The following is a 57,218-nucleotide window of genomic DNA, read 5'->3' as shown; positions in this document are numbered from 1 at the left end:
CAGTCCTAGCGGCGTACAAGGCGCTGGAGACCGAAGGCCTGGTCACGATGGTTCGAGGGCACGGCACCAAGGTGCGCACAGTCCCACCGCACCTCGTCCGAGAGCCGCAGGAGCGGTACGTGTGGGAGAAGAGGCTGGCGCAGCGGCCTGACGCAGTGCGCCGGGACAACGGCGTAATCGACAAAGACGCCGGAATGGACCACGACCAGATAGAGACTCACGCGACGTTCAGCGCCATCCCCGCTGACGCGGAGCTGGCTGAACGGTTCGGAGTCAAGCCGGGCTCCCTGATGCTGCATAGAAAGTACTGGCACAGCACCAACGGAGACGCGACCGCACTATCACTCATCGACTCCTACCTCGTCCACGAGGTAGCTGCCCGTAACCCCGATCTCCTGGACAGCTCTAAGGAACCTTGGCCTGGCGGTACACACCATCAACTGAGCACGATCGGGATCGAGATCGACCGAATTGACGACGCCATCAGGACCCGGGTGGCAACCCAAACGGAGGCTCGCAAGCTGGGGATTCCGATGAATAGCGCGGTCTTTTTGCTCGACAAAACCAGCATCTCCACCAACGGTGACGTCGTTGAGTACTCGCGCGTGGTGCTTCCTGGCGAGCGGACAGAGTTCCGCTACTCCGTGCCCCTGGAAAGGTGGGTTCAGTGAATCGCACCATTTCGATCGTGACGCCGGTTCACGAGGCGGCGGTCGAGTTCCTCCCAGCAGCCTTCACTTCCCTCCAGGCCCAAGAGCTGCCGCACGGGTGGGAGTGGGAGTGGCTGATCCAAGTCGACGGTGGCAACGAGACGGACGTGCCGGCCGACATCCGCGCAGACCCCTGCGTGAAAGTGGGAGGCAACAGACGCGGGGGGCCGGGCGTAGCCCGGACATTGGCATGGGGTCGCAGCCATGGCGAATTGGTAAAGGTTCTCGACGCTGACGACATCCTGCCTAAGGGAGCACTCGGCCGAGATATTGAGACGCTTGAGGAGAATCCATCCGTCGGATGGACTGTCTGCCGAGTACTCGACCTCATGCCGGACGGAACACTCCAGCACTACACGCTTGGCGATCCCGAGCCGGGCCCGCTCATACGCGGCGAGCTATACGCCTACTGGGCAAGCACACACCGTCCCATGGTCCACCCCGCATCGCTATGCATCCGCGAAACCCTCCTTGCGGAAATCGGGGGATGGATGGCCCTTCCGGCATCCGAGGACACAGCCCTCTTGATGGCCCTTGACGTGATGGCCGATGGCTGGTTCATCGGTGAGGCGGGCCTGCATTACCGCAAGCATCCAGGGCAGACGACGGCCCACCCGGATCATCGGGGCGGCGCCGAATGGGAAGCCCGGATGGGAGCGATCCGCAAGCACGCTGATGCCCTCGCTCTTCGGCACTCCTCTGCCTGACGGGGCACCGGCCGCCCCCGGGAAGACCGGAGGCGGGCCAGTGCCCACACTCGGGCCGTCTGTGGGCCGTCTAACGGGAACCAACGACGCCCCTCAACGACCAAAGACAACCGCTACGACGCAGTTGGGAAGCGGGATGCAGAGCATCCCTGCACCCCATCGACTGAGCCGATCAAAACCAGCGCTACTGAGCGCCCCCCGACTCGCCCTCCGCGCCCCCTTGTTGACCGTCGCTTTACCTGCCACTCTGAGGGTTCCCCCACTTGTGAACTTGTGAATCCATGAACTAACTCATGGATCACCGGCAGGAGGTGGCTCCACCCATGCTCGTCCGCGAAGTCATGAGCACGGTCGTCCTCACCATCGGTCCCGCCCACACGCTCCGCCAGGCCGCCGCCCTGATGTCCGCCCGCCGCGTCGGCGCGGCGGTGGTGTACGACCCCGACGCCGACGGCATCGGCATCCTCACCGAGCGCGACGTCCTGGTCTCCGTGGGCCGGGGCCAGGACCCGGACGCCGAGCGCGCCCACGGCCACACCACCACCGACGTCGTGTTCGCCGCACCGACCTGGACCGTGGAGGAGGCGGCGGCCGCGATGGCACACGGCGGCTTCCGCCACCTCATCGTCCTGGACGGCGGTGAGCCCGTCGGCATCGTCTCGGTGCGCGACATCATCCGCCGCTGGGCTCCTGCCCGCGCCCCGCACAACGCGCCGGTGGTGACCGCCTGACGGAACGGAGCAACGTACGCACGGCCGCCCGGAACGCACGGCCGACCCGGACGCCCGTTGCGGACACACGACCCGTACGACAAACGGGCCGGACCCCCTACCCGGGGATCCGGCCCGCCGCTACGGCAAGCGGTCCAGTGCAGGATGTCAGCCGCGCAGGGCCTGGACCGCGGCCTCCAGCCGCTTGCCGAAGTCACCGTCGGCCTGACGGAAGTTGCCGATCGCACGCTCGACGATGTCGTCGCGCGAGACGCCGGAGAGAGCGCCGGCCAGGTTGCCGATCAGCCGCTCCTTCTCCTCGTCCGTCATCAGCCGGTAGAGGTTGCCCGCCTGGACGAAGTCGTCGTCCTCGGCGTGGGAGGGCGCCTCGGTCTCGCCGGTGACGCCGGAGACCGGGACCGGCTGCCACAGGGCCCGGCCCGTCTGGACGGGGCCGCCGAAGCTGTTCGGCTCGTAGTTCTTCGCACCCTTGTGTCGACCGTCGTACAGGTGGCCGTCACGGGAGTTGGTACGCGCCACGGTGGCGTGCGGGCGGTTCACCGGCAGCTGGTCGGCGTTGATGCCGACGCGGTAGCGGTGGGCGTCGCCGTACGCGAAGAGGCGGCCCTGCAGCATCTTGTCCGGGGACGGGCCGATGCCGGGCACGAAGTGCGCCGGGGAGAAGATCGACTGCTCGACCTCGGCAAAGATGTTCTCCGGGTTGCGGTTGAGCTCCAGCCTGCCGAACCAGACGATCGGGTAGTCCGCGTGCGGCCACACCTTGGTCAGGTCGAACGGGTTGAAGCGGTACGTCGCCGCTTCGGCCACCGGCATGATCTGCACGCCGACGGTCCAGGACGGGAAGTCGCCGCGCTCGACGGCCTCGCGCAGGTCGCGCTGGTGGGAGTCGGGGTCCTCGCCGGCGAGCCTGTCGGCCTCGGCCTGGGTGAGGTTCTTGATGCCCTGGTCGGTCTTGAAGTGGTACTTGACCCAGAAGGCGTCGCCCGCCTCGTTGTTCCACTGGAAGGTGTGCGAGCCGAAGCCGTCCATGTGGCGGTAGGACGCCGGGATGCCGCGGTCGCCGAACAGCCACGTCACCTGATGCGTCGACTCCGGCGACAGGCTCCAGAAGTCCCAGACGTTGTCCATCTCGGTCGAGCCCGTGTAGGGGTCGCGCTTCTGGGTGTGGATGAAGTCGGGGAACTTGACGGCGTCCTTGATGAAGAACACCGGGGTGTTGTTGCCGACGAGGTCGTAGTTGCCCTCCTCGGTGTAGAACTTCAGCGAGAAGCCGCGCGGGTCGCGGACGGCGTCCGCCGCCCCCAGGTTGCCGGCGACGGTGGAGAAGCGGAGGAAGGTCTCCGTCTCCTTGCCGACCTCGGAGAGGAAGGCGGCGCGCGTGTAACGGGTGACATCGGCGGTGACCGTGAAGGTGCCGTAGGCGCCGGCGCCCCGGGCGTGCACGACGCGCTCCGGGATGCGCTCACGGTTGAAGTGGGCCAGCTTCTCCAGCAGGAGCTGGTCCTGGACGAGCACGGGGCCGCCGACGCCCGCCGTCTCACTGTTCTGGTTGTCGGCTACGGGAGCACCAGTCTCCGTAGTGAGCGGTCCCTGAGTCACGAGCTCCTCCTGTGCCGGTCCTGGCAGTACTGCACGTTCTACTCCTTGGCCAATACTGCTCCCGATCCTATAATGGACAGTGTCTAAGTCAAGCAGGACTCCAAAGTCACACCCGTTCGGGACCTGGTCCCCCTTGCTGTTAGGCTGGTCGGTATGAGTGACCTTCTGGAACGGCTGCGTGGTCGCGGATGGCGCATGACCGCGCAGCGTCGCGTAGTGGCCGAGGTCCTCGACGGCGAACACGTCCACCTGACGGCCGACGAGGTGCACTCCCGAGCCGTGCACAAGCTCCCCGAGATCTCCCGGGCGACGGTCTACAACACCCTGGGCGAGCTGGTCTCCCTCGGCGAGGTGCTGGAGGTCGCGACGGACAAGCGCGCCAAGCGCTACGACCCGAACGCCCACCGGCCGCACCACCACCTGGTCTGCGCCCAGTGCGGTGCGATCCGCGACGTCCACCCGACCGGCAACCCACTGGCCGACCTCCCCGACTCCGAGCGCTTCGGCTTCACGGTCTCGGAGGTCGAGGTCACGTACCGCGGCACCTGCCCGAACTGCGCGGCGGCGTGAGCGCGGATTTGCTTCTTGTCTTCGCCTTGACGTAGTGTTCCATTCACCGACGCGGGGTGGAGCAGCTCGGTAGCTCGCTGGGCTCATAACCCAGAGGTCGCAGGTTCAAATCCTGTCCCCGCTACTGAAGTCCTGGGGCCGGAATCCAAACGGATTCCGGCCCCAGGCGCGTTTGCAGGAACTACGGCCAGTCGCATGCCGTCGTAGCTGCGGGCAGTCGTGCCGTTGGGGCGGCACGGGTGGGCGCTGGGGGTACCTCCCAGGCCGTTCTGGGGGAGGCACCCCGCCAGCGCCGGGCCGCGCACCCACCCGCGACCCACTCCAACGCCGGGCACCTACAAAACGGCGCCCAGCTCAGCCCAGCGTGACGCGTCACGCGTCACGCGTCACGCGTCACGCCGACAGTTCCTGCCGCAACGCGTCCCGCAACCGCGCCGCCCGCTCCCCCACCTCCGCCGGCCCCAGCGACACCGCGAGGTCCGCCCACCGCTGCCCCTCCGCCAGCTCCCCGCGCCGCGCGAACACCAGCGCCAGCCGCAGCGCCGCCCGCCCGTGCCCGGCATCGGCCGCCCGGCGCCACCACACCACGGCCTCCGGCTCGCTGCCCTCACGGGCCAGCAGCAGCCCCAGGTTGAACGCCCCGTTCCGCGACCCGGCCTCCGCCGCCTGCCGGTACCACCGCGCGGCTTCCACCACGTCGCCCCGCGCCGCGGCGAGCATCCCGACCCGCACCTGGGCCCGCCGGTGCCCCTGGGACGCGGCCCGCTCGTACCACTCCTCGCACTCGGACTTCTCCTGCGCCGGCTCACCCAGTTCGTGCGCGGGCGCGGGCGGCCGGCGCGCGTCCAGCACCGTCGCCAGCCGGTACGCCGCCTCCGCGCTGCCACCCCCCGCCGCACAGCGCAGGAACCGCTCCGCCTCGCGCTCGTCCCCGCCGCGCAGCCGGGCCATCCCGACCTGGAGCGCGGCCTCGGTGTGCCCGGCCGCCGCCGCCCGCTCGTACCAGCGCAGCGCCGCCCGCTCCTCGCTCCGCCCGGCGTGCAGGATCCCGAGGTTGAAGGCGGCGTCGACGCTGCCCGCCTCGGCGGCCTTGGAGAACCAGGGCTCGGCACCGGCCTCGTCCCCGGCTCGCAGCAGCAGGATGGCCAGCGCGTTGGAGGCCTCCCGGTGTCCGGCGTACGCGGCCCGCCGGTACCACTGCTCGGCCTGCGTGGTGCGCCCCTGCTCGGCGCAGAGCAGGCCGAGGTTGTAGGCGCCGTTGTCGTCGCCGGCGTCCATCGCGGCCCGGTACCAGCGTTCCGCGGTCTGGGTCTCGCCGCGCTCGGCGTGCAGCGCGCCGAGGGCGTTGGCGGCGTTGCCGTCGCCGTCCTGGGCGGCACGCAGCCACCACACGGCGGCGCTCTCCGTGTCCCCGGCGTCGCGCAGCAGGAAGCCCAGCGCACAGGCGGCGCGGGCCTCGCCGTCCTTGGCGGACGTGAGGTACCAGCGACCGGCCTCCTTGAGCTCGCCGCGCTTCTCCAGGATCGTCCCGAGGTGCAGTGCGCCCCTCCGGTGGCCGCGTGCGGCGGCCTGCCGGTACCACTGCTCGGCCTCGTCGGCGGCCAGGGCGGCCGCCTTGTCGTCACCGCCGTCGCGCCGCCCGGCCCGCCGGTCCAGCGTCCGCGCCAGCCGGTACGCCGCTTCCCGGTGCCCATGCTCGGCGGCGACCCGCATCCAGCGCGCGGACCCGGTGCCGTCGCCGCGGTGCTCCAGCAGGTCGGCGAGCGCGTAGGCGCCGAGCACATGGCCCTGCTCGGCCGACTGGCACAGCCAGTACTCGGCGGCGGGCTCGTCCCCCCGTTCGCGGAAGTGCCGGCCCAGCGCATGCGCGGCGGCGGCGGATCCGGCGACGGCGGCGATGCGCCACCATCCGGCGGCCTCGTCGGCGTACCCCCGCTGGTGCAGCAGGACGCCCAGGTTGTTGGCGGCGGCCCGGTCACCGGCCGCGGTGGCGGCACGCAGGTGGGACTCGGCTCCGTCGAAGTCCCCGCGGCGCAGCAGCAGCGCGCCGAGCACGCTCATCGCCTCGACGTCACCGCCGTCGACGGCGAGCCGCAGACGCACTTCCTCGGCGGCCTCGTCGGCGGCTTCCTGAGCCTCGTCCGCGGCCTCCTCCCGATCCGACGGCTGACCGGACGGCTGCGCAAAACGCCCCGTCCCGAACAGATTTGCCATGTCCCCCATAACGTTCATCGTCGCACCACCCGCAACCTCGGTACATCCGGTATACCGCAGTCAGTGAGGTCACTTCAGCGTTTTGTCGACATGCCCACAGGGAGACAAGTCAAACACGGATCTGCCCAACTCCCCTTGGCGGCGCGGCCGTCGTGTCCGCCGGTACATGCGTTCGCACATCACGAAGGCCCGGACTCCTTGTGGGAATCCGGGCCTTCGTGGTCGTTCGCCATCAGCTCACGACGTCAGTAGCGGGGACAGGATTTGAACCTGCGACCTCTGGGTTATGAGCCCAGCGAGCTACCGAGCTGCTCCACCCCGCGCCGTTGTGTGCACAACCCTAGCACGGCGCGGAATGGGCTTTGACCAGCCTGAACGCCAGACGCGAACGCCAGACGCGAGGCGGGCGGTCAGCCGGTGTCCGACCCTCCGCCGGCGTCACCGGTCGGGGTCGCGTCCGGACTGGGCTTGTCGCCCCCGGTCTTGTCCCCGCCGTTCTCGTCGGCGGTGTCCTTGTCGCCGTTCTTGTCACCGGCGCTCTGGTCGGCCTTGGCCTGTGCGTCCTCGGCCCGCTGGAGCGCCTTCTCCAGGTCCTCCTGCGCCTTGGCGTACGCGGCCAGGTCCTTCTGCTCCAGGGCCTTCTGCCCGGCGTCGAAGGCCTTCTGCGCATCGCTCAGCGCTTCCCGGACCGTCGGGTTGGTGGACGACGGCGGCGGCGGCTGGGTGGTGTCGTCGTCGCCCTCGTCAGCCGGTGGCTGTTCGTTCTCGGCGGCCTGGGCTCCGAAGACCTTGTTGAGGGCTGCGTCGAGCGTGTTCTCGAAGGCGGTGTTGCCCCCGTAACTCACCAGGACCTTGCGCAACAAGGGGTACTTGAGGTCACCACCGCGCACGTAGACGGGTTCGACGTACAACAGCCCGCCGTCGAGCGGCACCGTCAGCAGGTTGCCGTACTCCACCTCCGAGTCGCCGCCTCTCAGCAGCCTGATGGTCTCGGCGATGTCCTGCTCGGAGTTCAACTGGCTCTGGACCTGTTTCGGCCCGTTGACGGTCGTACTCGTCGGCAGTTTCAGGATTCTGATCTTGCCGTAGTCGCTCGTGCCCGCCTCGGCGTCGACCGCCATGAACGCACTGAGGTTGTCACGCCCGTTGGGTGTGAACGTCGTCGTCAGCGAGAACGCCTGGGCCTTCTGGTCGGGCATCTTCATGCTCAGGTAGTACGGCGGCACGGCGTCGCCCGACTTGTTGGTCGGGTCGTCCGGCACCTGCCACACCTCGCTGCCGCTGAGGAACGTGTTGGCGTCCTTCACGTGGTAACGGGTGAGCAGCTCGCGCTGGACCTTGAAGAGATCCTGCGGATAGCGCAGGTGCGCCATCAGCTCCTTGGAGATCTCGCTCTTGTCCTTCACCGTGCCCGGGAACGCCTTCTTCCAGGTCTTCAGGACCGGGTCCTGGGTGTCCCACTCGTACAGCTTCACGTCACCGCTGTACGCGTCGACGGTCGCCTTCACGGAGTTGCGGATGTAGTTGACCTGGTTCTGCTGGGCCACCACCGCGCGCGAGTTGTTGTTCGCGGTCAGCGAGTCGGCCGTGGTGTCGCCGAGCGTCGTCCGTGAGGCGTACGGATAGCCGTTGGTCGTGGTGTAGGCGTCGACGATCCACTGGATGCGGCCGTCCACCACCGCCGGGTAGGCGTCGCCGTCGATGGTCAGCCACGGGGCCACCGCCTCGACGCGCTCCTTGGGCGTGCGGTTGTACAGGATTCGCGAACCGTCGCCGATCGCACCGGAGTAGAGGATCTGCGGCTCGCTGAACGCGGCCGCGTACGCCGCCCGGTTGACCGGGTTGGACAGGTCGATGCCGCCGTCGCCCTTGTAGCTGAACGTCTTCTCCCCGGTGTCGTCGGAGTAGTCGATCTCCTTCTGGGGACCGCCGACGATCGAGTAGGTGGTGGTCTTCTCGCCGTAGTAGATCCGCTGCTCGTACTTCCCGAGGTCGCCCTCGGAGGGCAGGTTGGACTCGGTGAAGACCGGACGCCCCTCGGAGTCGACCGCCGTTCCCTTGGCCGCGACCACACCGTAGCCGTGCGTGTAGCGGAAGTGGTTGTTGATCCAGTTCTTCTTCGGGATGCCCGCCAGGTTCAGCTCGCGCAGCCCGATGACCGTGTCCTGGTCCTTGCCGTCCTTGGAATAGCGGTCGACGTCCAGGTTGGTCGGGAACGCGTAGTAGTTACGCATCTGCTGGAGCTGCTGGAAGGTCGGCGAGATGACGTTCGGGTCCATGATGCGGATGGACGCCGCATCGTTCACGTCGTCCCGGAGCTTGGTCTTGTCCGTGGTCTGGCTCTTGCCCGGGTACTCGCTGACCTGAGTGCCCTCGATGCCGTACGCCTCGCGCGTGGCCGCGAGGTTCTTCTCGACGTACGGCGCCTCCTTGGCCTGCTCGTTGGGCTGGACCTGGAACTTCTGGACCAGCGCCGGGTACAGGCCGCCGATGAGGATCGCGGAGAGCACCATCAGGCCGAAGCCGATCACGGGCAGCTGCCAGGTGCGCCGCCACAGGGTGGCGAAGAACAGCAGCGCGCAGATGACCGCGATGCAGAACAGGATCGTCTTGGCCGGCAGGTAGGCGTTGGCGTCGACGTACCTGAGGCCCGTCCAGTTGTCGGTCGCCTTGAAGTCGCTGGACTTCACCGCGAGGCCGTACCGGTCGAGCCAGTAGGCGACCGCCTTGAGGGCGACGAAGACGCCGATGAGCACCGACAGGTGCCCGGTGGCGGCGGCCGTGGCGCGCGCGCCCGGACTCGTGACGCGGAGCCCGCCGTACAGGTAGTGGGTGAGCGCGGCGGCGATCACGGAGATGATCACGGCTGCGAAGCCGAAGCCGAGCAGGAACCGGTACCAGGGCAGGTCGAAGGCGTAGAAGGAGACGTCCAGCTTGAACTGGGGGTCCTTCTGGCCGAAGGGCACGCCGTTGACCCACATCAGCCAGGTCCGCCACTGGCCGGAGGCCGAGGCGCCGGCGATCAGGCCGACCAGGGCGGTGATGCCGAGCAGCAGCCACTTCTTGTACGGGGCGATGCCCATCCGGTACCGGTCGAGATTCTGCTGCTCCATCGACATGGCGCTCAGCGGCGGCCGCAGGCGGTGGGCCAACCAGATGTTGAACCCGACGGCGAGCGCCATCAGCAGGCCGAAGACGAGGAAGAGACCGATCTTGGTCCACAGGGTCGTGGTGAAGACCGACGAGTAGTTGACCGACCGGTACCAGAGCCAGTCCGTCCAGAATCCCGCGAACATGGTGAACGCCATGAGCAGCACGGCGAGGACACCAAGTGTCAGCAGCAGGGTTCGGACACGCCGGGACGGGCGGCCCACTCTGATCCGCGGCCCCGTCGGGGGGCCTCCGCCGCGGTCCGGCATCTGGAAAGCCAAGGTGCGCACCTCGAAGTTCGCTGTTGATCCGTCAGGCCCTCGGGTTCGCGGGCCCCCCGTGCGCCCCCGTGATCGCGGGCCCACACTTATGCAACTTACTCATCGTTTACTCGGTTCCCGATTCCGGCCATGAACGAGGCAGGATTGTGACCATGTCCAACACCCCCATGGCAGCGAGCCCCCTCACCCGGGCCGTACTCGAGATCGACGAGTACGTCTCCGGCCTCGGCTGGGACCAGCCCGCACGCCTCTTCGCACTTGTCGACACCGCACGACTGAAGGCCGACCAGCCCTCCCTCGCGGACCGGCTCGGTCTGCGGGACGAGACGGAGTCCTCCGGCCTCACCCCGATCGAGCAGGACGAAATTCCAACGGACCAGGCGCTCGACGAGTTCCTGGGCACCATCGCCTGGCCCGATGCCGTGGTCGGCTGTGCGCTCGCCGTGGAGCGCCTGATGCTGCCGCCCTCCGCCGAGGCCCAGGTGCCCCAGGGCCTGAACGACAAGAAGCTCGCCCAGTGGGTGGCGGAGCACCCGGACCGTCAGGAGGTCCGCATGACGGTCGCGGTGCTGCGGGACGGCGCCCGCGACTCGGCCCTGCGGCTGCGGGAGAAGGACACCGCGACGGAGGTCCTGACGGGCTCCGACCTGGTGCCGGGTCTGGCCGAGGCGCTGACGGCGACCTTCGCGGAGTAGGCCCCCGGACGCCGGGCTGCCGGACGCCTGTGCCGGGAGGACTACCCCTCGGTGCACTTCGGCAGGTCGGCGGTCTTCCCCGAGCGGATGTCCTTCAGCGCGCCGAGGGCGTCGTCGATGGTGTCGACCTTCACCAGGGTGAGCCCGTCGGGGGTGTCCTCGGCCGCCGCCGCGCAGTTGTCCGCGGGGGTCAGGAAGTACTGGGCGCCCTTGTCGTGCGCGCCGATGGTCTTCAGGCCGATGCCGCCGATCGGGCCCACCTTGCCGTTGTCTTCGATCGTCCCGGTGCCGGCGACGAACTTGCCGCCGGTGAGGTCGCCCGGGGTGAGCTTGTCGTAGATGCCGAGGGCGAACATGAGGCCGGCGCTCGGGCCGCCGACGTCGGCCAGCTTGATGTCGATCTCGAACGGGAAGGTGTGATCGGTCCCGGCGGAGATCCCTACGATGGCGCGCTTCTCGCCGGCGTCCTCGGAGGTCTCGGTGGTGATCGTGACCTGCTGCGTCTTCGTCGCCGTCCGGCCCTCCTTCTCCGCGGCGGCCTGCTCCTTGGCGGGCACGACCGTGAAGACGGTGTCCTCGCCCGGCTCGTGCTTGGTCACCAGCTCGGCGACGTCCGCGGGCTTGTTCACGGTCGTGCCGTCCACGGCCTTGATCACGTCCCCGGCGTGCAGCCTGCCCTGCGCCGGTGAGTCCTTGACCACGGTGGAGACGACCACCCAGGACTTCACCGGGATGTCCAGCGCCTTCAGGGCAGCGACCTTCGCGGTCTCCTGGGAGTGGCTGAACTCCTCCGCGTTCTCCTGGGTGGCCTCTTCCTCGGTCTTGCCGTCCGGGTAGAGGGTCTCGTGCGGCACCACGCTGTTGTCGTGCGCCAGCCAGCCGTAGACGGCCTCCACGAGGTTCATCTTGTACTCGGCGCTGGTGACCCGGACGGTGGTCATGTTCAGATGACCGCTCGCCTCATAGGTCTTGCGACCGGAGATCTGCAGCACCGGCTCGCCGTCGTGGTCCCCGAGCGTGTTCACCGTCGGCCCGGGGGACATCTCCGAGTAGGGCACGGGGATGAAAACACCCGCGCACAGGAGCGCGATCAGCATCAGGGTGGAGGCGAGCATCGTCGCGGTGCGGCGTGGCATGGCACGACAGTACGGGACGTGACTGTCGGAACACCGTCAGGGCTGCGGTCGTCAGGCGCTCGTCGGACGGGCGTCAGGCACCCGTGCGGGGCTTCTCCATCGCCTCACGGAAGCGGGCGTACCCGTCCAGCTCGGGGCCGTCGCTCCGTGCCTTGCGGGTCCGGTTGGCCCAACTGCCCCACAGGCCCGCACCGACAGCGGCCACCAGCGGAATCAGCAACCAGGCAAGCGCTGCCATGCCGACCTCCCAACCCCATGAGTGTCCGCGACTGACTGATCAGAAGATTAACCATTCGCAGTGACAACGCTCACGCCGGGGTGCGGGTTACGCAACCGGAGGTGACGGCGGCGAAAGCGCTACGCGCCCACCCATTCCTCGGTTCCGTCGGAGAACGTCTGGTGCTTCCAGATCGGCACCTCGTGCTTGAGGTCGTCGATCAGCTTCCGGCAGGCGTCGAAGGCCTCGCCCCGGTGCGGGCAGGACACGGCGACGACCACCGCGAGGTCGCCGATCTCCAGGTCGCCCACACGGTGCAGCGCCGCGAGCGCCCGTACGGGGTACTCCGCGACGACCTTCTCGGCGACCCGCCGCATCTCGGCCTCGGCGCTCGGGTGGCACGAGTACCCGAGCCGGTCGACGTCGGTGCCCCCGTCGTGGTTGCGCACGGTCCCCACGAACAGCGCGGTACCACCCGACGCGTCGTCCCCGACCGCGCCGAAGACCTCGTCCACGGACAGGGGCGTGTCACGGATGCCGATCAGCTTGACGGGGTCGGCTGCGGCCCGCTCGCCGGGGTGGTCGTTCGTGGTTGCCATGCGTCCATCGTGCCCCACGCCGCGTACGGCGTGGAATAGCGTGATCGCCCGGCACGCGCACGTGCGGCGTTGGAGCCTCCTACAGCGGCCGCCCGCAGGGGGCCGACGGGGCCCGCCTCAGATGCGGCGCCGGGCCTTCCGCGCGCGGCGGACCACCGCGGCGGCGCCCAGCAGTGCCACCGTCGCGCCCGCGGCACCCGCCGCCGTGGCGTCCTTGCGCCCGAGACGCCGGCCGGCGACCGTGTGCCGCCCCGAGACCTCCTCGAGCAGTTCCGCCAGGACCTCCTCGTTCGTGTGCTTCGGCCGCCATCCGGCGTCGTGGAGGCGGCTGCCGCTCACCACCCACGGGTACATCGTGTAGGCCAGGTCCCCGGCCGGGGAGGGCGTCAGTCCGATCCGGTGCAGCCGGGCCGCCGCGCCGAGCGCGACCGCCGAGGGCAGCTCCATGCGCCGGATGCCGCTGAGCTCCTCGACCTCCTCCTGCTCCAGCCAGCCGTCGCACCCGACGGCCAGCTCGCCGTCGGCCTTCTCCAGGACGGCGTACTCCAGGGCGCTGCACAGGTCGTCGACGTGGCAGAACTGCCAGGCCGGCCGGGACCCGGCCACGACCAGCAGCCGGGGCGACTCGAAGTACCTGGTCAGCGCGGTGTCCATGCCGCCGACCAGCACGGCGGGCCGGACCACCGTGACGTTGAGGCCGGGGTGCGCCCGCGGTGCGCGCCGCGCGAGCCGCTCAATCTCCAGCAGGTCCCCGACGCCCGTGGCCTCGGCCGTGGCGCGCAGTTCGGCGTCCTCGGACAGCGGCAGCTCGTTGTCCGGGAGGGCGCCGTAGACCATCGCGGAGGTGCACAGCACGACCCGGTGCACACCGGCCGCCGCGGCGGCGGTCAGCACGGTCTGGGTCCCCCGGACGTTGTAAGCCGTACGGGCGGCCGCGTCGGTCTCCAGGTCGAGGTCGAGCGCCAGGTGCACCACAACGTCCGCACCTCGGAGTTTCTCGGCGATGGCGGGGTCCCGTACGTCCAGGATCTGCCACTCGGCCGCCTCGCACCCACCACGTCGTTCGTCTATGGCCACAACCTGTCTGACCTCGTCGGACGCGGCGAGCCGCTCGGTGAGCAGCGCCCCGACCCCGGACGCGGCACCGGTGACCGCTACGACGGGTCCGCGCGCGCCGGACCGGGCGGAACTGGTTGACTGGTTTCGCGCTGCGCGAACCTGCGGGTCTGGGGAACTCACCGGGCGTCTCCAGAGGTTGTCTTCAGTACGAGCGCGAGCGACGCGTGCGTACCAGGTGGCATCCATCCTGCCGCAGGCCGTCAGTCGGCGAAGCACCGAGGCCCGATCGGCTTCGGGTGTCTACGCTGGGTGGTGAAGTCGGGCAGCCGTGCCGCCGGAAAGAACCGGCGGCCCTACCAGCCGAGGAACCCCGTGAGTGACACCCCATTCGGATTCGGCCTTCCGCCGGAGGAGCCGGACGACGGCGACGAGGGCAAGAAGAAGGACCAGCAGAGCGGCGGTGGTCAGGGACCGGCCAACCCGTTCGGTTTCGGGATGTCCGGAGCCGGAGGCCTGGGCGGCCCCGGCGCGGACAACCCGTTCGCTGCCATGTTCGGTTCCATGAACCCCAACGACCTGGGCGCCGCGTTCCAGCAGCTGGGCCAGATGCTCTCCTACGAGGGCGGCCCGGTGAACTGGGACATGGCCAAGCAGATCGCCCGCCAGACGGTCTCCCAGGGCACCCCGGACGGCCGCAAGGACGCCAGCGTCGGCCCCGCCGAGCGCAATGCCGTTCAGGAGGCCGTACGCCTGGCCGACCTGTGGCTGGACGACGCCACCGCTCTGCCCTCGGGCGCGGGCACCGCCGTGGCGTGGAGCCGCGCGGAGTGGGTCGAGGCGACCCTGCCCGCCTGGCGCGAGCTGGTCGACCCGGTCGCCGAGCGCGTCGGCAACGCCATGGGCGACGTGCTGCCGGAGGAGATGCAGGCCATGGCCGGCCCGCTCATCGGCATGATGCGGTCCATGGGCGGCGCCATGTTCGGCACCCAGATCGGACAGGCCGTCGGCGTGCTCGCCGGCGAGGTCGTCGGCTCGACCGACGTGGGCCTTCCGCTGGGCCCGGCGGGCAAGGCCGCGCTGCTGCCGGCGAACATCGAGTCGTTCGGCAAGGACCTCGGCGTGCCGCAGGAGGAGGTCCGGCTGTATCTCGCCCTGCGCGAGGCCGCCCACCAGCGCCTCTTCGCGCACGTGCCGTGGCTGCGCTCGCACCTGTTCGGTGCCGTCGACGGCTACGCGCGGGGCATCAAGGTGGACACGGCCAAGCTGGAGGACGTGGTCGGCCAGTTCGACCCGCAGAATCCGGAGCAGCTGCAGGAGGCCCTCCAGCAGGGCATGTTCCAGCCGGAGGACACCCCGGAGCAGAAGGCGGCCCTGGCCCGTCTGGAGACGGCCCTGGCGCTGGTCGAGGGCTGGGTGGACGCGGTGGTGCACGCAGCCGCCAAGCCGCGGCTGTCCTCCGCCGACGCGCTGCGCGAGACGCTGCGCCGCCGACGCGCCTCGGGCGGTCCCGCGGAGCAGACCTTCGCCACGCTGATCGGCCTGGAGCTGCGCCCGCGCCGGCTGCGCGACGCCTCCCGCCTGTGGGCGTCCCTGACGGACGCGCACGGTGTCGACGGCCGGGACGGTCTGTGGGCACACCCGGACATGCTGCCGACCGCGACCGACCTGGACGACCCGGACGGCTTCGTGCACCGTGAGCAGCTCGACTTCTCCGAGCTGGACAAGATGCTCGGCGAGGCGGCGGGCAAGCCCGACCTGAAGAAGAAGGACCAGGACGGGACCGGGGACGACGGCCGGGGCGAGGCCAAGGGCGACGAGGGCGAGTGAGCCTCCACGACGACGCGGTCCTGGTCCTGAAGGGATACGAGGGCCAGGACGAGTTGCGCCAGGTCTACCTGGACCATCTCGCGACGCACCCGGACGGCATGTGGAAGGCGTGCGCGGACGGGCACGTCACCGCGAGCGCTCTGGTGATCGACCCCTCGCACGGACGGGTCCTGCTCACCCTGCACAAGAAGCTGCGCATGTGGCTGCAGATGGGCGGCCACTGTGAACCGGTCGACGAGACGCTGGCCCGGGCGGCCCTGCGCGAGGCCACGGAGGAGTCCGGCATCGCCGGTCTGACGCTGCTCCCCGGCGGCCCCGTGCGGCTGGACCGCCACCACACGCCCTGTGCCTGGCACCTCGACGTCCAGTACGCGGCCCTGGCTCCCGAGGGGGCCGTGGAGGCGATCAGCGACGAGTCCCTCGACCTGCGCTGGTTTCCGTACGCCGAGGTCGCGGACGTGGCCGACGAGTCGGTCGTGCGCCTGTTGGAGGCGACCCGCGCCCGGCTGTGACCGGTAAGGGGTGACCGCCCTTGCGATCACCCCTTACCGAACTGCGGCCGTGTCCCGTGTTCAGCTCCAGACGTTGCCCTGGTTCTGACCGCGGGCGCCCTGCTGGCCCATGCCGTACTGGGCGGCGAGACCCGAGCCGACCTGCGCGTTCTGCGGCGGCAGCAGCTCGCTGGGCTGGACGAGCGCGAAGCCGCTGCCCATGAAGCTCAGCTCCCAGCCCTCACCGGTGTTCCCGCGGCGCCGCCACACACCGGAGGAGTGCGTCTGGGCCTGCATCTGCACACGCAGTCCGGTGGACCAGGCGACGATCGCGTCCGCGTCGCAGTTGACGTACTTGTCGGGCGTCACCTGCAGGAACAGCGGGGAACCGGAGGTCATCAGGGCGACCTTGCCCCGGCCGGTGATGTTGAGCTGGTACTTCCCCGAGCCGGAGATGCCGTAGAGGCTGTCCACCGCGATGACCTCGTGGTGGAGGTTCGAGTCCATGGCGAGCACGTAGCTGCTGTCGACGGTGAGTCCGTCCTGGTCTACGTCGACCACGTGGACGCACTGGGCGAGGTTGGAGAAGTAGACCGTGCCCTGCCCGTGGCAGCGCATCAGGTCCAGGCCCTCACCGGTGCGCGCACGCGCGCGTGACTGGCTGTTGCTCTGGTACTCGGCGTCGAACTCGACGAGCCCCTGGTAGGCGACCATCGTGCCCTTGCGGGCGAGCACGTCGTCGTGGCCCGTCAGGGCGACGCGGAGCATGTGCTTGTTCTGCAGGCTCCAGGCTTCCTGGGTCTGCTGGTCGTTGTAGGCGAAAATCGGGCTCTGCATGATGTTCTGGCTCCCCCTCAGCCCCGGGCCCGGAGGCGGTCGGTGCTGTCCTCGCTGGGCTGGACGACGACGATGCCCTGACCGGAGAAGGCCATCTGGAAGGCCTCGCCGCTGCCGCGGCCGATCAGCGACTGCGCCTTGAAGCTGCGCTTGCCTTTCACCTTCAGGTTCGGGGACCAGGCGACGAGCGCGTCCGGGTCGACGTAGGTCTCGTCCTCGCCACCGCCGCAGTCGACCACGATCGGCTTGCCCCGGGAGGTGAGCGCGACCCAGCCCTGCCCGGAGATCTTGGTGTTCCACAGGCCCTGCCCGGCGAACTTCGCCAGCCCCTTGACCCGCTCCACACCCCACGTCAGGTGGGCGTCGAAGGCGAGCAGGTTGGTGGCGTTGACGGAGATCCCGTCACCGTTGAGATTGATGACGACCACGTTGGCGCCGTAGTCGGCGAGGTAGAGCAGTCCGTCGCCGGAGCACTTCATCAGGGGTGCGCCCTCGCCGGTCATCCAGTCCTTGGCGATCTGGCGGACGGCCGGCGGGTTGGGCTCGTACTGGACGAAGCCCTCGTAGGCGACCATCGAGCCCACGCGCGCGAGGAGGTCGTTGCCCGTCTGCATGGCGACCTTCAGCATGTGGTTGCCGTGGTTCTCCATGCGGGCGGCGACGGGTGCGGGAGCGTAGCCCGCGAGCGGCTGGTTCATGTCGGGCTCTCCCTCAGATCTCGTACGGCTGGACGACGACGAAGCTGCCGGGCGCGGCCCGGAACTGCAGGTTGACGCTCTCGCCGGTGTCGCCCGCGTAGGAGTTGCGACGCATCCGCACCTGGCTGGAGACGACCACCTGCGCGGCGGCGGACCAGGCGACCACGGCGTTGCAGTCGGCGAACGTCGTGGGCGTGACCGGCAGCACCACGGGCACGCCGCGCGTCTTCACCACGATCGTCCCGGTGCCCTGGAACTGCATCGTGAACAGCGCGCCACCCGGGATGCCGTGCCCCTCGATGCGGCGGACCTCGTACTGGAGGCTCTCGTCGAAGGCGAGGACGTTCTCCGCGGAGACGCAGACGGCGTCGCCCTGGAGCTCGATGGGGTGGAGCATCGCGGAGTTGTCCGCGAGGAACACCTGTCCCTTGCCGGTGCAGCGCATCAGCTGCATCTCCTGGCCGGTGGCGTTGCCCACGACCCGGCCGGCGAATCCGGCGCCCTTGTAGCTGAAATCGACCTTGCCCTGGTAGAGCACCATGCTGCCCTGCCGGGCGAGCACGGGCTGGCCCTCCGCCCCTAGGTCGACGCGGACCAGCTTCTTGTTCTGCTGCGTCCAGCGCTGCCCGGTCGCGGTCTCCCGGAACTGCTGGAGCGCCGCGGTCACACCGGCGCCCTGCGGTGCGCCCTGGGGCATGCCCTGGGGCGGCTGCTGACCGTAGCCGGGCGGTGGCGTCGGCTGGCCGTAGCCCGGGGGCGGGGTGGGCTGCCCGTAGCCGGGGGGCGGCGGCGCGGTCTGGCCGGGAACCTGACCGTACTGCGGCTGCTGACCGGGCCGGCCCGGCCGGCCGTACGGCGCGGGCGCCGGGGCGGGGGGCGGCACCGGAGCGCCGCCGGGCGGCGTGTGCATGGGCGCGATGACGGTCTGCGCGGCGTGCACGTCCGGCGCGGGCGCCGGAGCGGGAGCCGGTGGCGGCGTGGCCGCGGGCGGCGGCGCGAAGCCCTGCTGGGCGGGCGGCGACGCGGGGGCCGGTGCGGAGGCGGCGGGCGCGCCGAAGGCCGGGGGCGCCGAGGCCTGGGCGGGCGGCGCGAAGCCCGGGGCGGCACCGGACTGCGGCTGCTGCGCCTGCTGCGGCGCGGGTGCCTCGTCCTCGGCCACCTCACCACCAAAGTTCCTCAGCAGCGCGTCGAGACCGCCGTCGAAGCCCTGCCCGACGGCGGCGAACCGCCACACGTCCTTCAGATAGAAGTCGCCCAGCATCACGGCGCGCTCGGTGGAGAACTCCGAACCGCTGAACGGATACCGTGCCACCTCCTCGCCGCCCGCGACGATCCGGAGGTACCCGGGACCGACCTGCGACATCTGTCCCGCGCCGTCGATCGTCGCGGTGAAGGAGAGCTTCTGGATGTGCTGCGGGATCCTGTCCAGGGTGACCCGGAAGGACTCCGTGTCACCCGCCTGCGCACCCAGGAGCTGGATGGACTCCTCGGGGGTCTTCGGTTGGTTGAAGAACACGAAGTACCGGTCGTCCGACAACCGCTCGTCGGCGTCGAGACCGAAGCAGCTGATGTCGAAGCTCAGCCCGGGGCCGGAGATCTGCACGCCTACGTACAGATCCGTGCCCGCGGTGAGATCACTGATCCTGGCCTTGTGACCGCGTTGAAATTCCCTGGCCATGCGTTACGACCGTCCCCCATCCGAGTGTGAGTGCGTCGCGACAGGCTAACGGCAAACACCGACACCGGAGGGAGCCGGTACCGACCCGGTACGAAACCCGTGCGCGGCCGTGGCGGACGCCCGCCCGGCTCGCGCGCGCTACTCGCTGCGGGCGCCGGGCACGTGCGGCAGCCGGTCCGCGGCGACCACACCCTCGAGGTAGCCCCGGGCGCGCTCGGTCCGCGGGTAGGCCTCGAGCAGCCGCCAGAACCGGGGTCCGTGCCCGGGGACCAGCAGATGTGCCAGTTCGTGCAGGAGGACGTAGTCGACGACGTACTCGGGCATCCCCTGCAGGCGGTGCGACAGCCGGATGCTCCCCTCGGACGGGGTACAGGAGCCCCAGCGGGTGTTCTGGTTGGTGACCCAGCGGACCGAGGCGGGCCGGGCCCGGCCCTCGAAGTACTGACCCGACAGGCGCTCCGCGCGCTCGGCCAGCTCGGCGTCGCCGAGGACGCGTCTGCTCTCCTGCGCGGCCAGCTTGTCGAGCATGACGCTCACCCAGCGTTGCTCCTCGGCCTCGGACATCCGGGCGGGGATCAGCACGACGGTGCGGTCGCCCTCGCGGTACGCGGAGACCGTCCGGCGTCGCCGGGTGCTCCTGCGCACCTCGATCGCGCTCGTACCCGGGACGCTCGGCGGCGGACTCGTCGGTGTGCGCGGGGGCGCCCCGGCGCGGTGCAGTGGGTCGGCGGACACGCCACGACGTTACCCGCTGCACACGGGGAAGTCCCGGCTCCGGGACGCTTCGGTGCCGATCCGCCACTCGTCCTGGGAGGTGCGCGGCTGATTCGTACGACAAATACCCACCCCCTGTGGACAACTTTCGACGGCTTTCCGCTCATCCGGGCATGCTGGCACTCGCCGGCGGACTCGCAACCGACCGCGGGACCGCACACACGGACACCGGAAGACGTACGGGGGCCTGGAATGCATCCGATGGTGAAGCCCGCGCTCAGGCGCGGCTGGCGTGATCTGAACACCGTGCAGTTCGGGATGACACCGGCGCACGCGCTGACGCTGGCGCCGGTGGACACCGCGACGGGCAGCTTCCTGGAACTGCTCAACGGCACCCGCGGCCCGGCGCTCCTGCGCGAGGAGGGGCACCGCATGGACCTGCCGGACGGGCACGTGGACCGGGTGGTGGAGCGGCTGGCGCGGGCCGGTCTCCTCGACGACTCCCGCGGCGGCGGGCCGGCGGCCGACGCCCTGCGGGAAAAGAAGAAGGTCCTCGACCGGCTCCGCCCCGACCTCGCCTCGCTGTCCCTGACCACCTCCGCACCGGGCGACGCGATGAGACACCTGGCCGCCCGACGCGCTCTACGGGTGGGCGTGCGGGGCGCGGGACGGGTGGGTGCGGTTCTGGCCGGCCTGCTGTCGGGCTCGGGTGTCGGGGAGATCGACGTGCGCGACAGCGGACGCGTCGAGCCGTGGGACGTCGCTCCGGGCGGCCTGCCCGCCGAGTCGATCGGCGACCGCCGGGACGAGTCGGCCCGTCGTGTCGTGCGCCGGGCGGCCCCCGACCGGCCGCCGCGCCGGAGCCCGACGACTCCGCGCGAGGAGGCTTCCCCGGGCTTCTCCCTGGTGATCGTCGCCCCGCGCGACGACGTCGCGGTGCACACGCCCGACCCCGCCACCGCGGAATCCCTGATGGCCTCCGGCACGCCCCATCTGTACGCCGGAGTCGTGGAGGGAACCGGTGTCGTCGGCCCCCTCGTGCTGCCCGGCGAGACGGGCTGCGCCGGCTGCCTGCACGCCGACCGCACCGACCAGGACCCGGTCTGGCCGCGGCTGGTGGCGCAGTGGCGCTCCGGCCGACAGCACCGGGTCCCTCCGTGCGACCTCACGCTCGCGGCGACCGTCGCCGGGTTGGCGGCGGCTCACGCACTCGCCTTCCTGGACGGCCGGACGCCTTCCAGCACCGGTGCGCGCTGGGAGGTCTCGCTTCCCGCGCTGCACTGGCACGCCCGGCCGGTTCGCGCCCACTCCGCGTGCCCCTGCGGGGCGGCCGGAAAAGGTAAGCAGGAACACATCCCCGAGGACGGGGGGTGGCGCGCGACAATGGCTGGGCAAGGGCCGTCAGCGGAAGTACGCCACGAGGCGGAACCGGCGCGGCCGGCTGGGACTTGGAGGGCGCATGTCTGATCTTCCGCGCAAGGCGGTCACCCGGACCGCCAAGCTCGCCGCGCTCCCGCTCGGCTTCGCCGGGCGGGCCACCTGGGGGCTGGGCAAGCGAATCGTGGGCGAGTCCGCGGAGATCGTCGGCCAGCAGCTGCAGCAGCGCACCGCGGAGCAGCTGTTCAAGGTGCTGGGCGAGCTCAAGGGCGGAGCGATGAAGTTCGGGCAGGCCCTGTCCGTCTTCGAGTCGGCGCTGCCCGAGGAGGTCGCGGGCCCCTACCGGGCGGCGCTGACCAAGCTGCAGGAGGCGGCACCGCCGATGCCGACGCGCACGGTGCACGCCGTGCTGACGGAGCGGCTCGGAGAGGACTGGCAGGACCTGTTCCTGGAGTTCGAGGACAAGCCCGCCGCGGCCGCCTCGATCGGCCAGGTGCACCGAGGGGTGTGGCACGACGGCCGCGAGGTGGCGGTCAAGGTGCAGTACCCGGGCGCCGGCGAGGCGCTGCTCTCCGACCTGAACCAGCTCAGCCGCTTCGCCCGCCTGCTCGGCCCGCTGGTCCCCGGCATGGACATCAAGCCGCTGATCACGGAGTTGAAGGACCGGGTCTCGGAGGAGCTCGACTACGACCTGGAGGCCGAGGCCCAGCGGACCCACGCCGAGGTGTTCGCCGACGACCCGGACATCGTGGTGCCGGATGTCATCCAGCAGTGCGAGCAGGTGCTGATCACCGAGTGGATCGACGGCATCCCGATGTCGGAGATCATCTCGGACGGCACGCAGGAGCAGCGGGACCGGGCCGGCCAGCTGCTGGCCCACTTCCTCTTCTCCGGTCCCGCGCGCACCGGACTGCTGCACGCCGACCCGCACCCCGGCAACTTCCGTCTGCTGCCCGGCGGGCCTGAGGGCGAGGACGACTGGCGCCTGGGCGTGCTGGACTTCGGCACGGTCGACCGCCTCCCGGGCGGCCTGCCCGAGCCGATCGGCGAGGCCCTGCGCATGACGCTGGACGGCGAGGCGGATGCCGTCTACGAGATGCTCCGCGCGGAGGGGTTCGTCAAGGAGTCGATAGAGCTGGACCCCGACGCCGTTCTCGACTATCTCCTGCCCATCATCGAGCCGGCCCGCGTCGACGCGTTCACCTTCACCCGCGGCTGGATGCGGAGCCAGGCCGCCCGCATCGGTGATCCCCGCTCCCCCGCGTACCAGCTGGCCAAGCAGCTCAACCTGCCGCCGGCCTATCTGCTGATCCACCGCGTGACCTTGAGCACCATCGGGGTGCTGTGCCAGCTGGGGGCGACGGTTCGGCTGCGCGACGAGCTGGAGGAGTGGCTGGTCGGGTTCGTCGCCGAGGACGCGGCCGAGGACGACGCCGGGGAAACCGAAGTCGTGTACGAGGCGGAGGAGGCCGCCGCGGAGGCCTGATCCGCGACGACCGAACACGCCCCCGGGGGCCGGCGAACGCACCGTGGGGGCCGGTCCGTTCGGCCGGACCGGCCCCCACGCGCGAAGTCTCGTCTCCCGTCGGGAGACCACCGCTCCAGGTGTGTCGGCTACTGCATGACCGCCATGGCCAGCGCACGCCGAGCACGCATCGAGGCGCGCTCCGCCCGGCGCTGCATCCGGCGAGCGGTCGCCAGGCGCAGCGCCCGGCGTTCCCGCTCGGCCTCATGCAGGCGGTCGCGCATATGCGCACGCGCCAGGGCTTCTGGGATGAGTTGCATTTCACGGGTCCTGTTCTGGCGCGAGTCCTTCGCGCCACTGGTGGTGAAGTCTTCAGGCGCGGTGCCTGCGATGTCGTGGGTGGACGGCTTCATCGGGGCCTGCTTCTGGGGGTCGTACGTGAGGGGACGGTCGATCGTTCCTGCGGTGTTCATGCCGAAACCGGGTTCTTGCGCGGGCGACCGCGGGGCCGCTTCCGGGCGACGACGACACCCTGGACGAACAGCTCGCCACCCCAGACGCCCCAGGGCTCACGCCGCTCCTTGGCCCCGGCGAGGCAGGCCTCGATCAGCGGGCAGGTGCGGCAGAGGGACTTGGCGTACTCGACGTCCGCCGGCGACTCGGCGAAGAAGACCTCCGGGTCGTAGGAGCGGCACGGGACGGGCACGCCGAGGTTCTCGATGGCGTCGTCGAGCGCGGTGAGCGCGGTGAGCGGGGTCAAGGTGGAGTCCTCCGTGGAACAGGGCTTGGGGATCGTGTCGGAAGGCGGTACGGACGGGGCGTGCGCTTCGAGTTGCACGGGTGGTCTTCCTCGTCTGTTCGTTCCGGCCGGTTGGCCGGGTGGCGGCTTGGTACCGGGTTCTTTTCTTGTCCCGAGGCACCTTCGTGCTGTCGCCCCCGTTCGGGGACAAACAGAAGGGCCGCGGATCCCGGGTGGGGTTCCGCGGCCCTGAAGGCGCCGGCCTGATCGGCGATCAGGCTGGATCACTCCAGGGTTCTGGCCCACGGAAGGCCCACATCAGGTGGTGCTGCGTCGTCTGCTTCCTGAATCCGGCACCGGTCGCGGTAAAGGCATAGGCCTGCGCCTGTGCCGCTACTGCTGCTTCCAGTGCCTTGGTCGGTCGCTCATTGCGCTCGCGGACAGGAAGGCCCGCGGGGGCAACGGAGGCGGCAGCCGGACGCCCGGCACGAATGCCGGACAGACCGGTGCCCGAGTGAGAAGCGCCGAGGATGAACAGGGAGACGACCGAGCGATCGGTCATTTTGGCGGTGGAGCTGGCGACGAAGCTGCTGTTGATGCTGATCACTGGACTCGCCTCCTCTCGGCGTCTCGGGGGACTGGCATGAACCAGTCCGCGGATATGCAAGTACAACACGGATTCAGGGCCTTCGGGAAGGCCGCTGTTCCCGTGACCAAGAACCTATGGGGATTCCCGGGGCATGCGCAAACTATTTTTTCGACGAGTTCGTATCAGTCGCCCTCGTCAAGCCCCACACCTTCCTGGCCTGCGCAGATGGCCAGAACGTCGGAGCCGTAGCGGTTGAGCTTGCGCATCCCGACCCCCGGGATGCGGGCCAGCTCCCGCTCGTCCTCCGGGACGGACTCGGCGATCGCCATCAGTGTCTTGTCGGTGAAGACGCAGAACGCGGGCTGTCCGCTGCGTTCCGCCTGCACCGCCCGCCACTCGCGCAGTCGCTCGTAGACGCCCTCGTCCATGTCGGACGGGCAGCCCTCGCAGCGCATCAGCTTCATCTCCCCGGCGTCGGTGAGCGTGCGCCCGCAGACCCGGCAGCGGGCCGGTGTCCGCCGGGCCCGTCTCGGTGCGGGGGCCGCGACACCGCCACCGCCGCCGCCCCGGGGCCCGTGCTCCACGCCCCCGGCACCCCCGGCGGCCACCCGCCCGCCCGCCGCGCCCGAGCCGGGCCGCAGCCCCTTGAGGAAGCGGCTGGGCCTGCGGTTAGGCCGGCCACCGGGCGACCGGGCCAGCGCCCAGGACAGGTGCAGGCGCTGCCGCGCGCGGGTGACCCCGACGTAGAGGAGGCGGCGTTCCTCCTCGATCTGCTCGTCGGTCTTTGCGTAGGTGATCGGCATCATGCCCTCGGCGACACCGACCAGGAAGACGACGTCCCACTCCAGGCCCTTGGCCGAGTGCAGGGAGGCGAGGGTGACGCCCTGCACCGTCGGGGCGTGCTGGGCGCCCGCCCGCTCGTCGAGCTCCACGACGAGGTCGCTCAGCGTGGCTCCCTCTCTGGCGGCGGCGAAGTCCTGGGCCAGGCCGACCAGGGCGGCCAGCGATTCCCAGCGCTCCCGGACGGTCCCCGACCCGGCCGGGGGCTCGGTCGTCCAGCCCTCCCCGGACAGCACCGCGCGTACCTGCGAGGGCAGGTCGACGACGTCGTCGAGGAGGGAGTCGTTGCCGCCGAAGCGCGCCGCGGCCCGCAGGGCGCTGCCGGCCTTGCGCACCTCGGGCCGGTCGAAGAAGCGCTCCGCGCCCCGCAGCTGGTAGGGGACCCCGGCGTCGGCGAGCGCCTGCTCATAGGTCTCGGACTGGGAATTGGTGCGGAACAGGACCGCGATCTCTGCGGCCGGGACGCCGGAGTCGAGGAGCTCACGGATACGGCGGGCGGCGCCCTCGGCCTCGGCCGGCTCGTCGGCGTACTCGGTGTAGACGGGCTCGGGGCCCGCGGGGCGCTGGGAGACCAGCTCCAGACGGTGATCGGCGGCCCGGCCCCGGGCCTGGGTGAGCAGGCCGTTGGCGAGGTGGACGACCTGGGGGGTGGACCGGTAGTCGCGGACCAGCTTGACGACGATGGCGCCGGGGTGACGGACGCGGAAGTCGAGCAGGTGGTCGGGGGTTGCTCCCGTGAACGAATAGATCGTCTGGCCGGCGTCACCAACCACGCACAGGTCGTCCCGGTCCCCGAGCCACAGCTCCAGCAGCCGCTGCTGGAGGGGGCTGACGTCCTGGTACTCGTCGACGACGAAGTGCTGGTACTGGGCGCGGACCTGCTCAGCGACGTCGTGCCGGTCCTGGAGGACGGCCACCGTCAGCAGCAGCACGTCCTCGAAGTCGATGACGGAGCGCGTGCGCTTGAGGTCCTCGTAGGCGGCGTACAGCTGCGCGATCTCCGCCGGGTCGCGGGGTGTCTCGCGGCCGGCCTTGGCCGCCGCCGGGGCGTAGTCGGCGGGGACGGTCTGGGTCACCTTGGCCCACTCGATTTCCGCGGTGGCGTCGCGCAGCTCGCCCCGGTCGAGGCGGAGGCGGCAGGCGGCGGCCGCGTCGGCGACGAGCTGGATCTTGCGGTCGACGAGCCGGGGCAGCGAACCACCGATCGCTTTCGGCCAGAAGTACTGGAGCTGCCGCAGTGCCGCCGAGTGGAAAGTGCGGGCCTGCACACCGGACGCGCCGAGCTGGCGCAGCCGGCCGCGCATCTCCCCGGCGGCGCGGTTGGTGAAGGTGACGGCGAGCACGCTGGAGGGGTGGAGGATCCCGGCGCGCACCCCGTAGGCGATGCGGTGGGTGATCGCCCGGGTCTTGCCCGTACCGGCTCCCGCCAGCACGCACACCGGGCCGCGCAGGGCGGTCGCCACCTCGCGCTGCTCGGGGTCGAGCCCTTCGAGCACCGCGTCGGCCGAGTCCGGTACCTGCGGGAAGAGGGTGGAGTGCGTTGCTGCTGTCACACCGCCATGCTGCCAGGTCTCGCGGGACGGGTGAGTCGGTTGTCCACAGGCACGCACCGATAGTCGTACCGATGCGGCAGACGTCACGTGGCATGCACGAGGCGGGAATGGTGGCGCCGCCGCGGATGTTCTCCTGCTGCGACCTCATCCCGAGCCGCCGCTTCCCGAGCCGCCGAAGGAGCACGAGAGACATGTCGGGCACTGTGACGATGTACAGCACCACGTGGTGCGGCTACTGCCGTCGACTGAAGAGCCAGATGGACCGCGAGGGCATCACGTACACCGAGGTCAACATCGAGCAGGACCCGGAGTCGGCCGCGTTCGTGGAGAAAGCGAACGGCGGAAACCAGACGGTGCCCACTGTTCAGGTAGTTCCCTCCAGTGGTGGCACTGAGGTCGTGATGACGAACCCGAGCCTTGCCCAGGTGAAGCAGGCGCTCGGCGTCTGACCCGGGAGTACGCGCAGGAGACCCCGCCCAATGATCACGGGCGCGGGTCTCGTCCCTGTCCGACTGCTCAGCAATACGGCTGCTGGTCGGTCAGTGATGCCGCCACTCGCATGAAGACACCGAAGAGTCGGTAGAGCTGCGGAGCAGGCCCGGCCACTTGGACGGTGCGCGAGTCTCGCAGGCTGACTCCAGGAATCGCTTCGAGTTGGCTGGCAACGGTGGCCGACTGCCACCGCACCGCCAAGGTCGCTGTGGTTTCCGTGCGAGGCAGCCGTGGGCGAGAGTCGGCGCGACGCACTCCTTCGGCGGCGGCCTCCTCGATTGTCTTACGTGCTTCGATCGCAGGCCTCAGCCGAGCGCTGAAGCGATCCCTGGCGTACTTGACGGGAGCCGTGACGACCTTGGCGTCCCAGGCTGTCACCTCATCGCAGGCCGCGTCGTCGCCGGAAAGCATCACCACGGGTACCCCCAGTGCAGCGGCCGTGGCATGCGCGAATCCGATCTCTCCCATGGGCTGGTCGTCCAACCACATGTCCTCGATCTCGTGGCCCATGTAGCTGTGGCTGAGCACGCCCAGGGCGCCGGCACGTGAGTGGTAGCCGACACACAGCACCGCATCGAAGTCACCGTCCAGGCCTTCGAGCATGCCCATCCGCTTGGGCTTGCCCCTGACCAACTCCGCCTCGGGGTGCATCTGATCCGCGAGCAGGTTCCGCATGGAGCTGTGGGCGTCATTCACCAGAACCCGCGTGGCACCAGCCGCGAGCGCGCCACGCACGGCCGCGTTCACGTCCTCGGTCATCATGACCCGACCATGCTGGTAGTCCTGCCCGCCGACCTGCACGTCTTGGGCGCCCACCAATCCAGTGACGCCCTCCATGTCAGCGCTGATGTACACCTGCACGCCGCTGCCTCCGCTCTGGCGGTCGACCGCCGAGAACTCGATGATCACACCATCCGCATCATCTCGGTGAGGCACCCCACAAGTCGAGAAGACCTCGGGCGACGGCTTTCCTGTTCCGGAAAGCTCTGGTTCTTGACCTTGCTCCTCGATGGTCGGGAGCATCGAACGCGACATGGAGTGCCGATGTAAGGGGGAAGCCGTGGGTGAAGCTTCCCCGTGATCTTGGACACTCGATGGTTATGCCGCGAGGGTGTGTTGGTGTCGTTGCCGGGTTTCGGCCGGGGTGAGGTAGCCGAAGACCTTGTGTCTGCGCAGTCGGCGGCGGTTGTAGAACGTCTCGATAAAGTCGAAGACGTCGGCGCGGGCGGTGGCCCGGTCGGGCCAGACGCGGGTGCCGATCTCTTCTTTGAGCAGGGCCCAGAAGCTCTCCGCGGCGGCGTTGTCGAAGCATGATCCGGTGCGTCCGCAGCTTTGCTGGAGTCCCAACTCCCGTATTCGAGCGCGGAATCGGGTTGAGGTGTATTCGCTGCCGCGGTCGCTGTGGATCACGCAGCCGGGTTGCAGTCCACCGCGGCCGTGGGCCATGTCGAGTGCGTCGACGACGAGGTCGGCGCGGTGGTGGTCGGCCATCGAGTAGCCGACGGCCTCGCGGGTGGCCAGGTCCAGCCGGCAGGCGAGGTAGAGCCAGCCCTCGGCGGTGGGCAGGGCGGTGATGTCGCCGACCAGTTTCGTGCCGGGCGTCTCGGCGTGGAAGTCGCGGCCGATCAGGTCCGGGGCCGGCCTGGCCTTCTTGTCCGGCCTGGTCAGCGAACGGCGCTTGCGTCGGGTGGCGCCCTGGATGCCGTGTTCGCGCATGAGGCGGGCGACTCGTTTGCGGTTCACCGTCCGTCCCAGACGCCGCAGTTCGGCATGGACGCGGGGGACGCCGTAGGTCTGGCGCGAGCCGACGTGGATCACGGTGATCTCGTGCACCAGAGCCTGGTCGGCGGCCCGGCGGCCCGGCGGGCAGCCCGGGTCTTCGCCGCGGCGAGCCAGGCATAGAACGAGGAACGGGCCACCTGCAGCAGGCGGCAGAGGAAAGCGACGCCGTGGGTGGTCTTCTCCGCCTCGATGAACGCGTACGTCTCGTTCACCGATCGCTCTCCTTCGCGAAGAAGACCGCGGCTTTTCGCAGGACCTCGATCGTCTTGGCCTGTTCGGCGTTCTGCCGTCGCAGCCGCTTGAGCTCCTCGCGCTCGGCGGTCGTGAGCTCGCCCGGGGCGCCCTCGCCCCGATCCGCCTTGGCCTGGCGGTACCAGCCGCGCAGGGACTCCGAGCTGATGCCGAGCTCCCGGGCGACAGCGGTGACCGTCTTGCCCGAGGAGTCGACGAGCGCGATCGCGTCCCGCTTGAACTCCTCGGTGTACCGCTTCGTGTACTTGTTTCCCACCTGGTGCTACTTCCTCTGGAACCTCAGGTCCCAGTCTCCAGGCGTCCACGATCAAGGGGAAGGTTCACACCCTTGCCCCTCCCCAAGACATGGGCAGCCCTCCCTGGCCGCCACAACCAGTAGGGAAGTCTGCAGACGGTGCCGACCATGCTCTTCCCCGACGGCTCGACGCTGACGAACCCGTCGCTGGCTCAGGTGAAGCAGAAGATCAGCGCGTAGCCCGGTCGGCCACGGCCCGGTCGGCCACAGCGCTCGCAGAGGGGCGGCCCTCCCCGCAACGGGAGGGCCGCCCTTTGTGCTGCCCGGTTCAGAAGGCGCCGCGCGTCGGCAGCGGCTTGCCGTACCAGAGCTCGATGAGACGGGCCGCGATCGAGATGCCGTAGGGCGGCAGCACCTCGCCGGACTCGAAGGCGGCGCCCAACTCGTCGCGGGAGAACCAGCGGGCCTCGTGGATCTCGTCGCCGTCGACGTTGATCTCGGTCGAGGTGGCGTGGGCCATGAAGCCCAGCATCAGGCTGGACGGGAAGGGCCACGGCTGGCTCGCGACGTACTCGACCGGGCCGACGGCGACGCCCACCTCCTCCTGGACCTCGCGGCGCACCGACTGCTCGATGGACTCCCCGGGCTCCACGAACCCGGCGAGGGTCGAGAAGCGGCCCTCGGGCCAGTGCACCTGGCGGCCGAGCAGGATGCGGTCCTCGCCGTCCGTGACCGCCATGATCACCGCGGGGTCGGTGCGCGGGTAGTGCTCGGCGCCGCAGGCGGGGCAACGGCGGATGTGGCCGGCCGCGGCGATGACGGTGCGCTCGCCGCAGCGGGAGCAGAACCGGTGCAGGCGCTGCCAGTTCTCCAGGGCGACCGCATGGGCCATCAGTCCGGCGTCGCGGTCCGACAGGAGCAGGCCGGCCTCGCGCAGGCCCGCGGGGCGGGCGGACTGGTCCATGCGGCCGGGCAGGGAGTCCTTCTGGAGGGCGAAGTAGCTGGTCCCGTCCTCGTCGGTACCGAGGAAGTACCGGTGCGCCTCGGTGAGCGGGGCCTCGAAGGAGGGGGTCATGACGAGTTCGGTGGCCCCGTCGGGCGTCTCGTCGATGAGGACCTGGCCGCCTGAGACCACGAAACAGCGCGTCGAGGGGTGGCTCCACGCCGCCGCGAGCCAGGCCTCGTCGAGGCGGTGGTGGGCGGCGCGGTCGATGCCGCTCGGGGCGGTGAGCGAGATGGGACGGTCGGCGGTGCGGTCGGTCCAGGTGGTCACGAGTGGTTCCAACTCCCCCGATGAGCGGTTCGGTTCGACAGGCGGTTCAGCGGTTCGTACGGCGGGTGGTGACCGGGTCCGGGACGGCTCGGCGGTGCGCGGCGGCCTCTCCAGTGTGCCGCGCGCGCTGCCGGCCGGGTCCCGGACCGTGCGCGGTGCTCAGGGCGCGTGACGCCAGTACTCCGCCAGGTCGCCCCAGAGGTGGGCGGAGGTTTCGACGCCCTTGAGGAGCAGGTCCAGTTCCACCTTCTCGTCGGGGGCGTGCCAACCGTCGGACGGGACGGAGACGCCGAGGAACAGCACCGGGGCGCCGAGGACCTCCTGGAGGTCGGCGGCCGGTCCGGAGCCGCCCTCGCGGGTGAAGCGGACCGGTGTGTCGAAGGCCCGGCCCATCGCGCGGACCACGGACTGCAGAGCCGGGTGGTCCAGCGGCGTAAGACACGGGCGGGTGGCCGGGCCGAAGGTGATCTCGCAGCGGATGCCCGCGGGCACCTGCTCGGCGGCCCAGGCGCGGACGGCCTTCTCCACGTGGTCCGGGTCCTGGCCGGCGACGAGGCGGAAGGAGAGCTTCACCATGGCGGACGACGGGATGATCGTCTTGCTGCCGGGGCCCTGGTAACCGCCGCCGATGCCGTTGACCTCGGCGGTGGGGCGGGCCCAGATGCGTTCCAGGGTGGTGTGTCCGGCCTCGCCCCGGGCGGCGTACGACTTGGCCGTGCGCAGCCACTGTTGTTCGTCGAAGGGCAGCTCGGCGAAGAGTTCGCGTTCGCGGTCGGTGAGTTCGATCACCCCCTCGTAGAAGCCCGGGATCGCCACGCGCGCGTGCTCGTCGTGCAGGGCGGCCACGAGGCGGGCGACGGCGGTGGCGGGGTTGGGGACCGCGCCGCCGAAGGAGCCCGAGTGGATGTCCTGGTCGGGCCCGTGCAGCCGGATCTCGCACTCGGCGAGCCCTCGCATGCCGGTGCAGACCGTGGGGGTGTCCTCGGACCACATGCCGGTGTCGGAGACGATCACCGCGTCGGCGGTGAGCCGTTCGGCGCGCTCCTCGACGAGGGCGCGGAAGTGCGGGGAGCCGGATTCCTCCTCGCCCTCGACGAGCAGCTTCAGGTTCACGGCGGGGGCGGTGCGGCCGGTGGCGGCGAGGTGGGCGCGGACGCCGAGTGTGTGGAAGAACACCTGCCCCTTGTCGTCGGCCGCCCCGCGCGCGTAGAGACGGTTCTCGCGGACGACGGGCTCGAAGGGCTCGCTGTGCCAGCCGTCCTCGCGGGCGGCGGGCTGTACGTCGTGGTGGCCGTAGACGAGGACCGTCGGCGCCTGCGGGTCCCCGGAGGGCCACTCGGCGAAGACCGCGGGGGCGCCGGGGGTGGGCCAGACCTCGGCGGTCGGGAAGCCGGTCTCCTTCAGTTTGGCGGCGAGCCAGTCGGCGCTGCGGCGCACATCGGTCGCGTGGTCGGGCTGCGCCGACACGGACGGGATCCGCAGCCAGTCGACGAGGTCGTCGAGGAAGGCGGCGCGGTGCTGTTCGATGTACGTGCGGACAGCGCTGACAGCATTGTCAACGGGGTGGCTCATGCTTACGAGCCTATCGGCCCGCGCGGACACCCCGGTCGTGCGGTTCGTCACCGACCGGCTGGGCCAGCAGCAGCTTCTCGAGCGCCGCGCGGTCCGGCAGCCCCTCGGGCCGTACGACCTCGCCGGTGCGCACGTACAGGAAGGCGGCCGTCACCGAGGTGGGCGGCACGCCCTGCTGTTCGGCCCAGGCGATGCGGTAGAGCGCGAGCTGGAGCGGGTCGGCGGTGGCGGCGCGGTTCGTCTTCCAGTCGACGATCTCGTACGTCGCGGACTCCCCGTCGACCTCCTTGTAGACGGCGTCGATGCGGCCGCGTACGACCCGGCCGGCCAGCGAGAGCTGGAAGGGCGCCTCGACGCGGAACGGTGTGCGGCGGGCGTACTCGGTGCGTTCGAAGGCGTCCTTCAGGAACTGCAGGTCCTGTTCGTCGGCGATCTCGGCGTCGGCGCCCGGCAGCTCCTCCGGTTCCAGCAGGGGCAGCTTCAGCGCTTCGAACCGGGCCTCCACCCAGGCGTGGAAACGGGTGCCGCGACGGGCCGCGGGCTGGGGCGGGTGGGGCATGGGCCGGGCCAGCTCCTGCGCGAACCCGTCCGGGTCGGCGGCCAGGCTCAGCAGCTGGGAGGCGGTCAGCGAGGCCGGAAGGGGCACCTCGGTGACGCTCTCGCGGGCGCGCAGGAGCTCGCCGGTGAGCGCGTCGAGGTCGCGGTCCCAGGAGGCGACGGTACGGGCCTCCTCCGGGGTGAGGCGCGCGGGGGCGGCGCCCCGGGGCGGCTCGGGGGGCGTCGCCTGGTGCGGGACGGTGGGACTGTCCTTGCGGGCGGCGGAGTGGTCCTGGGCAGCGGGGCCGTCATTCCGGGCGGCCGTACGGTCCTGGGCGGTGGGGCGGTCCGTGGTCCAGGTGTCCCAGTCGGCGGGGTCGCCCGCCCAGTCGGGATCCGTTTCCTCCGGGGCCGCCGCGTCGTCCTCCGGGGGCGGCGGCCAGTCCGGGTCGTCGTAGATGTCGGCGGCCGCGGGAGGGCCCTCGTGCCGGGTGGCGAGGGCGTCCAGGTGGGCGAGGACCGTCTCCGCGGCGGCCCGGCGCCGGGCGAGTGCCTCGTCGTCCAGGGGCAGGGGCCAGACCTCGTCGGCGATCGCCCGGTGCAGGGCCGGGTTCTCCTCGTCCTCGGCCGGTTCGTCCGCCCAGGCCTCGATCTCGCCGTGTCCGGCGGCGCAGTGCTCGTACAGGGCCGCGAGGAAGTCGGACGGTCCGCGGGGCTTCTTCTGGCTGGGTCCCCACCAGTGGCCGGAGCCGAGGAGCAGGGAGCGGGGGCGGGTGAAGGTGACGTAGCCGAGGCGGAGCTCCTCGGTGTGCTGGTGGTCCTTCATGGCCTCCTGGAAGGCCTTCAGGCCGCGGGAGTCCCAGGAGGCGACGTCGGGCAGGGTCTCGGCGTCGCCGCGCAGGCCGTGCGGCAGCACCTTGCCCTGGGCGGTCCACTTCTCGCGGCCCTGACCGCTGGGGAAGGTGCCGGTGACGAGCCCGGGCACGGCGACCACGTCCCACTCGAGCCCCTTGGACTTGTGCGCGGTGAGCACCTTGACGGTGTTCTCCCCGCCGGGCAGCGCGTTGTCCAGGCCCTTCTCGTACTGCGCCGCGGTGCGCAGGAAGCCCAGGAAGGCGAGCAGGGTGGCCTCGTTGTCGCTCGCGGCGAAGGAGGCGGCGACGTCGAGGAAGTTGGACAGGGTCTCGCGACGGCGGGCGGCCAGGGCGTGCGGGGAGGCCGACAGCTCCACCTCGAGACCGGTGACGGCGAGGACACGGTGCAGGACGTCCATGAGCGGGTCGGACAGGGCCCGGCGCAGCTCGCGCAGTTCGGTGGCCAGCCGCGCGAACCGCACGCGCGCGTCCGGCGAGAAGGGCAGCCCGTCGTCGTCCCCGGTGCCGTCCAGCGGCGTCTCCAGGAAGGTGTCGAGGGCGTCCGCGAGTGATATCACCTCGGACGGGTCGACTCCCTCGACGGCCTCGGCGAGCCTCCGGTCGGGGTCGTCGTCGCCCGCCACGCGCGCGTGGCTCACGAGCAGCCGGGCACGGCGGCCCAGGAGGGCGAGGTCGCGTGGGCCGATGCGCCAGCGCGGGCCGGAGAGCAGCCGGACCAGGGAGGCGTTGGCGCCCGGGTCCTGGAGGACCTCGCAGACGGCGACCAGGTCGGCGACCTCGGGCAGGTGCAGCAGCCCGGACAGGCCGACGACCTCGACGGGGACGTCGCGCGCGACCAGTGCGCCCTGGATCTCGGCGAAGTCGGTCGCGGTGCGGCACAGGACGGCGATCTCGCCGGGAGCGGTGCCGGTGCGCACGAGGTGGGCGACGGAGTCGGCGATCCAGTCGATCTCCTCCGCGTGGGTGCGCAGCAGGGCGCAGCGGACCGTGCCGTCCCGTTCGGCGCCCGGGGCGGGTCGCAGGGCCTCCACGCCCGCGTGCATGGCGCGCAGGGGCTCGGCGAGGCCGTTGGCCAGGTCGAGGAGGCGGCCGCCGCTGCGGCGGTTCTCGCTGAGCGCCTGACGGGCCGCGGGCCGTCCGTCGGCGTGGGCGAAGTGTTCGGGGAAGTCGTCGAGGTTGGCGACGGAGGCGCCGCGCCAGCCGTAGATCGCCTGGCAGGGGTCGCCCACGGCGGTCACGGGATGGCCGGTGCCGCCGCCGAAAAGGCCCGCCAGGAGGATCCGCTGGGCCACCGAGGTGTCCTGGTACTCGTCGAGGAGCACCACCCGGTACTCGTCGCGCAGGACGCGGCCCACCTCGGGGAGCCCGGCGAGCCGCGCGGACAGCGCGATCTGGTCGCCGAAGTCCAGCAGGTCCTGCCGGCGCTTGGCGGCCCGGTAGCGGATCACCAGGTCGGCCAGTGCGCGGCGGGCGGCGGCGGCCTCGGGGACCTTGCGCAGGTCGGCGTTGCTGAGCCGGACGCCCTCCAGGGTGTCCAGGAGGCCGGCGTCCCAGGCGAGCAGGTCCTCGGGGCGTACCAGGTGCTCGGCGAGTTCGGCGTCGAGCGCGAGGAGGTCGCTGACCAGGTCGGCGAAGGACCGGGTGAGCGCGGGATAGGGGCCGGGGGCTTCGCGCAGGACCCTCGCGGCGAGCTGGTAACGGGTGGCGTCGGCGAGCAGGCGGGAGGTCGGCTCCAGGCCGATGCGCAGGCCGTGGTCGGTGAGGAGGCGACCGGCGAAGGCGTGGTACGTCGAGATCGCCGGCTCGCCCGGCGGGTGGTCCGGGTCGATCGCGTCCGGATCGGTCACGCCGGCCCGGATCAGGGCCTTGCGGACGCGTTCGGCGAGTTCGCCGGCCGCCTTGTTGGTGAAGGTGAGGCCGAGGACCTGTTCCGGGGCGACCTGGCCGGTGCCGACCAGCCAGACCACGCGTGCCGCCATCACCGTCGTCTTGCCCGAGCCGGCTCCGGCCACGATCACCTGCGGGGCGGGCGGCGCGACGATGCAGGCCGTCTGCTCCGGGGTGAAGGGGATGCCGAGGAGCTCCTTGAGCTGCTCGGGATCGGTGAGGTGGGCGGGCACGTCACAGAGGCTAGCTGCGGTCACTGACAGCGGGTGCCGGATGTCCTCAGCGGGCTGAGGGAAGCGCAGGTCAGCCCGTGTGGTGCGACGTGTCACACCGGCCACTCGGCGCCGCCGCCCGCCCCGGGCTGCCCGGCGTCGCACACGGCTGCTCCCGGCTGCCGGCGCTCACTCCACGACGTGCCGCCCCTCGGGCCGTGCGCTGCACGACGCGCGGAAGGCGCAGTGGGTGCAGTGCTGGCCGGTGGTCGGGGTGAACCGTTCGTCGAGGACCTTGCCGGCGGCCGTGGCCAGCAGGTCGCCGACCCACTCGCCCTCCGGCCCCTCCTGCGACTGCTGTGCCTGGACCTTGGGCAGGGTCTCGCCGCCGTCCCGCTTGGGCGCGCCCTGACGCAGGTGGACGAGTTCGGCGCCGCCCGGTTCGGGGCGTACGCCGTCGAAGGCCTCGTCGACGGCGCCCTCGCGGACGGCGAGCTGGTAGACGGCGAGCTGGGGGTGGCGGGCCACCTCCGCGGACGTCGGTGCCTGTTTGCCGGTCTTGAAGTCGACGACGTAGGCGCGGCCGTCGCCGTCGGTCTCCACGCGGTCCATCTGGCCGCGGATGCGGACCTCGTAGTCGCCCGCCGCCAGGGTCACGTCGAAGTCGTGCTCGCTCGCCACGGGGGTCCGCCCGGCACGGTCCATGACGTGCCACTTCAGGAAGCGTTCGAGCGCCACGCGCGCGTTGGCCTTCTCCTGCTCCGACTTCCAGGGCGCGTCGAAGGCGAGCGCGTTCCACACGGAGTCCAGCCGCTCCATGAGGACGGCGAGGTCGGCCGGTGTGTGTCCGGAGGCCACCTCGTCGGCGAGTACGTGCACCACGTTGCCGAAGCCCTGGGCGGTGGTCGCCGGCGCGTCGGCCTTCACCTCACGGCCCAGGAACCACTGCAGGGCGCAGGTGTTGGCCAGCTGGTCCAGGGCGCTGCCGGAGAGCGTGACGGGCTGATCGCGGTCGCGCAGCGGGACCTTGCTCTCGGTCGGGTCCCACATGCCCCACCAGCGGTAGGGGTGGGCGGACGGCACCAGGGGACGGCCGTCCTCGTCCGCCAGGGCGGCGAGGCGGGCCAGACGGCGGGCGGCGGCCTCCCTCAAGGGTGCGGAGACACGAGGGTCGACGGTGGTGGCGCGAAGCTCGGCGACGAGCGCCGCGACGGCGAGGGGGCGGCGCGGGCGGCCCGTGACGTCGGCGGGTTCGACGCCGAGTTCGGTCAGGAACCGGGAGGGCTGGTCCCCGTCGTCGGCCGGTGTCTTCACCGCGGTGACGACGAGCCGCTCCCGCGCGCGCGTGGCGGCCACGTAGAACAGGCGGCGCTCCTCCGCGAGCAGGGCTCCCGGCGTGAGGGGTTCGGCGAGTCCGTCGCGGCCGATCCGGTCGGCCTCGAGCAGCGAGCCGCGGCGACGCAGATCGGGCCACAGTCCTTCCTGGACGCCCGCCACGACGACCAGCCGCCACTCCAGCCCCTTGGCACGGTGCGCGGTCATCAGGCGGACGGCGTCGGGGCGGACGGCGCGCCGCGTGAGGGTGTCGGCCGCGATGTCCTCGGCGTCGAGCTGCTCCAGGAAGTTGAGGGCGCCCCTGCCGCCGGTGCGCTCCTCCGCGCGGGCGGCCGTCGCGAACAGCGCGCACACGGCGTCCAGGTCTCGGTCGGCGTTGCGTCCGGCCGCGCCGCCGCGCCGGGCGGAGCGTTCCAGGCGGCTGGGCCACGGGGTGCCGTTCCACAGGTCCCACAGCGCCTCCTCGGCGCTGCCGCCTCCCGCCAGGCGCTCGCGTGCCCTGCGGAGCAGAGCGCCGAGCCGCTGGGCACCGCGCGCGTACGCGGGGTCGTGCACGGCGAGCCGCTCCGGCTCGGCCAGCGCCCGGGCGAGCAGTTCGTCCGAGGGCGGCGGCAGCGGGGTGCCGGCGGCGCGCTGCTCGTCGCGCAGGGCACGGCCGAGGCGGCGCAGGTCCGCGGCGTCCATGCCGGCGAGGGGCGAGGTGAGCAGGGTGAGGGCGGTCTCGGTGGGGAGCCAGCACGGATCGTCCGCGCGGTGTTCGCGTTCACCGCGCGGGGGCTTGGCCTCCGTGCCGGCGTCGGTGTGGGAGGCGGGGACCGGTACGGATTCGGGCTTCGGCGCCGGGTCGGGGGCGGCATCGGCGTCCGTCCCGCCCAGTACGTCCGCACCCGTCCCGCCCGATGCGTCCACACCCGTCCCGCCCGGTACGTCCACACCCGTCCCGCCCGGTACGTCCACACCCGTCGCACCCGTCGCGCCGGCGGCATGGTCCGCGGGCGCGGCCTCGCCGAGGTCGCGCGTGCCCGTGACCGGGTCGGGCAGCACGTCCCCCGCCGAGCCCGCGCCCGCCCCGGGCTGCTCCCCCGATCCGGTCCCCGACCCCGACTCCGCCTCCGCCACGGCTCGCAGCGCAGTCAGCAGGGGTGCCACCGCGGGTTCGTGGCGCAGCGGAAGGTCGTCGCCGTCGATGTCCAGGGGGACGCCGGCCGCGGTGAGGGCGCGGCGGAGCGTGGGGATGGTGCGTGCGCCGGCGCGCACCAGGACGGCCATGTCCCGCCACGGAACGCCGTCCTCCAGGTGCGCCCGGCGCAGGATGTCGGCGATGTTGTCCAGCTCGGTGCCGGACGTCGGGTACGTGTACGCCTCGACGCGCCCACCGTCCCGTACCGGGGTCAGCTCGCGGTGGGCGCGGACCTTGTCGGCGGGGAGGCGGGTCAGCGGCATGCGCTGGGTCAGGAGCCGGGTGGCGGCCAGCAGGGCGGCCCCGGACCGGCGCGAGGTACGCAGCACCGCGACCGGCGCCGGGCTGCCGTCCGCGCGCGGGAAGGCGGTCGGGAAGTTCAGGATGCCGTTCACGTCGGCACCCCGGAAGGCGTAGATCGACTGGTCGGGGTCGCCGAAGGCGACGAGGGTGCGCCCGCCGCCCGCCAGGGCGTGCAGCAGCCTGACCTGGGCCGGGTCGGTGTCCTGGTACTCGTCGACGTACACCGCGTCGTACTGGGCGGTCAGGCGCGCGGCCACCTCGGGACGGCGGGCGAGAAGCACCGCGCGGTGGACCAGTTCCGCGTAGTCGAGCACGCCCTGCAGGTCGAGCACGTCGAGGTACTCGGCGAGGAAGACGGCGGCGGCGCGCCAGTCGGGGCGGCCGATGCGCCGGGCGAAGGCCCCGAGCGCGTCCGGGCCCAGTCCCAGTTCGCGGCTGCGGGCGAGCACCGCGCGGACCTCGTCGGCGAAACCGCGGGTGGTCAGGCAGGCGCGCAGTTCGTCGGGCCAGCGCACATGGGCGAGCCCGAGCCGCTCCAGGTCGGCCTGCCCGGCGAGCAGCTCGCGCACCGTCACGTCCTGCTCCGGGCCGGAGAGCAGTCGCAGGGGTTCCACGAACAGGTCGTTGTTCTGGTGGGCGCGGACCAGGGCGTAGCCGAAGGAGTGAAAGGTCGTCGCCCGGGGGGCCCGCGCGGCGCCGATGCGCACTGCCATCCGGTCGCGCAGTTCGACGGCAGCCTTGCGGCTGAAGGTCAGCACCAGGATGCGCTCCGGGTCGCCGCCCTCGGCGACCCGGTCGGCCACCGACTCGACCAGGGTGGTGGTCTTGCCGGTGCCCGGCCCCGCCAGGACGAGCAGCGGTCCGGCCCGGTGGTCAACCACGGCGCGTTGTGCGGCGTCCAGACGAGGGGGGTCCATGCGCGTCGGCGGGGTACGCACCAGTCGGTAAGCGCCACGGCTCCCCCGCCGCACCTGGGGGTGCGGCGGGTGTCCGCTGGAGGAAGAGGAGCTCACGTGGTTCGCCGGTCCTGGTGGGTGTGCTGGTGGGCCGTCCGCGCCGCGGGCGGGGCGGTGGCCGCGGGATGAGGGGGACGCGTGCGGCCGACGCTACGCCGACGGAAGAGGCGGAAGCAGCGCTTCCCCTTCTTCCCTCTCGTCACTCGCGGCACGGACGTCTCCTGTCCCACGAACGTACGTCATGCCACGGACATGCCCGAAGCGCTCGCCTTACCTCGTACGGATCACAGGTCACACACCGGCCGGTCGCATGGCGGAAGCTGTCAGGTGTGACCCTGTGCGCGTCCGCTGTTCCCCGGTGCACGTCCCCCGTGCCCTTGGACGCTCGTGCCGCCGTCCCACCGCGCCCGCTTCAGGTCGAGGCGTGGCAGGTGCCCCTCGGCGGCCCTGCTCGCCTCCTTCAGGGGCGTGCCCTCCGCGCGGTAGCGGTCGATCGCCTCCAGCTCGTGCCCCGCGAGCAGGACTCCGTCCGCCCGGACGACACGCCACCAGGGGACCCCTCCGCCGTAGAGGGACATCACCCGGCCGACCTGGCGGGGTCCCCCCTCCTCCAGGTACTCGGCCACGTCTCCGTAGGTCATGACACGGCCCGGCGGGATCAGTTCGGTCACGTCGAGGACCCGCTCGGCGTACTCGGGCAGCGCGTCCGCGTTCTCCGGACGGACGCCGTCCGGAAGCCTCTGCTCACTCATCCGCCCCATGGTGCCGCACTCCGCGGACAACGCGACGCGCTCCCGAGGGCCCGCGTCCCTCGCCCGGAGGCGGCGCTTCGGGCAGACTGTGCGGCCCGCACGGGCACCCTGATGCCTGCCGAGGCCGACGCGGCATGCCACCATCGTGCGGGCGGTGACCAGTGATACGAGAGCAAGAAGAGGCGATGAAACAGCAGGGTGTGCACCCCGAGGACGCCGAGGGCACCTCTGACTCTTCGTCGCGCCGGGACACCGCGGACGCGGACGGCGGGAAGGCCGACCAGCGGGCGGCCGAAGGCCCGTCGGCGACGGCCGCCGACCCCGAGGACGTGGCCCACATCGACGAGGTCGAGGGCGACGAGCCGCTGCTCCCCGCGCGCGTGCACCGCCCCTCCGACCTGGTACGCCTCCTGGTGGGCGTGCTCGCCGTCGCCGTGCTCCTCGCCATCGCCGCCTTCGCGCACGGCACCACCTCCGGCCTCGAACAGGACATCAACAAGGGCACCGGGCAGGCTCCCGACCTGCTCATCAAGATCGCGGGGCTGGCCTCCAGCATCGCGATCCTCCTGGTGCCGGTCGCGTTCGCGATCGAGCGGCTGATCAAACGGGACGGGCTGCGGATCGCCGACGGCGTGCTGGCGGCGGTTCTCGCGCACGGAGTGACCCTCGCCACCGACCTGTGGGTCGCCAGGGCCGCCCCCGGCTCGATCCAGGAGGCGCTCACCCAGCCGTCGCCGGGCGACATCCACGCGCTGACCGACCCCGTGCACGGCTACCTGGCCCCGGTCATCGCGTACATGACGGCGGTCGGCATGTCCCGCAGACCCCGCTGGCGCGCGGTGCTGTGGATCGTGCTGCTCCTCGACGCCTTCTCGATGCTCGTCACCGGGTACACGACGCCGTTCTCGATCATCCTGACCGTCCTCATCGGCTGGACCGTCGCCTACGGCACCCTGTACGCCGTCGGCTCCCCCAACGTCCGCCCCACCGGACGGACGCTGATGGCGGGCCTGCGGCACGTCGGCTTCCGGCCGGTGACCGCCGCCCGGCAGGAGGCGCCGTCGGACGGCATCGAGACCGGTGACCGCGGCCGCCGCTATTTCGTCACCCTGGAGGACGGCCGGCCGCTCGACGTGACGGTGGTCGACCGGGAACAGCAGGCGCAGGGCTTCTTCTACCGGGCGTGGCGCAATCTGACCCTGCGCGGTTTCGCCACCCGCAGCAGCCTTCCCTCCCTGCGTCAGGCCCTGGAGCAGGAGGCGCTGCTCGCCTACGCGGCCATCGCGGCCGGTGCCAACGCCCCCAAGCTGATCGCGACGTCGGAGCTGGGTCCCGACGCCGTGATGCTGGTCTACGAGCACACCGGCGGGCGCTCCCTGGACTCGCTGGCGGACGAGGAGATCACCGACGACCTGCTGCGCGACACCTGGGAGCAGGTACGGGCCCTGCAGTCCCGGCGCATCGCGCACCGCAGGCTGGTGGGCGACGCGATCCTGGTGGATCGTTCCGGCACGGTGATCCTCACCGATCTGCGCATCGGCGAGATCGCCGCCGGCGACCTGCTGCTGCGGATGGACGTCTCCCAGCTCCTGGTGACGCTCGGCCTGCGGGTCGGTGCCGAACGGGCGGTCGCGTCGGCGGTGGGGGTGCTCGGTCCCGACACCGTGGCGGACTGCCTGCCCATGCTCCAGCCCATCGCGCTCAGCCGTTCCACGCGGGCGACCCTGCGCAGGCTGGCGCGGGAACGGGCCCAGCGCGAGCGTGAGGCGGTCCTGGAGTCGTCCCGCCAGGCCAAGCTGGCCCGCGCGGAGGCGGCCGACGACGCCGCGGGCCCCGCGTCGGGGCAGACCGACAAGTCGCGTCAGGCCATCAAGCCGGACAAGAAGGCCGTACGCGCCGAGCAGCGGGCCGAGAAGCGGGCCGTGGACGAGGCCATCGAGGAGGCGCGCGAGGAGGATCTGCTCACCCTGATCCGCCACGCGGTGCTGCGCATCAGGCCGCAGGCCCCCGTCGAACCGGCCCGCCTGGAGCGGGTACGGCCGCGCACGCTGATCAGCTTCATCGCCGGCGCGATCGGCGCCTACTTCCTGCTGACGCAGCTCACGCACATCGAGTTCGGCCCTCTGGTCTCGAACGCCCAGTGGGGCTGGGTGGCCGCGGCCGTGCTCTTCTCGGCGGCGAGTTACGTCGCGGCGGCGATGGCACTGCTGGGCTTCGTACCCGAGAGAGTGCCTTTCCTGCGCACCGTGGCCGCGCAGGTCGCCGGGTCGTTCGTGAAGATCGTCGCTCCCGCGGCGGTCGGAGGCGTCGCCCTGAACACCCGCTTCCTGCAGCGTGCGGGCGTGCGCCCCGGGCTCGCGGTGGCGAGTGTCGGCGCGTCCCAGCTGTTCGGGCTCGGCTGCCACATCCTGATGCTGCTGTCCTTCGGCTATCTGACCGGTACCGAGAAGACGCCGTCGCTGTCGCCGTCCCGGACGGTCATCGCGGGCCTGCTGACCGTGGCGGTGCTGGTACTCGTGGTGACGTCCGTGCCGTTCCTGCGCAAATTCGTCGTCACGCGCGTGCGGTCGCTTTTCGCCGGGGTCGTGCCGCGCATGCTGGACGTGCTGCAGCGACCGCAGAAGCTGATCACCGGCATCGGCGGCATGCTGCTGCTCACCGCCTGCTTCGTGATGTGCCTGGACGCCTCGATCCGCGCCTTCGGCGACGACTCCTCGTCGATCAGTCTGGCGAGCGTCGCGGTCGTCTTCCTCGCGGGCAACGCGCTGGGATCCGCCGCGCCGACGCCGGGAGGTGTGGGCGCGGTGGAGGCGACGCTGACGGTCGGTCTGATCGCCGTCGGCCTCCCCAAGGAGGTGGCCGCGCCCGCGGTGCTGCTCTACCGGCTGCTCACCCTGTGGCTGCCGGTACTGCCGGGCTGGCTGTTCTTCAACCACCTCACGCGCAAAGAGGCGCTCTGACCGGCCAGAGGTGCGCTCGTCCGGCTCGTCGCCCCTCCTCCCGTCCGCTCGTCTCCTCAATCCGACGTCGTGCGTCCCTCGTACGGCCCTGGTCCCGAGCGTGTGCTCCCGCGCGACCGCACGATGGACGCATGCCGATTCCCCCCCGGCTGCGCGCCGCCGCCCTGACCGCCACCGCCGTCACGCTGTCCGTCCTGCTGGCGGGCTGCGGCGGAGGAGCCCAGGAGGACGACGGGGACCTGGCGGGCCAGAAGCTCGACTGGAAGGACTGCCCGGCACCGTCGGAGGCCGAGGGTGGCGGCGCCGCCCCGTCCCCGCTGCCGGACGGCGACGCGTGGCAGTGCGCCACCATGAGGGCGCCGCTCGACTGGGACGATCCCGAGGGCGACACGATCGGCCTCGCGCTGATCCGGGCCAGGGCCGACGGCGAGGCGGACCGGCGGATCGGCTCGCTCGTCTTCAACTTCGGCGGGCCGGGTGGATCGGGCGTCACCACACTGCCCGCGTTCGGCCAGGACTACGCGAAACTGCGCACCCGCTACGACCTGGTCAGCTTCGATCCGCGCGGTGTCGGCCGCAGCGACCCCGTGGAGTGCCTGGACGACAAGCAGCTCGACACCTACTTCCAGCAGGACGCCACCCCCGACGACCGGGCCGAGCGCACGGAGTTGGTGGACAACACGGAGAAGTTCAACGCCGCCTGCGAGAAGAACTCGAAGAAGATCCTTCCGCATGTGCGCACGACGGACGCCGCCCGCGACATGGACCTGATGCGCCAGGTACTCGGCGACGAGAAGCTGTACTACTTCGGCATCTCCTACGGCACCGAACTCGGCGGCGTCTACGCCCACCTGTTCCCCAAGCAGGTGGGCCGTGCCGTCTTCGACGCGGTGGTCGACCCGACGCAGACGGCGGAGCAGAGTTCGCTGGGCCAGGCGAAGGGGTTCCAGCTGGCGCTCGACAACTTCGCCGAGGACTGTGTGTCGAAGACCGAGGACTGCCCCATCGGGGACACGGCGGACGACGTCGAGGCACGCATCGCACGGCTGCTGAAGGACCTCGACCGCAAGCCGATCCCGGGTGTCTTCCCCCGCGAACTCACCGAGACCGCCGCGACCGGCGGCATCGCGCAGGCGCTGTATTCGAAGGACTTCTGGGAGTACCTCACCGAGGGCCTTGAGCAGGCCTACGACGGGGACGGGCGGGTCCTCATGGTCCTTTCGGACGCCTTGAACGGGCGCAACGAGGACGGCCAGTACAGCAACATCAGCGCGGCCAACGTCGCCATCAACTGCGCCGACGACAAGCCGCGGTACGACACCGCGTACGTGGAACGCAAGCTGCCCGAGTTCCGGGACGCGTCCCCGCTGTTCGGCGACTACCTCGCCTGGTCCATGCTCAGCTGCACCGACTGGCCGGTCGCCGGAGCCGCCGACCATCCGGACGTCGGCGCGGCCGGTGCGCCACCGATCCTGGTGATCGGCAACACCGGCGACCCCGCGACGCCCTACGAGGGCGCCGGCCGGATGGTGGACGCGCTGGGCAAGGGCGTCGGCGTGGAACTGACCTACAAGGGCCAGGGCCACGGAGCCTACGACAGCAAGAACCGGTGCGTGCAGGATGCGGTGCACGGCTATCTGCTCGACGGCAAGGTGCCGGCGGCCGGGACCGTGTGCTCCTGACCGCGGACGGCGGCAGCGCATCGGCGAAGTGGCAGGTCAGAACGTTGTCCACAGGCTTCGGCGGACGCTGCGCGCTCCACCTACCATGGCATCGATGCCGTCCGCCGCACGGTGCGGACGGCTTGCAAGGGGGGAGGGGACATGGTGCGTCTCACGAGGTGGACGGCTCTGACGGCCGCAGCGGCACTGCTGACAGCGGGCTGCGGCGCCGGTTCGTCCGACGAGGACAAGGACGACGGGGGCAGGAGCAGCGCGGGACCCACGGCGGCGGCGCCGTCCGGGGTGCCGAAGACGCTGGCGTCCCAGACGCTGGACTGGGCCCGCTGCAAGGGCACCGACGACGCACCGGCCCCGGACGGCGACTGGCGGTGCGCCACCCTCAAGGCGCCGCTGGACTGGTCCGATCCGGATGGCGAGACGATCGATCTCGCGCTGATCCGGTCCAGGGCGAGCGGGGGCGACCGCATCGGCTCCCTGCTGTTCAACTTCGGCGGCCCAGGGGGCTCCGGCGTCTCGATGATGCCGTCCTACGCCGACACCATCTCCTCTCTGCACGAGCGGTACGACCTGGTGAGCTGGGACCCGCGCGGAGTGGCGGCCAGCGAGGGCGTCCGCTGCCGCTCCGACGAGGCGATCGAGGCCGCCGAGTCGGTGGACTCCACGCCGGACACCCCGTCCGAGGAGCAGGCGTATCTGAAGGACGCCGCCGCCTTCGGCAAAGGCTGCGAGAAGGCCGCCGGCCAGCTCATGGAGCACGTCTCGACCACGGACACCGCCCGCGACATGGACCTGATGCGCCACGTCCTGGGCGACGAGAAGATGCACTACTTCGGCATCTCCTACGGCACCGAACTCGGCGGCGTCTACGCCCACCTGTTCCCCAAGCACGTGGGACGCGTGATCCTCGACGCCGTGGTGGATCCGAGCGCCGACACGATGGGCCACGCCGAGAACCAGGCCAGGGGCTTCCAGCGCGCATTGGACGACTACCTGAAGTCGACCGGCCAGGAGCCCGAGCAGGGATCGCAAAAGATCGCCGACCTGCTGAAGCGGCTGGACGCGGAGCCGCTGTCCACCTCCTCGCCGGGGCGCGAGCTGACCCAGACGCTCGCGCTCACCGGCATCGTGCTGCCGCTGTACAGCCAGAGCGGCTGGCCGGCGCTGACCAGTGCGCTGGAGGCGGCCGAGAAGGGCGACGGCTCCGAGCTGCTGGCGCTCGCCGACGGCTACAACGAGCGCGATCCCTCGGGGCGCTACGGCACGACGACCCACTCGCAGCGGGTCATATCGTGCCTGGACGACAAGCAGCGGCCGACCGTGAAGGAGACGAAGAAGCTGCTGCCGAAATTCGAGGAGGTCTCGCCGGTCTTCGGCGCCTTCCTCGGCTGGGACACGGCCGGATGGTGCCACGACTGGCCGGTGGCCGGTCAGCACGCGACCCCGGAAGTGAGCGCGCCCGGCGCGGCCCCGATCCTGGTGGTCGGCAACACGGGCGACCCGGCCACGCCCTACGAGGGCGCCCGGCGGATGGCGGACGAGCTGGGCGAGGACGTCGGCGTGGTGCTGACCTTGGAGGGCGAGGGCCACGGCGCGTACGGCAGCGGGAGCGACTGTGTCGACTCGACGGTGGACGCCTACCTGTTGAAGGGGACGGTGCCGAAGGACGGCAAAGTCTGCTCATGACGGCGGCGGGGGCTTCGGGCACCTGCGGTGCGCGAAACCCCCGCCGTCCGGGAAGCGGATCCGGTAGCCGGTCAGTAGACGGGCTTCTCCGGCTCGATCTGGTTGACCCAGCCGATCACGCCGCCGCCGACGTGGACGGCGTCCGAGAAGCCGGCGGACTTGAGGACCGCGAGGACTTCCGCACTGCGGACACCCGTCTTGCAGTTCAAGACAATCTTCTTGTCCTGCGGAAGGCTCTCGAGGGCGGAGCCCATGAGGAACTCGTTCTTCGGGATCAGCCGGGCGCCCGGGATGGAGACGATCTCGAACTCGTTCGGCTCACGGACGTCGATGAGCTCGATGTTCTCGCCGTCGTCGATCCACTCCTTGAGCTGCTTGGGAGTGATCGTGGAGTCGGCGGCCGCCGCCTGGGCCTCCTCGGACACGACGCCGCAGAAGGCCTCGTAGTCGATGAGCTCGGTGACGGTCGGGTTCTCGCCGCAGACCGCGCAGTTGGGGTCCTTGCGGACCTTGACCTGGCGGTAGGTCATCTCCAGGGCGTCGTAGATCATGAGGCGACCGACCAGCGGCTCGCCGATGCCCGCGAGGAGCTTGATGGCCTCGTTGGTCTGGATGGACCCGATGGACGCGCACAGCACGCCCAGCACGCCGCCCTCGGCGCAGGAGGGGACCATGCCGGGGGGCGGGGGCTCCGGGTACAGGCAGCGGTAGCAGGGCCCGTGCTCGGACCAGAAGACGGAGGCCTGGCCGTCGAAGCGGTAGATCGAGCCCCAGACGTAGGGCTTGTTCAGCAGCACGCAGGCGTCGTTGACCAGGTAGCGGGTCGCGAAGTTGTCCGTACCGTCGACGATCAGGTCGTACTGGCTGAAAATGTCCATCACGTTGTCGGCCTCGAGCCGCTCCTGGTGAAGGACCACGTCCACCAGCGGATTGATGCCCTTGATGGTGTCGCGGGCGGACTCGGCCTTGGGCCGGCCGATGTCGGCCTGGCTGTGGATGACCTGACGCTGCAGGTTCGACTCGTCGACCTCGTCGAACTCGATGATGCCGAGCGTGCCGACACCGGCTGCCGCCAGGTACATCAGGGTCGGCGAGCCGAGGCCGCCCGCTCCCACGGCGAGCACCTTGGCGTTCTTCAGCCGCTTCTGCCCGTCCATCCCCACATCCGGGATGATCAGGTGGCGGGAGTACCTGCGGACCTCGTCTACGGTGAGCTCGGCAGCCGGCTCGACCAGGGGTGGCAGCGACACGGGGACTCCGTTGATCGGTCAGTAATTACGGTTGTTCCGCCTGTAACACTGCCACGGCCTTTTTCATTCCGAGACACCCGTCCCGACTCGCGAGACGATTTCGTCCCAGTAGCCGGGCATCGTGTCCCAGAGGTCCGCGCGACTGCCGCAGTCCGTGCGGTCGGTGAAGTAGATCGTCGCGGCTCCCTGCCAGCGGGCGATGCGCAGCGCTTCCTCCAGGTGCCCGCGGGGCACCCCGTGGACCAAGTGGCAGAAGCGGTCGGGCGGATAGTCCGCGCTCCACTCGGCCGCCTGGGACCAGCGGTAGTCGGCCCAGGTTCCGGAGAAGGTGACGAGCTGGTCGGCGTTCTCGGCGTAGCCGGGGTAGGGGTGGGTCCCGTGACCGAGCACGATGTGGGCATCGTCACGGATCGCCCGGAGAGTGTTCACCGTGCGGCGGACCTCGGGGAGGGCGGCGCGTTCCGACGGGCAGCGGTCGAGGAGGAAGCCGTCGACCTGGTACCAGTCGAGATACCGGCGGGCGTCGGAGATCTGTTCGCCGAGGCTGCGGGCTCCGTATGCGGCGTCGAGATGGCCGAGGACGCGTACGCCCGCGTTGCGCAGGCGGCCGGTGGCCTCCAGGCAGCGCGGGTCGGGGTGGGCGCCGGGCCCGTCGGCGACGTTGAGGACGACCCAGTGCAGCGGGGTGCCCGGGCGGGTGAGGCCGGCCCACTCGTCGGGGGCGACGAGGGGGTGGGCCAGTCCCGGCACACCGAACCCGGTGCGGACGCCGGTGTTCGCGACGCCTGTTCTCGCACTGCCGGTGGTACCGGTGTTGGTGCTGGTCAGATGCGGCATGCCGCCTCCATCCAGATGTCGGCGAGGGACTCTTCGAGAGCGATTCGGGGCCGCCAGCCGAGCCGGTCGCGTGCGGTGCGCACATCGGCCTGCTGCCAGCTGCCGCAGCCGTCGGGGTACGGGTGGGGGGCCGGTGCCGCGTGTTCGGGGTCGCTGCGCTCGCCGCGACCCCCGAGAGGGTCCGGGCGGTGGTGGCCGAGGGCGTCGGCCCGATGGTGCCCGAGGGCGTCCACGCGGTGGCCGACGGATTCGGCGCGGGGGTGGCCGATGGTGGGCCGCAGGGCACCGGGGGGTCCGTCGAGTTCGTGCAGGGCGCCGCCGTAGCCGGCGACCCGGGCGAGGGTGGCGGCGGCGTCGCGCAGGCGGACGGCTCGGCCGGAGCCGATGTTGATGACGCCCTGGGCGGCGGAGAGCGAGGCGGCGTGCACCGCGCGGGCGACGTCGCGGACGTCGATGAAGTCGCGTTGGGCGCCGAGGCCGCCGAGGCGCAGTTCCCCGTCGCCGGACTGCATCGCACGCCGCATGGCCTCGGCGAGGCGGCCCAGTGGAGAGCCGGCGGGCGTGCCGGGCCCCGCGGGCGAGAAGACCCGGAGGACCACCGCGTCCAGGCCGGAGCCGAGGACGAGTTCGGTCGCGGCGAGCTTGCTGACGCCGTAGGGGCCGCCCGGGCGGGGCACGGCGTCCTCCGCGGTGGAGGAGCCGGGCTGGCTGGGGCCGTACTCCGCGCTGCAGCCGACCTGCACCAGGCGAGCGCCGCAGCCGCTGCGGCGCAGGGCCTCGCACACGGTCGCGACGGCGACGGTGTTGTGCCGGGTGAGTTCGCGGGCCCCGCCCCGGGTGGTGCCCGCGCAGTTGACGACCACTCCGGGGTGGACCGCGTCGAGGAACCGCGTGAGGGCGCCGGGGCTGCCGGTGGCGAGGTCGAAACGGACGTCGGCGTCGTCACCGCGGCCGAGCGCGGTGAGCTGGACAGCGGGGTCCGCGAGGAGACGGTCGGCGACGAAGCGGCCGATGTAGCCGTTGGCTCCGATCAGCAGAACTCTCATCGGGCGGCTCCCGGTGCCGAGGCGTCGGGTCGGGAGGTGGTCATCTGGGGGCTCCTTCAAGGGGTGATACGAGGGTTTCGAGGACGTGGGCGTGGCTGTCCGTGCGCACGCTCACGGCGTTCGCCCCGTGGGCGCGTGGGCCGAGGCCCTGGTCAGCCGACGGGATGCGTGGACCAGCAGGGCCAGGGCGCCGATCCCGCAGGCGGCCGTCGGGACGCCGGCGGGGCCCCAGGCGGCGACCAGCGCCTCCACGGGGGCGCTCAGGAAGCCGAAGCCGGGAAGGCGGCCGGCGAAGAGTGTGGCCAGGGCGGCCGCCTCGGCGGTGGCCGTGGCGGTGAGGACGAGCGTGGCGGCGTGGATGTGACCGTGCACGGTGAGCAGCCGGGCGAGCAGCAGCAGGGCGCCCAGAGTGAGGCCCTGCGGATGGGCGGCGGGCTCGCCGAGCACGGCGCCGGTCAGCGCGAGCAGCGCCGCGAGGGCCCCCGTGTACAGGACGAACGTGCCGAGCAGCAGGGGCCGTACGGAGGCGGAGAAGTCGGCCAGGCCCCGGCTCGTGGACAACTTGCGGCGGGCACCGCTGCCGAAGAGGTGGGCACATCCGACCGCGGGCGCGTAGGACAGCGCAAGGGCCAGGACGGGAACGACGGTGACGGGCCACGGGCCGGCGGCGGAGCCGTCGGGGAGGCCGTCGGGTCCGCCGGTGGCGACGTTGCGGAGAAGTCCGTCGCCGAGGAGGGCATAGCCGACGAGCCAGCAGGTCCAGGCGCTGGTGCTGCGCGTCGCGGAACTCAGCGGCCCGCGCCGCAGTGCCGCACCGAGGGCCAGGGCCACCGCGAGGACGCCGACGGCGGCGGCGATCAGGCGCGGTCTGCCGTCGCTGAGGCGCAGGCCGGCCACGGCGGCGGCGCACACCACGCCGGGCAGCACGGCGAGGACGACCCCGGCGGCGCGTGGCCCGCCCGGCCGGGGCGCCGGTACGTCCTCGGTGCGGGCCGGGGTGTCGCCGTCGCGCGGGACACGGGCGTACATCTCCTCGGCGAGGGAGAAGACATCCCGGTGGCGGAAGCGCGCGGCGGTGCGGTCGGTGACGCCGTGCGCCTCCAGACCCGCCGCGATCTCCAGCGGGTCCACGGCGCGTTCGCACAGGTCGCGGTGCCGGTGCAGCAGCCCCCTGACGGGGTCCGCGGCGGAGCGGCCGATGCCGCTCATCGGGCCGCCCCCTCGGGCGCCGGCACCGGGGCCGTGGCGCGGACCGGGCCGTCCGTGGCCCAGCCCGGAGGGCCGCTCCGGGGCTCACCGGGACCGCCCCCGGCCGCGACACGGGCCACGGGGGCGCTCCAGCGGCCGGGGACGTGGGCCTCGGCGGGGACGCCGAAGGGCAGGGGCTCGCCGGTGTCGTCGAGGACGACTCGGCGTACCGGGGTACGCGAGAGGATCTCCAGGTAAATGCCGTGAAATGCCGCGACATTCTGCTCGACGGTGAACAGCTCCAGTGCGCGGGCACGCGCGGCGGCGCCCAGTCGTTCCCGGCGCTCGGGGTCGCGCAACAGCGCGACACAGGCCTCGGCGAGCGCCCGCGGGTTGCGCGGGGGCACGACGAGTCCGGTGCCACCGATGGCCTCCACCACCGCGCCGACGTCCGTCGACACCGTCGCACGGCCGCAGAACATGGCCTCGACGAGCCCGGTCGGAAACCCTTCGACGACGCTGGAGAGCACCACCAGGGCGCCCGCGGCGTACGCGTGGGCACGGGACGGCAGCTCGGGTGCGCCGATCTCCTCGAAGGAGACCGGGTTGCGCCCGACCGCGTGCGGGCCGTCGGCCTCGTCGGGGAAGAGCTGCGCGGCCAGCCCCTTGCAGTGGGCGAGATAGGCGGCGCCTTCCGGCCCGGAGGGGGTGCCGACGATCCTGAGGCGCGCCGCGGTCTCCGCCCTGCGGACCGCCGCGAAGGCGTGCAGCAGCGAGACCAGGTCCTTGGCCGGCTCGACGCGTCCGACCCAGACGAGGGTCTGCGGGTCGGCGCACTCCGGGAACTCGGCGGCCTCCGCGAAGGGGGTCGCGTCCATGCCCGGGTGGACCGTGCGGAGCTTGGCGCGGTCGGCCCCGCAGCGCTCCTGCCAGCGGCGTGCGTGCGTGTTGCCGGGGGTGATCGCGGCCGCGCGGCGGTAGGTCTCGGCGGCCAGCCGACCGTGGAAGGCGGCGAGCAGGGCCCGTATCGCGGGCGAGGAATCGGGTTCCGTCAGGTAGTGCGTCCGCAGCCGCACGCCGTACTCGGTCACGAGCAGGGGGACGTCGCAGAAGTGCCGGGCGAGCAGGCCGGGCAGGGCGGCCGTGCCGCCGGAGGTCGCGTGGCACAGGTCCACCGAGCCGAGGTCGTCGTCCTCGTACCAGTCCAGCGACAGGGGGCGCAGGGCGCGTTCGAGGCGGGCCGCGACGGTCAGCAGGTCGGGAACGCGCGCCTCGCGTGCCGAGCGGTGGGCGCCGGGCGCGCGACAGGCGCGCTCCAGGGCGCGTACGGCGGTCTCCGAGCGGAGTGCGGCGGGCAGTCCGCCCTCGTCGCGGGCGAGTTCGGCGAGGCCGTACAGCGCACTGGCGAAACGGTCCGCCTCAAGGGCCGACCGGCCTTCCGACGCCGCCGCCGACTCCCCGCCCGGACCATCGCCCCGGCCTCCGCCCAGGCGGGCGCCCCGGCCTCCGCCCAGGCGGGCGCCCGGGACTCCGGACAGGCGGGCGCCCGGGTCCCCGGACAGACCTGCGGACGGGTCACCGGGGACGCCGTTGCACAGAGCCATGGCCAGCTCGCCGTAGGACTCGGCGAAGCGCCGACGCGCGCGCCGTCCGTGGACGATTCCGTCGTCCACGGCCTCCCACAACGCAGCGGTGCGCACCCGGCCGACCTGCGTCGGCAACGGAACCCATCCCTCGGCCTCCACCCGCTCACTGCGGCTGAGGGCGTAGACGTCGAACTCGTGCTGCTCCAGTCCGCGCACGAGCCGGTCGCACCAGAGCCCGGTCTCACCGCTCACATACGGATAGCCACCCTCCGTAAGCAGTCCGATGCGCACGCGCGCACCCCCGATCTCCCGTTCAGGGAGCCGCCGTTGGCCCGGCGGCTCGCAGCGGGACGAACGTATGCGGACAAGGAGGTGGCGCGATGGACGGTTGTCCATCGCGCCACCAAAAGGGGTGAACGGTCGTAACTTTCCCGTGCGACACGCGTTCGGTCGCGCTAAGAGATCAGTCGGTCACCAGGCGTGATGCCCAGGCCCGACCTGGCAGGTCAACTGTTCGGAAAGGCCCAGGGGTTCGGGCGGCAGTCGATTCCGTCGTGGTCGATGAACTTCGTCTGCTGCTGCATGACCGGGGCGAGTTCGCCGTCCTTGTCGCAGGTGACATGGTTGAACCCGATGCGGTGACCGACCTCGTGATTGATCAGCATCTGGCGGTACGCGTAGATCGCGTCACCGTAGGGTTCGGCACCCTGCGCCCAACGGTAGGCGTTGATCATCACCCGTTCGGTGGCGGCCGAGTCGCAGGACACGTTGTCCTCGGTGGTGTCCAGGCCGGACTTGGCGCACCACACGGCGGTGGTCCCGGGGCTGGCCAGCGTGATGACGAAATCGGGCTGCCCCGACTCGATGCGCTCGAAGGTGCGGGCGCCGTTGTGGGACCAGCTCCGGTCGTCGTTGAGCGTCTTCTGCACGGCGTCGGCGAAGAGTTCGCCGTCGAGGCCGAGCCCCTGCTCCACGTCCACGCGATAGGTGTACCTCTGCCCCTTCCCGGTCCCCTTGGCGATGCCCGGGATCGCGTCGAACTTCCCCGAGCCCTTGAGCGTGGCGCTGAGCGGGTACGTCCTGCCCATCTTCTGTTCGTACCTCAGCGGCTTCGCGGAGGCGGACGCGGAGGGTGTCGGCCGTTCGTCGTCCCGTGACGCGGGGTCGTGGGCGCCCCGGGCCTGTTCGGCGGCGGACTGGGAGCTCATGTCGTCCCCGTCCGGCCCGTCGGCCACCTGACCGGCCACGACGACGGCCAGCACGGTGGTGACGGCGGCCGCCGCGATACCGGTGAAGGTCCGGCCCTTGGCGCCCTTGGCCGGCGCGGGGCCACCCGTGGGCGACGGGTCGTCGGCATCGTCGCCGACACCGCCGTCCCCGTGCCCGTCGGCGCCCGCGTCGGCGGCGCTCCAGTCGGTGACGGAGGCGTACGGATCGGCGGGCGGCGCGCCGGGAGTACGACGCGCGGGGCGGGCCGCGAAGACGTCGTCGCCCTCGTCGAAGGCGTCGAGGTAGTCCTGCCGCGGCCCGCCCTGGGGCGCCTGCCGCTGCCGCGGGAAGGGTGCGGACGGAACGGACGGCCCCCGGGGCGACGACGGTGCGAAGGACCCGGGGGCGGCGCCGGCGCGCGGTTCCGTCCCGGTTCCGTGCCCCGGACCGGTCCGGCCTCCCAACTCGCCCCAGCCGCCCCCCGGTTCATGCTGCTCGGGGTGACCGCCCCGGACCCGGGGCACACCCTGCGCCGGGGTGCCGTCGGGGTACCTGGGCACCCCGCGGGCGGGCGTACCGTCGGGAAACCGCGCATGCGGTTCCTGCGCCCCGTGGGGCGCAGGGGACCCATAGGGCTCGTGCGGCCCATAGGACTCGTGCGGCCCGTACGGCTCGCTCGGCCCATACGGTTCATGCGACCCGTTGGCTCCTTGGGGCCCCTGCGCCCCCTGCGACTGCTGCGGCGTCCCGTCCGGGCGCCGCGAGTCAGGGGCCCGCGCGGCCGGGTTCCGGCGTGTTGCGGCGTCGTCCGTGGCGTCGGCCCTGGGGGCGGGCCCGCGACGGCTGTGGCGTCCCACGTCGCGCCTCAGCCTCCTGTGGTCTGGTTGGCGGGCTCGCCGTCGACGGCCCCGTCGGTCCTCTCGTCACCCGCCGGATTCCCGCTGTCCACGGCACCCGAGCCAGCCGCGGCGTCCACGGTGGTCGCGGCTGTCGCGGTGTCCGCGAGGAGCTCACGGAACGCCGTGGCCACGGCCTCCGGGTACTCCATCATCGCCACGTGTCCCGCGTCCGGCAGGGTCAGCAGCCGGGAGGCGCGGAAGGCGCGGGCAGCCCGTTGGGCCATGCGATAGCCGACGAGTTGGTCGCGTCCACCGTAGACCAGGAGCGTGGGTGCGAGAACCCGCTCCGCCTGTCGCCACAGTCCTTGCTGGCCGCCCACCGTGTACGCGTTGACGATCCCGCGGGCGGAACGCGCCATCGCGTCCCAGAAGTACGGCTGCCGCAGCCGCCGCTCCATTTCCTCCACGGCGGCGCGGAAACCTTCCGGCGTCACCCGCCCCGGGTCGCCGTAACAGAGCGCCCTCACGCCGTGGACCCGCTGCTCAGCCGTCCACTCCCGGGTGAGCCGGTTGAACAGCTGGACCACCCCCGGCAGCGCCAGCAGGCCCGTCGGCAGGGCGCTGCGCTGCACGCGGATCTCCGGCAGCGCGGGCGAGACGAGGGTCAGCGTCCGCACCAGGTCGGGCCGCACCGCGGCGACACGGGTCGCGACGGCGCCGCCGAGCGAGTTCCCGAGGAGGTGCACGGGGCCTCGCCCGGCCGCGTCGAGATGGCGGACGACCGCGCGCGCGTGGCCCGTGATCGAGTAGTCGCCGTCGTCCGGCGGCGGGGAGTCGCCGAAACCGGGCAGGTCGAGGGCCTCGCTGTCGACGACGCCGTCCAGCAGCGGCATGAGCGCGGACCAGTTCTGCGAGGAGCCGCCGAGGCCGTGGACGTAGAGAGCCGGCGGCAGCCCTTGCCCGGCGGGCGGTCTCGACCGCACCGTCAGGGTCATTCCGGGGAGGCGGACCGACCTGAGCCGCTCCCCGTCCGCGACCCCGACGGCCGCGACCTTCGGCAGCACGTTGACGGGCGGCACGGACGGCGGCTCGGTCGAAGACATGTGGCAATGTTACGAGATGATCACGCAGTGGCTCATGTGTTCGCAGTCACAGGTGGTGCCGCGACGGCGCACGGACGGGGCACCACGGGTACGGACGCCGGGCGACGCATGGCGTCCGGATCGGGTGTCTCCTACGCTCGTGAAGTGGGCACCCGCGTGTGGCCCCTGCACCCCAGGGACGTTCATAGGAAGGGAGCCCAGGATGACCGTCGACCCGACCGACCCCGAGACCTTCGACGACGAGGCAGCGGAAGCGGAGGAACGCGACGTGGAGGCACCGGACGCCGACACGGCCGAGCAGCGGGCGGTCGTCGGACAGGAGCGCGACGAACCGCTGACGGGCGTCGAGCCGGACCGCGCCAACGAGGCCGACCTGGCCGAGCAGGCCCGGGTCGTCTCGCAGGACGAGGACGACTACCGCTGAGACGGGCCTCGCCGGACGGTCTCGTCAGACAGCAAGGGAGGCCGATCCTTGCCCGGCCTGAGTCCTTTTGAAACCTGTTGTGCGGCTTTCGCCACCGTCCGGTCCGTGAAATTCTGCGCTCGCAGCACCCACACCACGGTTACCGAAAAGTACGATGTCGAAGCGGCGCACACCGCACGAGGACGACTATGGGAGGCGGCGTGACAGCCATCGAGCAGACAGAGGCGGTACGCCCGCGGGGCACACGCCTTCCCCGCCGAGCCCGACGCAACCAGTTGCTGGGCGCCGCACAGGAAGTGTTCGTCGCCCAGGGTTACCACGCGGCCGCGATGGACGACATCGCCGAGCGCGCCGGCGTCAGCAAGCCGGTGCTCTACCAGCACTTCCCCGGCAAGCTCGACCTCTACCTCGCCCTGCTGGACCAGCACTGCGAGGCGCTGATCCAGTCCGTGCGCAGCGCGCTCGCGTCGACCTCCGACAACAAGCAGCGCGTCCGGGCGACGATGGACGCGTACTTCGCGTACGTCGAGGACGACGGCGGCGCCTTCCGCCTGGTCTTCGAGTCGGACCTGACCAACGAGCCCGCCGTGCGCGAGCGCGTGGACAAGGTCACCAACGAGTGCGCCGAGGCGATCTGCGACGTCATCGCCGAGGACACCGGTCTCTCGCGCGCCGAGTCCATGCTGCTGGCGTCGGGGCTGGGCGGCCTCGCGCAGGTGGTGGCGCGTTCCTGGCTGCACAGCGACCGCAGCGTCCCCCGCGACCAGGCGGTCCAGCTGCTGACCTCGCTGGCCTGGCGGGGCATCGCGGGCTTCCCGCTGCACGGCACCGAGCAGCACTGAGCGCGCGGGACGGGTTCTGTTCCCGCCGGCTGTTCGCTCCTGGCGTTCTCCGGCGCAGCGTGTACGTCCCCTCACCGGGCTAATGTGTGCTGGTACGGCGCGGAAGATCGCGCACTTGATGACCGTCGGAGGGACATAGCCGTGGAGGTCAAGATCGGCGTGCAGCACGCGCCCCGCGAGATCGTTCTGGAGAGCGGTCAGAGCGCCGAGGAGGTCGAGCGCGTGGTGGGCGAGGCGCTGGCCGGCAAGTCGCAGCTGCTGAGCCTCGTGGACGAGCACGGCCGCAAGGTCCTGGTGCCGGCCGACCGTCTCGCCTACGTGGAGATCGGTGAGCCGGCTCCGCGCAAGGTGGGCTTCGGCGCGCTGTAGTCGGCGACGCGAACGCGGAAGTGGGTGGGGGGCGCGGGGGGGGTAACCCCCGCCCCCCCCCCACACCCCCGGGGGCGAAAC

The 57,218-nt window shown here is 71.6% G+C and carries 47 protein-coding genes, 2 tRNA genes and 1 pseudogene (1 of these 50 running past the window's edge); 18 read left to right on the top strand and 32 right to left on the bottom strand.

All coding sequences use genetic code 11. The annotated features are described in order from the left end of the window. From AB0P07_RS20695 to AB0P07_RS20685, 3 genes are all read left to right on the top strand, one after another. Positions 1–671, top strand: the 3' portion of a protein-coding gene (locus AB0P07_RS20695; RefSeq protein ID WP_365552558.1) for a GntR family transcriptional regulator. The gene continues 142 nt to the left of window position 1, outside the view; the window shows 671 of its 813 coding nt (coding positions 143–813); its start codon lies beyond the left edge, outside the window; the stop codon is at positions 669–671. Next, positions 668–1,417 carry a glycosyltransferase gene (locus tag AB0P07_RS20690; RefSeq protein ID WP_365552557.1) on the top strand — a complete coding sequence of 250 codons (750 nt, stop codon included), beginning with the start codon at positions 668–670 and terminating at the stop codon, positions 1,415–1,417. Before AB0P07_RS20695 ends, AB0P07_RS20690 begins: the two co-directional genes overlap by 4 nt. 323 nt (positions 1,418–1,740) lie before the next feature. Beyond that, on the top strand, positions 1,741–2,148 hold the full coding sequence (locus tag AB0P07_RS20685; RefSeq protein ID WP_365552555.1) for a CBS domain-containing protein: 408 nt from the start codon (positions 1,741–1,743) through the stop codon (positions 2,146–2,148). Between the two features lie 147 nt (positions 2,149–2,295). Here the strand turns inward: AB0P07_RS20685 and AB0P07_RS20680 are convergent, their stop codons facing one another. Continuing rightward, positions 2,296–3,747, bottom strand: a complete 1,452-nt coding sequence (locus AB0P07_RS20680; protein WP_365552554.1) for a catalase — start codon at positions 3,745–3,747, stop codon at positions 2,296–2,298. Between the two features lie 153 nt (positions 3,748–3,900). Between AB0P07_RS20680 and AB0P07_RS20675 the strand changes: the two genes are divergently transcribed. Together AB0P07_RS20675 and AB0P07_RS20670 are read left to right on the top strand one after the other, a co-directional pair. Then, positions 3,901–4,317, top strand: a complete 417-nt coding sequence (locus AB0P07_RS20675; protein WP_365552552.1) for a Fur family transcriptional regulator — start codon at positions 3,901–3,903, stop codon at positions 4,315–4,317. A 50-nt stretch (positions 4,318–4,367) separates the two neighbouring features. Beyond that, positions 4,368–4,441: transfer RNA gene (locus tag AB0P07_RS20670), tRNA-Met, on the top strand. Positions 4,442–4,710: 269 nt separating this feature from the next. On the opposite strand, the gene AB0P07_RS20665 is transcribed toward AB0P07_RS20670, so the two are convergent. From AB0P07_RS20665 to AB0P07_RS20655, 3 genes are all read right to left on the bottom strand, one after another. Continuing rightward, complete coding sequence (locus AB0P07_RS20665; RefSeq protein WP_365552550.1) at positions 4,711–6,540, bottom strand: sel1 repeat family protein; 1,830 nt, start codon at positions 6,538–6,540, stop codon at positions 4,711–4,713. Positions 6,541–6,780: 240 nt separating this feature from the next. Further along, positions 6,781–6,854, bottom strand: a tRNA-Met gene (locus AB0P07_RS20660). An 87-nt stretch (positions 6,855–6,941) separates the two neighbouring features. Further along, on the bottom strand, positions 6,942–9,950 hold the full coding sequence (locus tag AB0P07_RS20655) for a UPF0182 family protein (protein ID WP_365552922.1): 3,009 nt from the start codon (positions 9,948–9,950) through the stop codon (positions 6,942–6,944). Positions 9,951–10,114: 164 nt separating this feature from the next. Between AB0P07_RS20655 and AB0P07_RS20650 the strand changes: the two genes are divergently transcribed. Then, positions 10,115–10,657, top strand: a complete 543-nt coding sequence (locus AB0P07_RS20650; RefSeq protein WP_365552548.1) for a PPA1309 family protein — start codon at positions 10,115–10,117, stop codon at positions 10,655–10,657. Positions 10,658–10,698: 41 nt separating this feature from the next. On the opposite strand, the gene AB0P07_RS20645 is transcribed toward AB0P07_RS20650, so the two are convergent. From AB0P07_RS20645 to AB0P07_RS20630, 4 genes are all read right to left on the bottom strand, one after another. Further along, positions 10,699–11,793: a PDZ domain-containing protein gene (locus AB0P07_RS20645; protein WP_365552546.1), complete on the bottom strand. Its 1,095-nt coding sequence runs from the start codon at positions 11,791–11,793 to the stop codon at positions 10,699–10,701. Between the two features lie 73 nt (positions 11,794–11,866). After that, the gene (locus AB0P07_RS20640; RefSeq protein WP_007444545.1) at positions 11,867–12,031 is read right to left on the bottom strand and encodes a hypothetical protein; all 165 of its coding nucleotides are present in this window, start codon (positions 12,029–12,031) and stop codon (positions 11,867–11,869) included. Between the two features lie 119 nt (positions 12,032–12,150). Beyond that, positions 12,151–12,609: a molybdenum cofactor biosynthesis protein MoaE gene (locus AB0P07_RS20635; RefSeq protein ID WP_365552544.1), complete on the bottom strand. Its 459-nt coding sequence runs from the start codon at positions 12,607–12,609 to the stop codon at positions 12,151–12,153. A gap of 117 nt (positions 12,610–12,726) precedes the next feature. Then, the gene (locus AB0P07_RS20630; RefSeq protein WP_365552542.1) at positions 12,727–13,848 is read right to left on the bottom strand and encodes an SDR family oxidoreductase; all 1,122 of its coding nucleotides are present in this window, start codon (positions 13,846–13,848) and stop codon (positions 12,727–12,729) included. Between the two features lie 192 nt (positions 13,849–14,040). Here AB0P07_RS20630 and AB0P07_RS20625 point away from each other — a divergent pair, with 192 nt between their 5' ends. After that, on the top strand, positions 14,041–15,495 hold the full coding sequence (locus AB0P07_RS20625) for a zinc-dependent metalloprotease (protein WP_365552540.1): 1,455 nt from the start codon (positions 14,041–14,043) through the stop codon (positions 15,493–15,495). Then, positions 15,492–16,007, top strand: a complete 516-nt coding sequence (locus AB0P07_RS20620; protein ID WP_365552538.1) for an NUDIX hydrolase — start codon at positions 15,492–15,494, stop codon at positions 16,005–16,007. Before AB0P07_RS20625 ends, AB0P07_RS20620 begins: the two co-directional genes overlap by 4 nt. 60 nt (positions 16,008–16,067) lie before the next feature. Here AB0P07_RS20620 and AB0P07_RS20615 read toward each other — a convergent pair whose 3' ends face one another. The 4 genes from AB0P07_RS20615 to AB0P07_RS20600 form a co-directional block, all read right to left on the bottom strand. Next, a complete protein-coding gene (locus AB0P07_RS20615; protein ID WP_365552536.1) occupies positions 16,068–16,823 on the bottom strand; it encodes an AIM24 family protein in 756 nt (251 codons plus the stop codon). A 17-nt stretch (positions 16,824–16,840) separates the two neighbouring features. Continuing rightward, entirely contained in the window at positions 16,841–17,521 is a 681-nt protein-coding gene (locus tag AB0P07_RS20610) for an AIM24 family protein (RefSeq protein ID WP_365552534.1), read from the bottom strand. 13 nt (positions 17,522–17,534) lie between these two features. After that, positions 17,535–19,199: a TerD family protein gene (locus tag AB0P07_RS20605; protein WP_365552532.1), complete on the bottom strand. Its 1,665-nt coding sequence runs from the start codon at positions 19,197–19,199 to the stop codon at positions 17,535–17,537. Positions 19,200–19,337: 138 nt separating this feature from the next. After that, positions 19,338–19,934: a M48 family metallopeptidase gene (locus AB0P07_RS20600; RefSeq protein WP_365552530.1), complete on the bottom strand. Its 597-nt coding sequence runs from the start codon at positions 19,932–19,934 to the stop codon at positions 19,338–19,340. Between the two features lie 231 nt (positions 19,935–20,165). On the opposite strand from AB0P07_RS20600, the gene AB0P07_RS20595 reads away from it, so the two are divergent. Both AB0P07_RS20595 and AB0P07_RS20590 read left to right on the top strand, forming a co-directional pair. Next, positions 20,166–21,380, top strand: coding sequence for a TOMM precursor leader peptide-binding protein (locus tag AB0P07_RS20595; RefSeq protein ID WP_365552528.1), 1,215 nt, complete (start codon positions 20,166–20,168; stop codon positions 21,378–21,380). Continuing rightward, positions 21,373–22,776 (top strand): AarF/ABC1/UbiB kinase family protein, encoded by a 1,404-nt coding sequence (locus AB0P07_RS20590; RefSeq protein ID WP_365552526.1) that lies wholly within the window; start codon positions 21,373–21,375, stop codon positions 22,774–22,776. Before AB0P07_RS20595 ends, AB0P07_RS20590 begins: the two co-directional genes overlap by 8 nt. A 128-nt stretch (positions 22,777–22,904) precedes the next feature. On the opposite strand, the gene AB0P07_RS20585 is transcribed toward AB0P07_RS20590, so the two are convergent. The 4 genes from AB0P07_RS20585 to AB0P07_RS20570 form a co-directional block, all read right to left on the bottom strand. Beyond that, positions 22,905–23,228: a hypothetical protein gene (locus AB0P07_RS20585; RefSeq protein WP_365552525.1), complete on the bottom strand. Its 324-nt coding sequence runs from the start codon at positions 23,226–23,228 to the stop codon at positions 22,905–22,907. After that, complete coding sequence (locus AB0P07_RS20580; protein WP_003973786.1) at positions 23,225–23,593, bottom strand: WhiB family transcriptional regulator; 369 nt, start codon at positions 23,591–23,593, stop codon at positions 23,225–23,227. Before AB0P07_RS20580 ends, AB0P07_RS20585 begins: the two co-directional genes overlap by 4 nt. Positions 23,594–23,768: 175 nt before the next feature. After that, positions 23,769–24,101 (bottom strand): hypothetical protein, encoded by a 333-nt coding sequence (locus AB0P07_RS20575; protein WP_365552523.1) that lies wholly within the window; start codon positions 24,099–24,101, stop codon positions 23,769–23,771. 164 nt (positions 24,102–24,265) lie between these two features. Then, positions 24,266–26,476, bottom strand: a complete 2,211-nt coding sequence (locus AB0P07_RS20570; RefSeq protein WP_365552521.1) for an ATP-dependent DNA helicase UvrD2 — start codon at positions 26,474–26,476, stop codon at positions 24,266–24,268. A 191-nt stretch (positions 26,477–26,667) separates the two neighbouring features. Here AB0P07_RS20570 and AB0P07_RS20565 point away from each other — a divergent pair, with 191 nt between their 5' ends. Beyond that, entirely contained in the window at positions 26,668–26,925 is a 258-nt protein-coding gene (locus tag AB0P07_RS20565) for a mycoredoxin (protein WP_365552519.1), read from the top strand. A gap of 67 nt (positions 26,926–26,992) precedes the next feature. On the opposite strand, the gene AB0P07_RS20560 is transcribed toward AB0P07_RS20565, so the two are convergent. From AB0P07_RS20560 to AB0P07_RS20545, 4 genes are all read right to left on the bottom strand, one after another. Then, on the bottom strand, positions 26,993–27,829 hold the full coding sequence (locus tag AB0P07_RS20560; protein WP_365552920.1) for a M55 family metallopeptidase: 837 nt from the start codon (positions 27,827–27,829) through the stop codon (positions 26,993–26,995). Between the two features lie 237 nt (positions 27,830–28,066). After that, positions 28,067–28,801: an IS3 family transposase gene (locus AB0P07_RS20555; protein WP_365552517.1), complete on the bottom strand. Its 735-nt coding sequence runs from the start codon at positions 28,799–28,801 to the stop codon at positions 28,067–28,069. Then, a complete protein-coding gene (locus AB0P07_RS20550) occupies positions 28,783–28,962 on the bottom strand; it encodes a hypothetical protein (protein WP_365552515.1) in 180 nt (59 codons plus the stop codon). The genes AB0P07_RS20555 and AB0P07_RS20550 overlap by 19 nt, the downstream gene beginning before the upstream one ends. Beyond that, positions 28,959–29,258, bottom strand: coding sequence for a transposase (locus AB0P07_RS20545; RefSeq protein WP_365552513.1), 300 nt, complete (start codon positions 29,256–29,258; stop codon positions 28,959–28,961). Before AB0P07_RS20545 ends, AB0P07_RS20550 begins: the two co-directional genes overlap by 4 nt. Before the next feature lie 132 nt (positions 29,259–29,390). Here AB0P07_RS20545 and AB0P07_RS20540 point away from each other — a divergent pair. Next, positions 29,391–29,477, top strand: a pseudogene (locus tag AB0P07_RS20540) (NrdH-redoxin); the annotation flags it as partial. Positions 29,478–29,565: 88 nt separating this feature from the next. On the opposite strand, the gene nudC reads toward AB0P07_RS20540, so the two are convergent. The 5 genes from nudC to AB0P07_RS20515 form a co-directional block, all read right to left on the bottom strand. Then, complete coding sequence (gene nudC / locus AB0P07_RS20535; protein WP_365552512.1) at positions 29,566–30,510, bottom strand: NAD(+) diphosphatase; 945 nt, start codon at positions 30,508–30,510, stop codon at positions 29,566–29,568. A gap of 159 nt (positions 30,511–30,669) precedes the next feature. After that, entirely contained in the window at positions 30,670–32,082 is a 1,413-nt protein-coding gene (locus AB0P07_RS20530; protein ID WP_365552510.1) for a dipeptidase, read from the bottom strand. Between the two features lie 10 nt (positions 32,083–32,092). Next, positions 32,093–35,614, bottom strand: a complete 3,522-nt coding sequence (locus AB0P07_RS20525; protein WP_365552508.1) for an ATP-dependent DNA helicase — start codon at positions 35,612–35,614, stop codon at positions 32,093–32,095. A 168-nt stretch (positions 35,615–35,782) separates the two neighbouring features. Continuing rightward, entirely contained in the window at positions 35,783–39,424 is a 3,642-nt protein-coding gene (locus AB0P07_RS20520; protein ID WP_365552506.1) for an ATP-dependent DNA helicase, read from the bottom strand. Between the two features lie 266 nt (positions 39,425–39,690). Next, positions 39,691–40,119 carry an MGMT family protein gene (locus AB0P07_RS20515; RefSeq protein ID WP_365552504.1) on the bottom strand — a complete coding sequence of 143 codons (429 nt, stop codon included), beginning with the start codon at positions 40,117–40,119 and terminating at the stop codon, positions 39,691–39,693. 185 nt (positions 40,120–40,304) lie between these two features. On the opposite strand from AB0P07_RS20515, the gene AB0P07_RS20510 reads away from it, so the two are divergent. From AB0P07_RS20510 to AB0P07_RS20500, 3 genes are all read left to right on the top strand, one after another. Further along, a complete protein-coding gene (locus tag AB0P07_RS20510; protein ID WP_365552502.1) occupies positions 40,305–43,079 on the top strand; it encodes a lysylphosphatidylglycerol synthase transmembrane domain-containing protein in 2,775 nt (924 codons plus the stop codon). 131 nt (positions 43,080–43,210) lie between these two features. Beyond that, positions 43,211–44,761: an alpha/beta hydrolase gene (locus tag AB0P07_RS20505; protein WP_365552500.1), complete on the top strand. Its 1,551-nt coding sequence runs from the start codon at positions 43,211–43,213 to the stop codon at positions 44,759–44,761. A 141-nt stretch (positions 44,762–44,902) separates the two neighbouring features. After that, positions 44,903–46,444, top strand: a complete 1,542-nt coding sequence (locus AB0P07_RS20500; protein ID WP_365552498.1) for an alpha/beta hydrolase — start codon at positions 44,903–44,905, stop codon at positions 46,442–46,444. Positions 46,445–46,515: 71 nt separating this feature from the next. Here the strand turns inward: AB0P07_RS20500 and moeZ are convergent, their stop codons facing one another. The 7 genes from moeZ to AB0P07_RS20465 form a co-directional block, all read right to left on the bottom strand. Beyond that, complete coding sequence (gene moeZ / locus AB0P07_RS20495) at positions 46,516–47,694, bottom strand: adenylyltransferase/sulfurtransferase MoeZ (RefSeq protein WP_061442663.1); 1,179 nt, start codon at positions 47,692–47,694, stop codon at positions 46,516–46,518. Positions 47,695–47,757: 63 nt separating this feature from the next. After that, complete coding sequence (locus AB0P07_RS20490; protein WP_365552496.1) at positions 47,758–48,531, bottom strand: spherulation-specific family 4 protein; 774 nt, start codon at positions 48,529–48,531, stop codon at positions 47,758–47,760. Continuing rightward, positions 48,519–49,577, bottom strand: coding sequence for an NAD-dependent epimerase/dehydratase family protein (locus AB0P07_RS20485; protein WP_365552494.1), 1,059 nt, complete (start codon positions 49,575–49,577; stop codon positions 48,519–48,521). Before AB0P07_RS20485 ends, AB0P07_RS20490 begins: the two co-directional genes overlap by 13 nt. Positions 49,578–49,688: 111 nt before the next feature. Next, positions 49,689–50,786 carry a hypothetical protein gene (locus tag AB0P07_RS20480; protein ID WP_365552492.1) on the bottom strand — a complete coding sequence of 366 codons (1,098 nt, stop codon included), beginning with the start codon at positions 50,784–50,786 and terminating at the stop codon, positions 49,689–49,691. Then, positions 50,783–52,642, bottom strand: coding sequence for a DUF3492 domain-containing protein (locus AB0P07_RS20475; RefSeq protein ID WP_365552490.1), 1,860 nt, complete (start codon positions 52,640–52,642; stop codon positions 50,783–50,785). Before AB0P07_RS20475 ends, AB0P07_RS20480 begins: the two co-directional genes overlap by 4 nt. A 215-nt stretch (positions 52,643–52,857) precedes the next feature. Further along, positions 52,858–54,417 (bottom strand): DUF3152 domain-containing protein, encoded by a 1,560-nt coding sequence (locus AB0P07_RS20470; RefSeq protein ID WP_365552488.1) that lies wholly within the window; start codon positions 54,415–54,417, stop codon positions 52,858–52,860. An 8-nt stretch (positions 54,418–54,425) separates the two neighbouring features. Next, complete coding sequence (locus AB0P07_RS20465; RefSeq protein ID WP_365552486.1) at positions 54,426–55,502, bottom strand: alpha/beta hydrolase; 1,077 nt, start codon at positions 55,500–55,502, stop codon at positions 54,426–54,428. 202 nt (positions 55,503–55,704) lie between these two features. Between AB0P07_RS20465 and AB0P07_RS20460 the strand changes: the two genes are divergently transcribed. The 3 genes from AB0P07_RS20460 to AB0P07_RS20450 all read left to right on the top strand — a co-directional run bounded on the left by AB0P07_RS20460 (position 55,705) and on the right by AB0P07_RS20450 (position 57,137). Then, positions 55,705–55,926 carry a hypothetical protein gene (locus AB0P07_RS20460; RefSeq protein WP_365552484.1) on the top strand — a complete coding sequence of 74 codons (222 nt, stop codon included), beginning with the start codon at positions 55,705–55,707 and terminating at the stop codon, positions 55,924–55,926. A 200-nt stretch (positions 55,927–56,126) separates the two neighbouring features. Next, positions 56,127–56,768 carry a TetR/AcrR family transcriptional regulator gene (locus AB0P07_RS20455; RefSeq protein WP_030400709.1) on the top strand — a complete coding sequence of 214 codons (642 nt, stop codon included), beginning with the start codon at positions 56,127–56,129 and terminating at the stop codon, positions 56,766–56,768. A gap of 141 nt (positions 56,769–56,909) precedes the next feature. Then, positions 56,910–57,137: a DUF3107 domain-containing protein gene (locus AB0P07_RS20450; protein ID WP_007444428.1), complete on the top strand. Its 228-nt coding sequence runs from the start codon at positions 56,910–56,912 to the stop codon at positions 57,135–57,137. Positions 57,138–57,218: the final 81 nt, after the last annotated feature.

It is taken from the genome of Streptomyces sp. NPDC085944 (assembly GCF_040686295.1).
Taxonomy (GTDB): domain Bacteria; phylum Actinomycetota; class Actinomycetes; order Streptomycetales; family Streptomycetaceae; genus Streptomyces; species Streptomyces salinarius.
Note: the sequence above shows the minus strand (reverse complement) of the source record. Positions and strands in the feature narration are given on the sequence as shown.

Excerpts from the sequence above, each read along its gene's own strand:
- AB0P07_RS20685 (WP_365552555.1), top strand. The coding sequence starts at position 1,741 with ATGCTCGTCCGCGAAGTCATGAGCACGGTCGTCCTCACCATCGGTCCC.
- AB0P07_RS20675 (WP_365552552.1), top strand. The coding sequence starts at position 3,901 with ATGAGTGACCTTCTGGAACGGCTGCGTGGTCGCGGATGGCGCATGACC.
- AB0P07_RS20665 (WP_365552550.1), bottom strand. The coding sequence starts at position 6,540 with ATGGGGGACATGGCAAATCTGTTCGGGACGGGGCGTTTTGCGCAGCCG.
- AB0P07_RS20655 (WP_365552922.1), bottom strand. The coding sequence starts at position 9,950 with ATGCCGGACCGCGGCGGAGGCCCCCCGACGGGGCCGCGGATCAGAGTG.
- AB0P07_RS20650 (WP_365552548.1), top strand. The coding sequence starts at position 10,115 with ATGTCCAACACCCCCATGGCAGCGAGCCCCCTCACCCGGGCCGTACTC.
- AB0P07_RS20645 (WP_365552546.1), bottom strand. The coding sequence starts at position 11,793 with ATGCCACGCCGCACCGCGACGATGCTCGCCTCCACCCTGATGCTGATC.
- AB0P07_RS20640 (WP_007444545.1), bottom strand. The coding sequence starts at position 12,031 with ATGGCAGCGCTTGCCTGGTTGCTGATTCCGCTGGTGGCCGCTGTCGGT.
- AB0P07_RS20635 (WP_365552544.1), bottom strand. The coding sequence starts at position 12,609 with ATGGCAACCACGAACGACCACCCCGGCGAGCGGGCCGCAGCCGACCCC.
- AB0P07_RS20615 (WP_365552536.1), bottom strand. The coding sequence starts at position 16,823 with ATGCAGAGCCCGATTTTCGCCTACAACGACCAGCAGACCCAGGAAGCC.
- AB0P07_RS20610 (WP_365552534.1), bottom strand. The coding sequence starts at position 17,521 with ATGAACCAGCCGCTCGCGGGCTACGCTCCCGCACCCGTCGCCGCCCGC.
- AB0P07_RS20605 (WP_365552532.1), bottom strand. The coding sequence starts at position 19,199 with ATGGCCAGGGAATTTCAACGCGGTCACAAGGCCAGGATCAGTGATCTC.
- AB0P07_RS20595 (WP_365552528.1), top strand. The coding sequence starts at position 20,166 with ATGCATCCGATGGTGAAGCCCGCGCTCAGGCGCGGCTGGCGTGATCTG.
- AB0P07_RS20590 (WP_365552526.1), top strand. The coding sequence starts at position 21,373 with ATGTCTGATCTTCCGCGCAAGGCGGTCACCCGGACCGCCAAGCTCGCC.
- AB0P07_RS20585 (WP_365552525.1), bottom strand. The coding sequence starts at position 23,228 with ATGAACACCGCAGGAACGATCGACCGTCCCCTCACGTACGACCCCCAG.
- AB0P07_RS20565 (WP_365552519.1), top strand. The coding sequence starts at position 26,668 with ATGTCGGGCACTGTGACGATGTACAGCACCACGTGGTGCGGCTACTGC.
- AB0P07_RS20530 (WP_365552510.1), bottom strand. The coding sequence starts at position 32,082 with ATGAGCCACCCCGTTGACAATGCTGTCAGCGCTGTCCGCACGTACATC.
- AB0P07_RS20515 (WP_365552504.1), bottom strand. The coding sequence starts at position 40,119 with ATGAGTGAGCAGAGGCTTCCGGACGGCGTCCGTCCGGAGAACGCGGAC.
- AB0P07_RS20510 (WP_365552502.1), top strand. The coding sequence starts at position 40,305 with ATGAAACAGCAGGGTGTGCACCCCGAGGACGCCGAGGGCACCTCTGAC.
- AB0P07_RS20505 (WP_365552500.1), top strand. The coding sequence starts at position 43,211 with ATGCCGATTCCCCCCCGGCTGCGCGCCGCCGCCCTGACCGCCACCGCC.
- AB0P07_RS20500 (WP_365552498.1), top strand. The coding sequence starts at position 44,903 with ATGGTGCGTCTCACGAGGTGGACGGCTCTGACGGCCGCAGCGGCACTG.
- AB0P07_RS20490 (WP_365552496.1), bottom strand. The coding sequence starts at position 48,531 with ATGCCGCATCTGACCAGCACCAACACCGGTACCACCGGCAGTGCGAGA.
- AB0P07_RS20485 (WP_365552494.1), bottom strand. The coding sequence starts at position 49,577 with ATGAGAGTTCTGCTGATCGGAGCCAACGGCTACATCGGCCGCTTCGTC.
- AB0P07_RS20480 (WP_365552492.1), bottom strand. The coding sequence starts at position 50,786 with ATGAGCGGCATCGGCCGCTCCGCCGCGGACCCCGTCAGGGGGCTGCTG.
- AB0P07_RS20465 (WP_365552486.1), bottom strand. The coding sequence starts at position 55,502 with ATGTCTTCGACCGAGCCGCCGTCCGTGCCGCCCGTCAACGTGCTGCCG.
- AB0P07_RS20460 (WP_365552484.1), top strand. The coding sequence starts at position 55,705 with ATGACCGTCGACCCGACCGACCCCGAGACCTTCGACGACGAGGCAGCG.